This is a genomic window from Streptomyces flaveolus, assembly GCF_044765825.1.
Taxonomy (GTDB): Bacteria; Actinomycetota; Actinomycetes; order Streptomycetales; family Streptomycetaceae; genus Streptomyces; species Streptomyces flaveolus.
Map to the genome: position 1 here is coordinate 173,015 of NZ_JBIWKU010000010.1, position 56,901 is coordinate 229,915.

The 56,901-nt window shown below is 71.8% G+C and carries 49 protein-coding genes, 3 pseudogenes and 1 riboswitch (2 of these 53 only partly in view); of the genes and pseudogenes, 15 read left to right on the top strand and 37 right to left on the bottom strand.

Translation table 11 applies throughout. The annotated features are described in order from the left end of the window. A pseudogene (locus tag ACIRG6_RS27875) lies at window positions 1-1,301 on the bottom strand (alpha/beta hydrolase domain-containing protein); it reaches 48 nt to the left of the window's first position. 221 nt (window positions 1,302-1,522) lie between these two features. Beyond that, a pseudogene (locus tag ACIRG6_RS27880) lies at window positions 1,523-2,374 on the bottom strand (cellulase family glycosylhydrolase); the annotation flags it as partial. A 22-nt stretch (window positions 2,375-2,396) separates the two neighbouring features. Between ACIRG6_RS27880 and ACIRG6_RS27885 the strand changes: the two are divergent. The 3 genes from ACIRG6_RS27885 (at window position 2,397) to ACIRG6_RS27895 (ending at window position 6,089) form a co-directional block, all read left to right on the top strand. Further along, a complete protein-coding gene (locus tag ACIRG6_RS27885) occupies window positions 2,397-3,722 on the top strand; it encodes a cellulose binding domain-containing protein (RefSeq protein WP_403324972.1) in 1,326 nt (441 codons plus the stop codon). Between the two features lie 90 nt (window positions 3,723-3,812). After that, window positions 3,813-5,051, top strand: a complete 1,239-nt coding sequence (gene manA / locus ACIRG6_RS27890; protein ID WP_403324926.1) for a mannose-6-phosphate isomerase, class I — start codon at window positions 3,813-3,815, stop codon at window positions 5,049-5,051. Between the two features lie 84 nt (window positions 5,052-5,135). Next, window positions 5,136-6,089: an ROK family protein gene (locus tag ACIRG6_RS27895; protein ID WP_403324927.1), complete on the top strand. Its 954-nt coding sequence runs from the start codon at window positions 5,136-5,138 to the stop codon at window positions 6,087-6,089. A 166-nt stretch (window positions 6,090-6,255) separates the two neighbouring features. On the opposite strand, the gene ACIRG6_RS27900 is transcribed toward ACIRG6_RS27895, so the two are convergent. Next, a complete protein-coding gene (locus tag ACIRG6_RS27900) occupies window positions 6,256-7,284 on the bottom strand; it encodes a LacI family DNA-binding transcriptional regulator (RefSeq protein WP_364820132.1) in 1,029 nt (342 codons plus the stop codon). After that, a complete protein-coding gene (locus tag ACIRG6_RS27905) occupies window positions 7,281-9,716 on the bottom strand; it encodes a glycoside hydrolase family 2 protein (protein WP_364677586.1) in 2,436 nt (811 codons plus the stop codon). The genes ACIRG6_RS27900 and ACIRG6_RS27905 overlap by 4 nt, the downstream gene beginning before the upstream one ends. 272 nt (window positions 9,717-9,988) lie before the next feature. Here ACIRG6_RS27905 and ACIRG6_RS27910 point away from each other — a divergent pair, with 272 nt between their 5' ends. The 3 genes from ACIRG6_RS27910 to ACIRG6_RS27920 all read left to right on the top strand — a co-directional run bounded on the left by ACIRG6_RS27910 (window position 9,989) and on the right by ACIRG6_RS27920 (window position 13,263). After that, complete coding sequence (locus tag ACIRG6_RS27910; protein WP_364677585.1) at window positions 9,989-11,311, top strand: ABC transporter substrate-binding protein; 1,323 nt, start codon at window positions 9,989-9,991, stop codon at window positions 11,309-11,311. Between the two features lie 108 nt (window positions 11,312-11,419). Beyond that, window positions 11,420-12,394, top strand: a complete 975-nt coding sequence (locus ACIRG6_RS27915; RefSeq protein ID WP_364677583.1) for a carbohydrate ABC transporter permease — start codon at window positions 11,420-11,422, stop codon at window positions 12,392-12,394. Then, window positions 12,391-13,263 (top strand): carbohydrate ABC transporter permease, encoded by an 873-nt coding sequence (locus tag ACIRG6_RS27920; protein ID WP_364677582.1) that lies wholly within the window; start codon window positions 12,391-12,393, stop codon window positions 13,261-13,263. Before ACIRG6_RS27915 ends, ACIRG6_RS27920 begins: the two co-directional genes overlap by 4 nt. A gap of 550 nt (window positions 13,264-13,813) precedes the next feature. Here the strand turns inward: ACIRG6_RS27920 and ACIRG6_RS27925 are convergent. From ACIRG6_RS27925 to ACIRG6_RS27940, 4 genes are all read right to left on the bottom strand, one after another. Then, complete coding sequence (locus tag ACIRG6_RS27925; protein WP_364677580.1) at window positions 13,814-14,206, bottom strand: type II toxin-antitoxin system death-on-curing family toxin; 393 nt, start codon at window positions 14,204-14,206, stop codon at window positions 13,814-13,816. After that, on the bottom strand, window positions 14,203-14,397 hold the full coding sequence (locus ACIRG6_RS27930; RefSeq protein WP_364677578.1) for a ribbon-helix-helix protein, CopG family: 195 nt from the start codon (window positions 14,395-14,397) through the stop codon (window positions 14,203-14,205). Before ACIRG6_RS27930 ends, ACIRG6_RS27925 begins: the two co-directional genes overlap by 4 nt. A gap of 290 nt (window positions 14,398-14,687) precedes the next feature. Next, entirely contained in the window at window positions 14,688-16,040 is a 1,353-nt protein-coding gene (locus ACIRG6_RS27935) for a class I SAM-dependent RNA methyltransferase (protein WP_364677576.1), read from the bottom strand. 60 nt (window positions 16,041-16,100) lie between these two features. Continuing rightward, window positions 16,101-18,161, bottom strand: coding sequence for an APC family permease (locus ACIRG6_RS27940; protein WP_364677575.1), 2,061 nt, complete (start codon window positions 18,159-18,161; stop codon window positions 16,101-16,103). Between the two features lie 517 nt (window positions 18,162-18,678). Here ACIRG6_RS27940 and ACIRG6_RS27945 point away from each other — a divergent pair. Both ACIRG6_RS27945 and ACIRG6_RS27950 read left to right on the top strand, forming a co-directional pair. Beyond that, window positions 18,679-19,350 (top strand): potassium channel family protein, encoded by a 672-nt coding sequence (locus ACIRG6_RS27945; protein ID WP_189231872.1) that lies wholly within the window; start codon window positions 18,679-18,681, stop codon window positions 19,348-19,350. Further along, window positions 19,350-20,027, top strand: coding sequence for a potassium channel family protein (locus ACIRG6_RS27950; protein ID WP_239763755.1), 678 nt, complete (start codon window positions 19,350-19,352; stop codon window positions 20,025-20,027). The genes ACIRG6_RS27945 and ACIRG6_RS27950 overlap by 1 nt, the downstream gene beginning before the upstream one ends. 67 nt (window positions 20,028-20,094) lie before the next feature. Here the strand turns inward: ACIRG6_RS27950 and ACIRG6_RS27955 are convergent, their stop codons facing one another. From ACIRG6_RS27955 to ACIRG6_RS27990, 8 genes are all read right to left on the bottom strand, one after another. After that, complete coding sequence (locus ACIRG6_RS27955) at window positions 20,095-20,916, bottom strand: DUF3159 domain-containing protein (protein WP_364677573.1); 822 nt, start codon at window positions 20,914-20,916, stop codon at window positions 20,095-20,097. Window positions 20,917-20,919: 3 nt separating this feature from the next. Further along, window positions 20,920-21,318 (bottom strand): OB-fold nucleic acid binding domain-containing protein, encoded by a 399-nt coding sequence (locus ACIRG6_RS27960; RefSeq protein WP_189231869.1) that lies wholly within the window; start codon window positions 21,316-21,318, stop codon window positions 20,920-20,922. A gap of 85 nt (window positions 21,319-21,403) precedes the next feature. After that, on the bottom strand, window positions 21,404-22,120 hold the full coding sequence (locus ACIRG6_RS27965) for a response regulator (RefSeq protein WP_403324928.1): 717 nt from the start codon (window positions 22,118-22,120) through the stop codon (window positions 21,404-21,406). Beyond that, on the bottom strand, window positions 22,120-24,660 hold the full coding sequence (locus ACIRG6_RS27970; RefSeq protein WP_364677569.1) for a sensor histidine kinase KdpD: 2,541 nt from the start codon (window positions 24,658-24,660) through the stop codon (window positions 22,120-22,122). Before ACIRG6_RS27970 ends, ACIRG6_RS27965 begins: the two co-directional genes overlap by 1 nt. 122 nt (window positions 24,661-24,782) lie before the next feature. After that, on the bottom strand, window positions 24,783-25,475 hold the full coding sequence (locus ACIRG6_RS27975; protein ID WP_364677567.1) for an ABC transporter ATP-binding protein: 693 nt from the start codon (window positions 25,473-25,475) through the stop codon (window positions 24,783-24,785). Window positions 25,476-25,652: 177 nt separating this feature from the next. Then, a complete protein-coding gene (locus ACIRG6_RS27980; RefSeq protein ID WP_189231865.1) occupies window positions 25,653-26,405 on the bottom strand; it encodes a DUF3710 domain-containing protein in 753 nt (250 codons plus the stop codon). Between the two features lies 1 nt (window position 26,406). Further along, window positions 26,407-26,958 (bottom strand): dUTP diphosphatase, encoded by a 552-nt coding sequence (dut, locus tag ACIRG6_RS27985; RefSeq protein WP_189231864.1) that lies wholly within the window; start codon window positions 26,956-26,958, stop codon window positions 26,407-26,409. Further along, complete coding sequence (locus ACIRG6_RS27990; protein WP_225631540.1) at window positions 26,955-27,539, bottom strand: PaaI family thioesterase; 585 nt, start codon at window positions 27,537-27,539, stop codon at window positions 26,955-26,957. Before ACIRG6_RS27990 ends, dut begins: the two co-directional genes overlap by 4 nt. 57 nt (window positions 27,540-27,596) lie before the next feature. On the opposite strand from ACIRG6_RS27990, the gene ACIRG6_RS27995 reads away from it, so the two are divergent. Continuing rightward, complete coding sequence (locus tag ACIRG6_RS27995) at window positions 27,597-28,058, top strand: DUF3093 domain-containing protein (protein WP_364677566.1); 462 nt, start codon at window positions 27,597-27,599, stop codon at window positions 28,056-28,058. Window positions 28,059-28,257: 199 nt separating this feature from the next. Here the strand turns inward: ACIRG6_RS27995 and ACIRG6_RS28000 are convergent, their stop codons facing one another. From ACIRG6_RS28000 to ACIRG6_RS28015, 4 genes are all read right to left on the bottom strand, one after another. Continuing rightward, window positions 28,258-29,190 (bottom strand): hypothetical protein, encoded by a 933-nt coding sequence (locus ACIRG6_RS28000; RefSeq protein WP_403324929.1) that lies wholly within the window; start codon window positions 29,188-29,190, stop codon window positions 28,258-28,260. Window positions 29,191-29,203: 13 nt separating this feature from the next. Then, complete coding sequence (locus ACIRG6_RS28005; RefSeq protein WP_003993510.1) at window positions 29,204-29,500, bottom strand: DUF4193 domain-containing protein; 297 nt, start codon at window positions 29,498-29,500, stop codon at window positions 29,204-29,206. A 406-nt stretch (window positions 29,501-29,906) separates the two neighbouring features. Beyond that, entirely contained in the window at window positions 29,907-31,154 is a 1,248-nt protein-coding gene (locus ACIRG6_RS28010; protein ID WP_364820149.1) for a sensor histidine kinase, read from the bottom strand. A gap of 6 nt (window positions 31,155-31,160) precedes the next feature. Further along, window positions 31,161-31,814 carry a response regulator transcription factor gene (locus tag ACIRG6_RS28015; RefSeq protein ID WP_003993508.1) on the bottom strand — a complete coding sequence of 218 codons (654 nt, stop codon included), beginning with the start codon at window positions 31,812-31,814 and terminating at the stop codon, window positions 31,161-31,163. 468 nt (window positions 31,815-32,282) lie between these two features. On the opposite strand from ACIRG6_RS28015, the gene ACIRG6_RS28020 reads away from it, so the two are divergent. Beyond that, the gene (locus tag ACIRG6_RS28020; RefSeq protein ID WP_189231859.1) at window positions 32,283-32,456 is read left to right on the top strand and encodes a hypothetical protein; all 174 of its coding nucleotides are present in this window, start codon (window positions 32,283-32,285) and stop codon (window positions 32,454-32,456) included. 93 nt (window positions 32,457-32,549) lie between these two features. Here ACIRG6_RS28020 and ACIRG6_RS28025 read toward each other — a convergent pair whose 3' ends face one another. Further along, window positions 32,550-33,368 (bottom strand): inositol monophosphatase family protein, encoded by an 819-nt coding sequence (locus ACIRG6_RS28025; protein WP_403324930.1) that lies wholly within the window; start codon window positions 33,366-33,368, stop codon window positions 32,550-32,552. A gap of 8 nt (window positions 33,369-33,376) precedes the next feature. Continuing rightward, a complete protein-coding gene (locus ACIRG6_RS28030; RefSeq protein WP_403324931.1) occupies window positions 33,377-34,504 on the bottom strand; it encodes a ferrochelatase in 1,128 nt (375 codons plus the stop codon). Window positions 34,505-34,645: 141 nt separating this feature from the next. Here ACIRG6_RS28030 and ACIRG6_RS28035 point away from each other — a divergent pair, with 141 nt between their 5' ends. After that, a complete protein-coding gene (locus ACIRG6_RS28035) occupies window positions 34,646-35,905 on the top strand; it encodes an MFS transporter (protein ID WP_239763739.1) in 1,260 nt (419 codons plus the stop codon). Continuing rightward, window positions 35,847-37,184, top strand: coding sequence for a D-arabinono-1,4-lactone oxidase (locus ACIRG6_RS28040; protein ID WP_403324932.1), 1,338 nt, complete (start codon window positions 35,847-35,849; stop codon window positions 37,182-37,184). The genes ACIRG6_RS28035 and ACIRG6_RS28040 overlap by 59 nt, the downstream gene beginning before the upstream one ends. Here ACIRG6_RS28040 and ACIRG6_RS28045 read toward each other — a convergent pair. Then, on the bottom strand, window positions 37,108-37,956 hold the full coding sequence (locus ACIRG6_RS28045; protein ID WP_364677558.1) for a hypothetical protein: 849 nt from the start codon (window positions 37,954-37,956) through the stop codon (window positions 37,108-37,110). The two genes, ACIRG6_RS28040 and ACIRG6_RS28045, sit on opposite strands and share 77 nt — an antisense overlap. A 472-nt stretch (window positions 37,957-38,428) precedes the next feature. Between ACIRG6_RS28045 and sepH the strand changes: the two genes are divergently transcribed. Beyond that, window positions 38,429-39,487, top strand: a complete 1,059-nt coding sequence (sepH, locus tag ACIRG6_RS28050; RefSeq protein ID WP_318214773.1) for a septation protein SepH — start codon at window positions 38,429-38,431, stop codon at window positions 39,485-39,487. A gap of 208 nt (window positions 39,488-39,695) precedes the next feature. Here the strand turns inward: sepH and ACIRG6_RS28055 are convergent, their stop codons facing one another. Continuing rightward, window positions 39,696-40,547 carry a sulfurtransferase gene (locus ACIRG6_RS28055; RefSeq protein ID WP_403324933.1) on the bottom strand — a complete coding sequence of 284 codons (852 nt, stop codon included), beginning with the start codon at window positions 40,545-40,547 and terminating at the stop codon, window positions 39,696-39,698. A gap of 249 nt (window positions 40,548-40,796) precedes the next feature. Here ACIRG6_RS28055 and ACIRG6_RS28060 point away from each other — a divergent pair, with 249 nt between their 5' ends. Next, a complete protein-coding gene (locus ACIRG6_RS28060; protein ID WP_364677555.1) occupies window positions 40,797-41,600 on the top strand; it encodes a VOC family protein in 804 nt (267 codons plus the stop codon). Window positions 41,601-41,618: 18 nt separating this feature from the next. On the opposite strand, the gene ACIRG6_RS28065 is transcribed toward ACIRG6_RS28060, so the two are convergent. The 10 genes and pseudogenes from ACIRG6_RS28065 to ACIRG6_RS28110 form a co-directional block, all read right to left on the bottom strand. After that, entirely contained in the window at window positions 41,619-42,803 is a 1,185-nt protein-coding gene (locus ACIRG6_RS28065; RefSeq protein WP_403324934.1) for a vWA domain-containing protein, read from the bottom strand. Window positions 42,804-42,814: 11 nt separating this feature from the next. Beyond that, a complete protein-coding gene (locus ACIRG6_RS28070) occupies window positions 42,815-44,020 on the bottom strand; it encodes an AAA family ATPase (protein ID WP_364677551.1) in 1,206 nt (401 codons plus the stop codon). After that, on the bottom strand, window positions 44,017-45,798 hold the full coding sequence (locus ACIRG6_RS28075) for an ankyrin repeat domain-containing protein (RefSeq protein ID WP_364677549.1): 1,782 nt from the start codon (window positions 45,796-45,798) through the stop codon (window positions 44,017-44,019). Before ACIRG6_RS28075 ends, ACIRG6_RS28070 begins: the two co-directional genes overlap by 4 nt. After that, window positions 45,795-46,928, bottom strand: a complete 1,134-nt coding sequence (locus ACIRG6_RS28080; protein ID WP_403324935.1) for a leucine-rich repeat domain-containing protein — start codon at window positions 46,926-46,928, stop codon at window positions 45,795-45,797. The genes ACIRG6_RS28075 and ACIRG6_RS28080 overlap by 4 nt, the downstream gene beginning before the upstream one ends. 105 nt (window positions 46,929-47,033) lie before the next feature. Continuing rightward, a pseudogene (locus ACIRG6_RS28085) lies at window positions 47,034-47,109 on the bottom strand. A gap of 57 nt (window positions 47,110-47,166) precedes the next feature. Next, window positions 47,167-48,048 carry an endonuclease/exonuclease/phosphatase family protein gene (locus tag ACIRG6_RS28090; protein ID WP_403324936.1) on the bottom strand — a complete coding sequence of 294 codons (882 nt, stop codon included), beginning with the start codon at window positions 48,046-48,048 and terminating at the stop codon, window positions 47,167-47,169. Window positions 48,049-48,137: 89 nt separating this feature from the next. Continuing rightward, a complete protein-coding gene (locus ACIRG6_RS28095) occupies window positions 48,138-48,788 on the bottom strand; it encodes a thymidine kinase (protein WP_318214765.1) in 651 nt (216 codons plus the stop codon). A gap of 49 nt (window positions 48,789-48,837) precedes the next feature. Further along, entirely contained in the window at window positions 48,838-50,031 is a 1,194-nt protein-coding gene (locus tag ACIRG6_RS28100; RefSeq protein WP_403324937.1) for an alkaline phosphatase family protein, read from the bottom strand. Next, window positions 50,031-50,618 (bottom strand): DUF5998 family protein, encoded by a 588-nt coding sequence (locus ACIRG6_RS28105; RefSeq protein ID WP_189231843.1) that lies wholly within the window; start codon window positions 50,616-50,618, stop codon window positions 50,031-50,033. Before ACIRG6_RS28105 ends, ACIRG6_RS28100 begins: the two co-directional genes overlap by 1 nt. A gap of 105 nt (window positions 50,619-50,723) precedes the next feature. Then, window positions 50,724-53,561, bottom strand: a complete 2,838-nt coding sequence (locus tag ACIRG6_RS28110; RefSeq protein ID WP_403324938.1) for a bifunctional acetate--CoA ligase family protein/GNAT family N-acetyltransferase — start codon at window positions 53,559-53,561, stop codon at window positions 50,724-50,726. A gap of 175 nt (window positions 53,562-53,736) precedes the next feature. On the opposite strand from ACIRG6_RS28110, the gene ACIRG6_RS28115 reads away from it, so the two are divergent. Beyond that, the gene (locus ACIRG6_RS28115; protein WP_189231841.1) at window positions 53,737-54,018 is read left to right on the top strand and encodes an HPr family phosphocarrier protein; all 282 of its coding nucleotides are present in this window, start codon (window positions 53,737-53,739) and stop codon (window positions 54,016-54,018) included. Between the two features lie 117 nt (window positions 54,019-54,135). Here the strand turns inward: ACIRG6_RS28115 and ACIRG6_RS28120 are convergent, their stop codons facing one another. The 3 genes from ACIRG6_RS28120 to ACIRG6_RS28130 form a co-directional block, all read right to left on the bottom strand. Beyond that, the gene (locus ACIRG6_RS28120) at window positions 54,136-54,828 is read right to left on the bottom strand and encodes a GntR family transcriptional regulator (protein WP_364824694.1); all 693 of its coding nucleotides are present in this window, start codon (window positions 54,826-54,828) and stop codon (window positions 54,136-54,138) included. A gap of 224 nt (window positions 54,829-55,052) precedes the next feature. After that, window positions 55,053-55,817, bottom strand: coding sequence for a M23 family metallopeptidase (locus ACIRG6_RS28125; RefSeq protein ID WP_318214761.1), 765 nt, complete (start codon window positions 55,815-55,817; stop codon window positions 55,053-55,055). A gap of 12 nt (window positions 55,818-55,829) precedes the next feature. After that, a riboswitch (cyclic di-AMP (ydaO/yuaA leader) is annotated at window positions 55,830-55,993 on the bottom strand. 191 nt (window positions 55,994-56,184) lie between these two features. Then, on the bottom strand, window positions 56,185-56,901 hold the 3' portion of the coding sequence (locus tag ACIRG6_RS28130) for a M16 family metallopeptidase (protein ID WP_318214760.1). It continues 672 nt past the right edge of the window; 717 of the gene's 1,389 nt are visible here — the last part of the coding sequence; its start codon lies off the right edge, out of view — the gene reads right to left on this strand; the stop codon is at window positions 56,185-56,187.

The following is a 56,901-nucleotide window of genomic DNA, read 5'->3' on the forward strand; positions in this document are numbered from 1 at the left end:
TGCATCGGCCGGCAGCAGATGGCCGTGCCGTACGGCGCGGACGTCGGCGTCGACGACCCGGGCGACGTAGCCCGCGTGGGTGGGGTACAGGCGGTCCAGTTGCGCGGCGGTGAACGGCACATGCGTTCCGAACAGCACGCAGAAGGTCTCCCCCGTGTTGTCCCCGATGTTCAGCGCCCTCGGGACCTCCACCTGGGACAGCCGGATGCCGCCGAGGGCGAGTCCGCGGGATCGCGGGCCTTGGTGCCGTCCGCGGAGAATCGCAGCCCGGGTGCCGACGGCGGGAGCACCTTCCGCTCCACCCACCGCTCGAGGTGGCTGTAGGCGGCGGCGATCGCATGGTGCAGTGGCACCTCGCTGAACGGCGGGCGGTCGCAGGCGAACTCCGGTGCGGCACCGAGGTCGCGGGTGAGCAGCGGTTCTCGGTATGCCTGTCCGAAGCGGCCGGAGTGCGCGGCGCCGGCCACCTCCCAGCGCCGGTAGTGGTCGTCGTCGGGGCGTCGGACCGGCGTGCGCACATCGGTCTCCGAGAGCACGTGGAAGACGGGTTCGTCGCCCTCGCGAGCGGGTGCCTGGCCCACGATGAAGCCGTAGCCGTCGAAGACCGGCTCCGTCTGCGGCAGCACGTGGTCGTAGTACACCGTCATCCGGTCCGCCGACTGCGAGGCGCCGATCCCGAGGACGGTCTTCGCGCGGAGGGGGCCCAGCAGCCCTCCGGTCCCCGTGCGCAGGGCCCTGGCGGCCTGCGCGTACACGTCGTAGGACAGTTCGTCGGCCGTGAACCGCCCGCCTCCGGTCACGTCGAGGCCGCCGTAGCGGGCAGGGCTCCAGGACCTGAGTTGGTCCACGCCGACGCGTTGCGCGGACACCCCGACCCAGACCTGCCCGGCACGTGTGATCTGGTCGGGCGCCAACAGGGCGTCCAGGTCGTAGCCGCCGCTGACGTTCTGCCACTCCGTCAGGACCGTGCCGTCGAACCGCGACCGGTCGGCGGGCCTCCGGACCACGACGCGCGTGGTGTACGGCACGTCCTCGGCGAGCCGTGCACCGGTCGGGCTGTAGGCGTCCGCCCGGCCGGAGAGGAAGAACTCCTGCTCGACGTAGCCTGCTTCGGCCAGCCCGGGCGCGGACAGCCAGGGATAGGTGTCCGCCGCGTCCGGCGCTTTCGGATCACCCGGCACGGTCCCGGGCACCGGCCCCTCCACAGCCGGTGTCCCGGCCTCGGCCTGCGGAGCCTTCGGCGTGGCCGCCGCTGTCGCGCCGGTGCTCGCGACGACGACGGCCAGTGCTGCCGCGGCCATCTGACGGAACGCGTCTCGCTCCCTTCCCGGAGACAGGGCTCAGGACCGCACCGGCTTGTCCCGGCTGCCGGCGCGCGACTCACGGGCGGCCGAGCAAGCGCCGTAGCGGGCCCAGGCGACCCGAGGTCGGCACCTCACGTCCGTGGTGAACGTCCGCATTGTGCGGCCGAATGCCCCGCCCTCGGGACTTCCCTCGGGCGGGGCATCACCGCATCCGTCGGTCAGCGATCCGCAGCGCTGCCCCGGACGACACAGGACCGGCTGTTCTCCCAGCCCCACCCGTCACCATCCGGGGCGGAGGCGCTGCCGTTCACGCAGTACGAGTAGCCGTTGGGCGCGAGGCCGCCGGGGACCACGCACGAGCTGCTGTTCTCCCAGCCCCACCCGTCACCGTCCGGGTCGGAGGCGCTGCCGTTCACGCAGTACGGGTAACCGTTGGGCGCGGTACCGCCCGTGCCACCGTCGTCACCGCCACCGTTGTCACCGCCGCCGTCGCCGTACACGGTGGCCGTCTTGGACGTGGCGGCGATCCCGTTGCTGCCGTTGAAGAAGCGGTCGCCCCAGCTGGTCAGCGAGTTCGGGTCGAAGCCGTTGACCATGTCGAGGTACTCGACACCGCTGCCGTTGCCGCTCCACGACCAGCCGATGTAGCCGACGCCGAGGGACTGGGCCGTCGCCATGATCGCGCCCTCGTCGGGGTTGCCGTCGCTGTGCTGGTCGCCGAACTCACCGACGACGATGGGCAGTCCGTTGCCGACGAAGGCGTTCAGGTAGTCCTGCACCTCCGTCGCGGTGTCGTAGACCCCGTACATGTGGATGGAGAAGATGGTGTTGCGGTCGGGGTCGGAAGCGAAGACCGAGGCCGCGTTGGATCGCATCGTGCCGGACCAGTCCTGGCCCCAGTTGGGCGCGTCCACCATCAGGGCGTGGTCGATGCCGGCGCCGCGGAGCTTGCCGATGGCCGACTTGGTGGCGTCCGTCCACGCGGTGTAGTTCGTGTTGCCGAAGGGCTCGTTGCCGATGTTGACGACGACGTAGTCCTCCTGGCCCTCCAGCGCGCTCTTCACGCTGATCGTCGACGTCGTCAGGCTGTGGCTGTTCAGCCACGAGAGCTGGCACGGCTTCGAGAAGTCCGAAGGTGTCTACGACGAGCAGCAGTTCGCGCTCTTCGACTACGTCATCGAGTCCGCCAGGACGCACGGGCTGCGCCTCATGCCGGTCTTCGAGAACTACTGGGAGGCGTACGGCGGCATCGACACACGTTTGCGCTGGGAGGGGCTCTCCGGTGGCCAGGCGGCCCGTGCCGCGTTCTTCGACAAGGCCCGCTGCCCGGGATGCTTCACGTCCTACAAGAACTACGTGAGCCACGCCCTCAACCGGACCAACCACTACAGCGGCGTCAAGTACAAGGACGACCCGACCATTTTCGCCTGGGACCTGATGAACGAGCCGCGCTACGAGGGCCAGAGCGACGTGGAGAACGTCGAGGGGACCACGCTGCGTGCCTGGGTCGACGAGATGGGGGCCTTCGTCAAGGAGATCGACCCCAACCACCTGCTCGGCGCCGGGATCGAGGGACACGGCACGCAGTACGGCTTCGGCGGCGACGAGGGCAACCCCTTCGTCCATCTCCAGCAGTCGCCGTACCTCGACTTCACCTCGGCGCATCCCTACCCGACGGAGCACTGGGCCAACCTGACCCTGGACGAGACGAAGGAACTGATCCGGGCCTGGATCACCGACTCGCACGAGAAGGTCGGCAAACCCTTCTTCATGGGCGAGTTCAACGTCCACAACGTCGACCGGGCGGCCTGGTGGAGCGAGATCTACGTCGACTTCGAGGCGGCAGGCGGCGACGGCAGCGCCTTCTGGTGGTATCAGGACCGCGAGATCGACGGGAAGTTCGGTGTCACTCAGGGTGATGCGGAACTCGACGTGTTCCGCGCCCACTCCGACCGCATGGCCGCCAAGAGCGGTCACACCTCCCCCACGGGCACCCCGACCTCCTCGCCCTCCACCGGAGAGCCGACGACGACCCCTGAGCCGACCACCACACCGGACCCGACCGGCACGCCCACCGCGTCACCCACGGCCGGTACACCGTGCCGGGTCGACTACCGGCTGTCGGACTGGGGGGCAACCTTCAACTCCGACGTCACCATCCACAACACCGGCAGCACGACGCTCGACGGGTGGGAGCTGTCGTTCACCTTCCCCGGCGGCCAGTCCGTCACCCAGATCTGGAACGCCACCCACGTCCAGGACGGTCGCAGCGTGACCGTGGCCCATCCCTCGGGCTACAACACGTCCATCGCCCCCGGTGCGACAGTGAACTTCGGGTTCAGCGGCGCCTCCCAGGCCGGCACGAACGGCGTCCCGGCCTCCTTCACGCTGAACGGAACGGCGTGCTCATCAGCCTGATCCGAAAGTCGACGACCCACTACTATACCGGTTCAATAACAGGGGTCGGAAAACCTGCGGAATCTGTTCGGCCGCGGTTAACGTACCGCCGTGGATCTACTTCAACCGATCATCAAGCCGTACGCATGGGGTTCACGTGACGCACTGGCCCGGCTGCAAGGGAGGAGTACTCCTTCCGCCGGGCCGGAAGCGGAGCTGTGGATGGGCGCGCATCCCTCCGGCGCCGCGGGGACGACCCGCGGCGGACAGGCCACGACACTCCTGGACGTCGTGGCCGAAGACCCGCACAGGGAGTTGGGAGCCGCATGCGTCCGGGAGTTCGGGGACAGGCTGCCGTTCCTGCTCAAGGTGCTGGCCGCCGAGCAGCCTCTGTCCATACAGGTCCACCCGGACCGGGAACAGGCACGCTCGGCCTTCGCCGCCCAGCAGGCCGAGGGCGGAGGCGGACCCTACGCGGACGACTGGCCCAAGCCCGAACTGCTCTACGCGCTGAGCCGCTTCGAGGTTCTGGCCGGTTTCCGTGACCGCGAGGAGGCCGCACAGCTCCTGGAGAACCTCGGGGTCGACGGCCTGCGTCCGGTGATCGGACTGCTGCGTGGCGGTACCGACGCGCAGGGCCTTTCCGAGGCCCTGCGCGCTGTCCTGGAACGGGCGCCGGACGAGCGCGCGCCGCTGGTGTCAGCCGTCGTGGAATCGAGTCGGCGCCTGGCACGGTCCGCGAACCCCCATGCCGCCGCGTATGCCGCGCTGGTGCGTATGGCGCGACATCACCCCGACGATCTCGGCCTCGTGGCTTCCCTGCTTCTGAACCACCGCGTCCTGGAGCCCGGCACCGCCCTGTTCATGCCGGCCGGCGGACTGCACGCCTATGTGCACGGTGTCGGCCTGGAACTGCTCGCCAACTCCGACAACGTGCTGCGCGCGGGACTGACGGCCAAGGAGGTGAACGTGCCCGAACTGCTGCGGATCACCAATCCGGCGGTGCGCGTGCCCGTGGTCACACCCACCGGGGTCGCGGGGCCGGGACCCACCTGGCTGTACGACTGCCCGGCGAGGGAGTTCGCCCTCTACAAAACCGAACTCGACGGCTCTCACGGACCTCTCGTGCCCGCCACCGGCCCTCGCATCGCCTTCTGCGCGGACGGATCGGCCCGGCTGTCCACGGGAGGCACCGAACCACTGCGACTCGCAGCCGGCAGTTCCTGCTTCCTCCCCGCCTCGGACGAGGACGTCCTGGTGGAAGGCAGGGGCACCCTGTTCGTGGCCGCCGTCGGCCTGAGCCCGGACAAGCCCTCCTCGCTCGTTCAGGACTCTCCTCCCCTCAATTGACAACGTTGTCGCCTCCTGCGAGATCCTCGACACCGCACCGCCCGGTTCGAGGCCCTGGGGCCGACCGGAGAAAGGACCGTATCGGTGTACGCCGCCCTGGACATCGGAGGGACCAAGATCGCGGGAGCGCTGGTGGACGAAGGGGGGTCCGTCGTCCACCGCGCCGAACTGCCCACGCCCGCGGGGGAATCCACGCACCGCATGGCGCGAACCGTCGACGCCGTGATCGACACGCTGTCGGCCGCTCCGGCCTGGGGCACCGTGCGTGGTGTGGGCATCGCCAGCGCCGGCCCCGTCGACACCGTGGCCGGCACGGTGAGCCCCGTGAACATCCCCGCCTGGCGCACTTTCCCCCTCGTCGAGAGCGTGCGCGCCCATCCCATGCTCTTCGCGGGCCTCGAACCCGTCCTGCTCGGGGACGCCGTGGCCATGACCGCAGCCGAGCACTGGCTCGGCGCCGCCCGCGGTGTGGACAACGCCCTGTGCATGGTGGTCTCCACCGGCGTCGGCGGCGGATACGTCCTGGACGGCCGGCTGCATCCCGGCCCCTCGGGGAACGCCGGACACATAGGCCACATCTCCGTCGGCATCGACGGACCGCCCTGCGCCTGCGGTGCGCGGGGATGCGTGGAGGGATACGCCAGCGGTACCGCCATCGCCCGCTACGCGGTACAGACGGGCTGGTCTCCCCGACCGGGTTCGCCACCTTCCGCCGCCGCGGTCGCCGTGTCCGCGCGCGAGGGCGACGAGCGCGCCCTGGCCGCGTACGACCGCTCGGCCCGAGCACTCGCCGCCGCGATCGCCGGCAGCGCGGCGCTGCTGGAGATCGAGGTCGCGGTCATCGGCGGAGGCGTCGCGCAGGCGGGCGAGACACTGTTCACACCGCTGCGCCGCCATCTGCGCGCGTTCTCGGTGCTCGACTTCGTCCGCGGCCTCGAGGTGCGCCCGGCGGCACTGGCGCGGGACGCGGGTCTGATCGGTGCGGCGGCGGCCGCTCGGCAGCATTTCGACAAATTGGGCGGAGCCACTGCGGCTTAACCGGTTTCGGTGAGCGTTGCAAATCGAGTGTCTCTGACGAGCTTTTTTTCTCGTCTCCGACATCCCTTGCCCACATTCTCGGCGGGCCGTTCCCAAGCGGGCCGGGCCCACACGCGAAGGGGCGCGGCATGGCGCCGCGCCCCTCAGCCGTCCGTCTCCGCCACCCCTACGAAGGGGGTGGGGCGGTCGACGCCCGCGGTACCAGTGACGGTGTCGCGACGGGCTGGGACGCAACGTCGTGACCGGCCAGCACCTCGAACAGCACCCGTGCGACCTGCGCACCGAAGCCGTGCACGTCGTGGCTCATCGCCGACAGCGTCGGATGCGTCAGCCGGCACAACTGGGAGTCGTCCCATGCCAGCAGCGACACGTCGTCCGGCACGGAGACGCCCATCTCGGCGGCGACACCGAGTCCGGCGACCGCCATGATGTCGTTGTCGTAGAGGATGGCCGTGGGACGCGCGGCGGACAGCAACAGGGAGCGGGTGGCGCGTGCGCCGTCCTCGCCCGAGAATCCCGTCTCGATGTGCGGCCCGCTCTCCAGGCCGAGTTCAGCCATGGTCTGCTCGAACGCGGTCGTGCGGATGGCGCTGTGTCCGAGCCCGTGGGGGCCGCCCACGTGTGCGATGCGCCGGTGCCCCAGCACCGCCAGGTAGCGCACTGCCTCGGCGACTGCGGCGGCGTCGTCGGTCCACACCGACGGGAACCCGCCGGTGAGGGACGGGTGGCCGACGGCCACGGCCGGGAGGCCGATGCGCCGCAGCGGAGCGATCCGGGGATCCTCGTGATGGAAGTCGACCAGGATCGAACCCCCTATCTGCCGCTCCCGCCACCAGCGCTCCTGCAGCCCGATCTCCTCGTCGAGCGAGCCGACCAGACGCAGCAGCAGGGAGCAGTCGCGTTCGGCCAGCACGCTCTCGATGCCGGAGACGAACTCCATGTAGAAGGGCTCCAGGCCCAGCAGTCGGGCAGGCCGGCAGATCGCCAGCCCGACGGTGTCCACCGACTGGCGCGACAGGCTGCGGGCCGAGGCGTTCGGGGCCCAGCCGAGCTGCCGGGCCACCGCGAAGATCCGCTCCCGGGTGGCGTCGGAGACCCCCGGCTTGTCGTTGAAAGCCATCGACACGGCCCCCTTGGACACGCCGGCGGCCGCGGCCACGTCCTTGATGGTGACCCGTACGGACTGTCTGCTCACGCCGGTTCCACGCAGAAGAGTGCCGCTCGCACGGCGTTGGCCCCGGTGTCGGTCGCACCAGAGACCCGCAGGCGGAGCCGTTCGCCGGGGAGCAGGGTGCGCAGTCCGGTGTCGCAGACCGCGTCGGGGCCGAGCCGGTCGGCCTGCAGGAGGAGGTCGCGTACGAGGGTGTGTGCGGTTACCACGACCTCGACATTACCCGTCCCGGAACCCATCGGGGACTCCACAGCCACGTCGTAGTGCGGGACCGGGTAGGCGAACTCCCGATCCGTCACGGAGAAGTGCACGCTCCGCAGGTCCTCGCTGTCGGCGACGAGGAACTCCTTGGTCGACTGCGGTGCGGGGGCCAGGTCCGGCGGCACGGCCCGCCGGTGCACCGAGCGGGCGGCGACGGTCACGTCGAGCACGCGCTCGGCCACCTCGGTGCCGTCCGCCCGCAGCCGGCGCAGGGTCACACGTGTCTGCCAGGGCTCGGCGGCCTGGTTGACGACGGCGAGTACGGGGCCGTCGTCACCGTCGCCGGGCTGGAGTGTGAGGAGCCGGTCCGCGTAGACCCGGCGCAGTTCGTGGTGGAGCGGCTTGAGCCGGCCGTCGCCGTCGATGGCCGACCAGGAGCTGACCGGCCAGCAGTCGTTGATCTGCCAGACGATGGTGCCGGCGCACACGGGCCAGTGCGAGCGCCAGTGCTCGATCCCGGTGGCAATCGCGCGGGCCTGCACGACCTGGGTGAGGTAGTGCCAGCGGTCGAAGTCGTCCTCGGGCAGTGCGAAGTAGCGCTCGACGCCCCGGTTCAGCTTGCCGTTGCCGTCCTCGGCCCTCTGGTGGTGCAGCATGCCGGGCGAGTCGGGCGCGAGCCGCTCGCCGGGCAGCGCGCGTCGCAGGGTCGCCATGGCGGGCGGGGCCTGCCAGCCGAACTCCGACACGAAGCGGGGCACCGAGTCGCGGTATTCGGCGTAGTCCCGGCGGTTCCAGACCTCCCAGGAGTGGTACGTGCCGTGGGCCGGGTCGTTGGGATGGTGGTCCCAGGAGCCCGACCAGGGGCTACCGGCGGTGTAGGGGCGGTTGGGGTCGAGTTCGGCGACGATCCGCGGGAGCAGGTCCAGGTAGTAGCCGCCGCCCCAGGAGTCGCCGCGCAGCTCGGGCTCCCAGTCCCAGTCGCGGAAGCCCCAGAGGTTCTCGTTGTTGCCGTTCCACAGGACGAGTGAGGGGTGCGACATGAGCCGGACAACGTTGTCGCGGGCCTCGGCCTCGACCTCGCCGCGCAGCGGCTGCTCCTCCGGGTAGGCCGCGCAGGCAAAGAGGAAGTCCTGCCAGACCATGAGGCCCAGTTCGTCGCAGGTGTCGTAGAAGGCGTCGTCCTCGTAGATGCCGCCGCCCCAGATCCGCACCAGGTCCACGCCCGCGTCGGCGGTCTGGCGCAGCCGGGTGCGGTAGCGCTCGGGGGTGATCCGGGAGGGGAACACGTCGTCGGGGATCCAGTTGACCCCGCGCGCGAAGATCCGTTCGCCGTTGACGACGAGGGTGAATCCGGTGCCGTGCTCGTCCGCCGAGCGGTCCAGTGCCACGGTCCGGAAGCCGATCCGCCGGTGCCAGGTGTCGAGGGGCCGCTCCTCGCCGGCCTCTTCGACCAGCGTGACTTCCAGGTCGTACAGGGGCTGGTCCCCGTAGCCGCGCGGCCACCACAGGGAGGCATCGGGCACCTCAAGGGTGAGTACGGCGTGCGCGCCCTGCACCGCGGCGCGCGCCTCGGCGAGGCCGTCCCCCACGGTGGCACGTACGACGAGCGGGCGGGCCGTCCCCTGCGCGGTCCGCTCGACCTCGACGCGCACCTCGACGCGGCCCGTGCCGCCGTGGACCGTCACCAGGGGGCGCACGTCGGCCAGCCGGGCCGTCGACCACCGCTCCAGCCGGACCGGGCGCCATATCCCGGCGGTCACCAGGGTCGGGCCCCAGTCCCAGCCGAAACTGCAGGCCATCTTGCGGATGTACTGGAACGGCTCCGGGTAGACGTTGGGGCGCTCCCCCGTCACCGCCCGCACCGAGGCCGCCTCGTCGTAGGCGGAGGCGAAGGCCGCCTCCAGGCGCCCGTGGCGCCCGGTGACGTCGAAGCGGTAACGCCGGTGCATGTTCCTGGTGCGGCCCAGTTCCCGGCCGTCGAGCGTGATGGTCGCGGCGGTGTCGAGTCCGTCGAAGACCAGGTCGGTCCGCTCGTACTGCTCCCCGGCCGTGTCGGCGGCCGGCAACTCGCGGACATAGGTCCAGGACCGCTGTCCGACCCAGGCCACGTCGGATTCGTTGACACCGAGGAAGGGGTCCGGGATCAGCCCGGCCGTGAGCAGATCGGTGTGGACGCAGCCGGGGACCTGAGCGGGCAGTAGGTCATCGCTGTGGCTCAGGCTCCAGCCCTCGGCGAGCGGGACGACTTCCTTCATGTACGGCTCCTTCGGCGGGACGGGCCCCGTGTCGTATGCAACGCGGCTCAACCTAACCCCACAGAAGTGAACCGGTCTAGCCCTCTCTGCACGACAGAACCCCTCCCACCGGCACAGCAGTTACTTGAATCACCTTGCTATGGCTCTCACCTCAGGTAACGATTGAGTATCGCGAGGGATTGGGAAGCTTTACCGGTTCACGACCGACTGACATAGTCGCCGTCAACCACCACCGGAGCCCGAGCCGTAATCCTTGGAAAGGAGCTGGGCACATGGGGAAGAGGACGCTGAGCGTCGCACTGCTCGCGACCGCGATGCTGACCGTTGCGGGGTGCAGCGGAGGGGGAAGCACGGATGCCGGCGAGACCGCCGCAGCGCCGGTGAACCCGGACGGCGTCTCGGGGGACATCACCGTGCTCACCAACCGCACCGACCTCGTCGAGGACGGGACGATGAAGAAGTACGCCGCCGAGTTCAACAAGACCTACCCCGACGTGAAGGTGAAGTTCGAGGGCCTCACCGACTACGAGGGGGAGGTGAAGATCCGCATGAACACGGAGGACTATGGCGACGTCCTGCTGATCCCGTCGGCGGTGGCCAAGGGCGACTACCCCAAGTTCTTCGCCCCGCTCGGCGAGACCTCGTCGATGAAGCCGAAGTACCGCTTCACCGACAAGACCGACGTCGACGGCAAGACCTACGGCATCGCCACCTTCGGAACCGCCAACGGCCTGGTCTACAACAAGGCGCTGTTCAAGAAAGCCGGGATCACCGACTGGCCGACGACGACCGAGCAGTTCCTCGCCGACCTCAAGGCCGTAAAGGACAAGACCGGGGCGACTCCGTACTACACCAACTTCAAGGACGGCTGGCCGCTCGAAAGCCCCTGGACCAACAGCGTCGGCTCCATCAGCTGCGACACCCAGAGCCACGACAAGCTCGCCGAGATGGACGAACCGTGGGCCGAGGGCAACGACCTCAACACCCTCGACACCCTGCTCTACGACATCGTCCACGAGAAGCTGTCGGAGAAGGACCCGGCCACCACCAACTGGGAGAGCTCCAAGACCCTCCTGGCCAAGGGCAAGGTGGGCAGCATGGTGCTCGGCTCCTGGGCCATCAACCAGATGCGGGACGCCGCCGAGAAGGCCGGCCAGAATCCCGACGACATCGGCTTCATGCCGCTCCCGTCGCAGAAGGACGGCACGTTCTGCTCCACCCTCGTCTCCGACTACCAGCAGGCCGTCAACATCCACTCCGACCACAAGGAGGCCGCACGGGCGTGGATCGACTGGTTCACCGAGAAGTCCGGGTACGCGGCCAAGGAGGGCGCCGTCTCCGCCCTCAAGTCCGAGGGTCTGCCGGAGACACTCAAGGACTACGTTGACAACGATGTCAAGACGATCGAGCGCTCGGCGGCACGGACGGCCGAAGTGGACGCCATCGACAACGCCTCCGAGATCGGGCTCAACAAGCCGGACTACCGGAAGAAGCTCATCGACACCGCCCGCGGCGCCACCGACGGATCACTCAAGAGCTACTTCGACGACCTGAACAAGCGCTGGGCCGAGGCCAGGCAGACCGCCGACTCCTGACCCCGGCCCCGCCTGCGCCCAGCACCCGCCGGGTCCCCGCCCTGCCTCCCCGGAGCGGGACCCGGCGCCCAGCGCCCTCAGCGGACGACGAAAGGCCCTGACTCCGCGATGACCCGAACCGCATCCACCGCCTCACCACCCGCCCCGGCCACCGGGCCGGGCCACACCGGCAAGCAACGCTCCCGACACAGCGCACAGGCCGGCGCCTCCTGGCGCGACCGGCCGATGCGCAAGATCACGCCGTGGCTGTTCCTCCTGACGCCCCTCGCCCTGCTGATCACGTTCACCTACGTGCCGGTGGGCAACATGATCTACTACAGCTTCACCGACTGGGACGGCGTCAGCCCCGACCGCAACTACGTCGGCACGGAGAACTACACCGAGATCTTCACCCGCCCCGAGCTGTTCCGGGTCTTCGCGGTGAGCTTCTACTACCTCGCGGCGTCCGTCGTACAGATCCTCATCGCGCTGTACTTCGCCGCGGTCCTCAGCTTCGACCTGCGCTTCAGAAACCTCTTCAAGGGCATCCTGTTCTTCCCGTACCTGATCAACGGAGTCGCCATCGGCTTCGTCTTCCTGTACTTCTTCCAGGACGGCGGCACGCTCGACTCGGTCCTGTCCTGGTTCGGTGTCGGCACCGACCACGCCTGGCTGGGCACTCCCGAGTCGGCCAACACCTCCATGGCCGGGGTGTCCGTGTGGCGCTTTACCGGCCTGAACTTCGTGCTGTTCCTCGGCGCGATCCAGTCGATCCCCGGCGAGCTCTACGAGGCCGCCCAACTGGACGGCGCGAGCCGCTGGCAGCAGTTCCGGCACATCATCGCGCCGAGCATCCGGCCGGTGCTGAGCCTGAGCGTCATCCTGGCGATCTCCGGCTCCCTCTCCGTCTTCGAGATCCCGTACATCATGACCGGCGGTGCGACGGAGACCTCGACGTTCGTCATCCAGACGGTGAAGTTCGCCTTCCAGTTCAACAAGACCGGCCTGGCCTCGGCCTGCGCGGTAGTGCTGCTGGCGATCATCCTGGTGATCACCTGGATCCAGCGCCGCCTCGTGCCCGACGAGAAGGTGGACCTCGTATGACCCTCACTGCCCCCGCCCGCCGCGCGCAGGAGCAGGCGCGCCGCCGCCCGCGCGTCAGTTCCGCCCTGACGTACCTGTCGCTGGTCGTCGCCTCTCTCGTGGTGCTGCTGCCGCTCGTCGTGATCTTCCTGACCTCGCTCAAGTCCTACGGCGAGATCTCCGACGGCCAGGGCGCCCTGGCCCTGCCGGACGACTGGCTCAACTTCTCCAACTACGCCACGGCGTTCAACGACGGCCACATGCTGCAGGCCTTCGGCAACACGGCCTTCATCCTGCTGTTCTCCATCACCGGCACCGTGATCATCGGCTCGATGACCGCGTACGCCATCGACCGCTTCGACTTCCGCTTCAAGAAGCTCGTCATGGCCCTCTTCCTGATCGCCACGCTGGTGCCGGCCGTAACGACCCAGGTTGCAACCTTCCAGGTCGTCAACAGCTTCGGGCTGTTCAACACCCGCTGGGCCCCGATCCTGCTGTACATGGGCACCGACATCGTGGCCATCTACATCTTCCTGCAGTTCATCCGCGGCATCCCGAAGTCCCTCGACGAGGCGGCGCGGCTCGACGGCGCCAACTCCTTCACCATCTACCGCAAGATCATCTTCCCGCTGTTGAAGCCGGCCATCGCCACCGTGGTCATCATCAAGGGCATCACCACGTACAACGACTTCTACATCCCGTTCCTCTACATGCCCGAAGAGGACCTCGGGACCATGTCAACGGCCCTGTTCCGGTTCAAGGGGCCCTTCGGGGCGCACTGGGAGAGCATCTCCGCCGGCGCCGTCCTCGTCATCGTCCCGACACTCGTAATCTTCCTGTTCCTCCAGCGCTACATCTACAACGGCTTCGCCCAAGGAGCCACGAAGTAGGCGGTTTCCACCGCCGCGCCGGTTCTGTTGGACGAACGTACGGGTGTGCCGAAGGCGCCGTTGGGGCCGCCCAGGTCGCCAACGAGCTCGTGCACGGTCGGCAGATCGGCGTCGAGGGTGGCGGTGGGGCTCGGTCTGCCGTGCCAACGTCGGGTCCGCGGTCTGTTGACGGGACAGCAGGCCGGCGAGGGCCTGGACGGTGTCGCTCATGTGCTCGCGGCGGCCGGCCAGGTCCCGATGGTCCTTCAGGTGGGCGATGCCGTACTCGACGCGGATACGACGTGAGGAGTCAGCTTTGCGCTGTCGCCTGCATCGGCGGGAATCTCCACCGCGGGCCCGCCGACCAGAAGCCCGACCACCCCCAACTGGCGTGCGTGGGTGATGTCCGCGCAGCTCGCGGGCCGTGCTGGGCTGCACCACAGCAAGCGTCGTTCGCTGTCCGTGACGACCATGGGGACTGCTGCACGGACAAGTGACACCTGACCCAGGCAAGGCCGGGGAGCGCGTGAGGGCGGGGCACGCGCCAGCCCTGCCCTCACGTCGTTGAACGTCAGGAAACGGGGAACCAGGCTGACAAGCGCTTGGCAATGACCGGTACGTCGATGTTGTCCTGTGCGACGTCCTCGACGAACGGGCCGGCCACGGAAACGGGCGGCGGGACGGTCCTCACGCTGACGCCGTTGAACCGCAGGAAGACACGCATGGCGAGCCAGGCGGTGCGCTTGTTGCCGTCGATCAGCGCGTGGTTGCGGGCGACGGAGTGCAGCAGTGCCGCAGCCTTCTCGTGCAGCGTGGGATACAGCTCGGCCCCGAACACGTTGGTCCGGGGTCGCTCGATCGCCGACACGAGGAGGCCCATGTCGCGCACGCTGTGTTCGGTACCGTTGACCGTGCGGGCGATGGCCAGGATTTCGTCGATCTGGAGGTAGCGCACATCGGTCACTTCAGGTAGTCCAAGATCTCCGCATCGCTGTCCATCAGCTCGGCCAGGACGTCATCGACCTTCAGCTCGGCCCGCTTCTGGGCATCACGGATGGCCTCGATGGCAAGCTCCTGCTTACTGCGGCCCTCCCGACGAGCACGCTCCGTAAGCTTCGCGTCAAGGTCATCAGGGAGTCGGAGTGTCATCGCCATACAGGCATGATACCTGACCGGTATCACGCGGCGCAGTCAAGTGTCCTGTTCCCCAAAAGCGTGTGCCGAAGATGGCGACTCACAGCGCCTGCGAAGGTGCAGCAGGGCCTTTGTTTCGGGCGTCATCCGAGCGTCAAGAATCTCCGAAAGCCCCACCGAGGGCGTCGCCCATGCACGCACCTCGCCCACGAATCCGCAGGTCAGCGAGTTGTAGAGATCGAACCGCTCGCTCGAACCGCTGTACGGAGGGAACCAGGTCGAGCAACCCACCCGGGCAACAAAAGCGCAGGTCAGGACCCCTTGCCAGCAGGCTCGAGAATCGCCACGCACTCCACGTGCGAAGTCATCGGGAACAGATCGAACACCCGCAGCGTCCGCACCCGGTACCCCCCGTCCCGGAAGTACCCCAGGTCCCGGGCCAGCGCAGCGGGATCGCAGGCCACGTACGCGATCCTCCGCGCGCCCAGCGACGACAGGTGCTGCACCGTCTTGCGTCCCGCGCCCGCGCGCGGCGGGTCCAGGACGATCAGGTCGACCTCGGTGATGCCCGTGCGCGGCAGGACCGCCTCGACCTTGCCCTGCTCGATGCGGACGCGGTCGAAGCCGGCGAGGTTGTGCCGCGCGTCCTCCACGGCGCGCTTGCCCGACTCGATACCGAGGACCGCGCCCTCGTCGCCGAGGCGGTCGGCGAGGGCGCCCGCGAAGAGGCCGACCCCGCAGTACAGGTCGAGGGCCATCTCGCCCTTGCGGGGCAGCAGGCCCTGCATGACCGCCGTGACCAGAGTGTCGGCGGCCTTCGGGTGGACCTGCCAGAAGCCGCCGCTGCCGACGCGGTAGGTCCGGCCGTCCGCGCGCTCGCGGACGAAGGGGCGGCCGTGGACGCGGTGGACGCCGCCGTCCTTCTCGCCGACCCGCATGACGGAGACCGGGCGGTCCAGTTCGACGATGGGCAGCCGTGCGCCCGGCTTCGGGGTCAGGATGACCTGCCGGTCCTGGGAGCCACTGGCCGCGATCGCCTCGACGGACTCCATGCCCGTCCAGTCACGCCGCTCGATGCCCAGCTCGCTGACGCCCTCGGCGGCGATCATGCAGTGGTCGATCGGCTGCACCTCGTGCGAGCGGTGCTTGCGCAGGCCCGCGCGGCCCTCGTCGTCCACGGCGTACTGCACGCGCGTGCGCCACGACGGGACCTGCCCGGCGGGCACCTTGTCGCCCTCGGCGGGCATCACCGTGCCGTCCCAGCCGGCCTCCTCGGGGGTGAGGCCCGCGAGGCGCGCCAGCTGCTCGGCGACGACCTCGCCCTTCAGCCGGCGCTGGGCACCCGGCTTGGCGTGCTGCCAGTCGCAGCCGCCGCAGCGGCCGGGGCCCGCGAAGGGGCAGGGTGCCTCGACGCGGTCCTTGGAGGCGTCCAGGATCTCGACGGCGTCCGCGCGCAGGAAGCGTGCGCCCTCCTCGCCCTCGGTCACCCGGGCCACGACCCGCTCACCGGGCAGCGCGTGCCGCACGAACAGCACCTGCCCCTCGGAGGTGCGGGCGATGCAGTGGCCGCCGTGGGCGACGGGGCCGATCTCGACCTCGTACTCCTCCCCCACCAGCGAGACCGCCCGGGACTCCGCCTGCGACTTCTTCGGTTCTGCCTGCATGGCGGGGTGACTCCAGAGAACGGGACGACGGACGACGTCAGAGGACAACAGCCGACCAGTCTACGTGGACTGCGAGGACTCCTTCGACCGGTCGTGCTGCGCCGGACCACGCCGGACCGCACCGGGGGCGCTCCAGTCCTGCCGCTTGCGGGCCCGCCGCTTGGCCGCCTCGGAGGACTCCAGCTGGTACGGGACGGAGGTGACCATGACCCCGGGGGTGAACAGGAGCCGGCCCTTGAGACGCAGCGCGCTCTGGTTGTGCAGCAGGTGCTCGTACCAGTGGCCGACCACGTACTCGGGGATGATCACGGAGACCGCGTCACGCGGCGACTCCTTGCGCAGGCTCTTGACGTACTCGATGACCGGCCGGGTGATCTCGCGGTACGGAGAGTCCAGCACCTTCAGCGGTACGTCGATGCCGCGCCGCTCCCACTCGTCGCGCAGCGCCTTCGTCTCCACCGGGTCGACATTGACGCTGAGCGCCTCCAGGGAGTCCGAGCGCAGCAGCTTGGCGTAGGCGAGCGCGCGCAGGGTGGGGCGGTGGATCTTGGAGATCAGCACGACGGAGTGGACGCGGGAGGGCCGCACCAGGTCGTCGCTCGGGGGCTCCGCGTCCTCGGGGGCCGCGATCTCCTCGGCGACGCGGTCGTAGTGCTTGCGGATCGCCGTCATCGTCGCGAAGAAGATGCACATGCCGAGCAGGGCGACCCACGCGCCGTGCGTGAACTTCGTGGCGAGGACGACGACCAGCACCAGTCCGGTGAAGAAGGCACCGAAGGCGTTGATCGCCCGCGAGCGGATCATGTGGCGCCGCTTGGCCTGTTCCTTCTCCGTGGCCAGGTGGCGGTTCCAGTGCCGGACCATGCCGATCTGGCTGAGGGTGAAGGAGACGAACACGCCGACGATGTAGAGCTGGATCAGGCGGGTGGAGTCGGCGCCGTAGATGACGACGAGGAGCACGGCCGCGCCGGCCAGGAGCAGGATGCCGTTGGAGAAGGCGAGCCGGTCGCCGCGGGTGTGCAGCTGGCGCGGCAGGTAGCGGTCCTGGGCGAGGATCGAGCCGAGCAGCGGGAAGCCGTTGTACGCGGTGTTCGCGGCGAGGAAGAGGACCAGCGCGGTGGCCGCGGCCAGGACGATGAACAGGAAGCTGCCCTCGCCGAACACGGCCTCGGCGACCTGCGAGATCACCGGGTGCTGGACGTAGTCCGCGCCGAGCGGGATGCCGTTGTGGAAGAGGTCGGTGGCCGGGTTCTCCGACATCCGGACCTTGGTGGTGGCGGCCAGCGCGATGATGCCGCAGAACATGGTGACGGCGAGCAGGCCCATCATCGCGAGCGTCGTGGCGGCGTTCTTCGACTTGGGCTTGCGGAAGGCCGGGACGCCGTTGGAGATGGCCTCGACGCCGGTGAGCGCGGCACAGCCGGAGGAGAAGGCCCGCAGCAGCAGGAAGACCAGCGCGAAGCCCGCCAGGCCCTGGTGCTCCGGTTTGATCTCGTAGTCCGCGGTGGGCGCGCGCATGCTGTCCCCGAGCACCACACCCCGGAACGCACCCCACGCGATCATGATGAAGACGCCCCCGACGAAGACGTACGTCGGGATCGCGAACAGCTTGCCCGACTCCTTCACGCCGCGCAGGTTCATCAGCGTCAGCAGCACGATCACCGCGACCGCGCAGAAGACCTTGTGCTCGACGACGAACGGGATCGCGGAGCCGAGGTTCTCGATGCCTGAGGAGATGGACACGGCGACGGTCAGGACGTAGTCGACCAGCAGCGCGCTCGCCACCGTGAGGCCGGCCTTCGGCCCGAGGTTGGTGGTCGCGACCTCGTAGTCGCCGCCGCCGCTCGGGTAGGCGTGCACGTTCTGCCGGTAGGAGGCGACCACGGTGAACATCAGCACGACGACCGCCAGGGCGATCCAGGGGCTGAAGTGGTACGCCGACACGCCCGCGATGGACAGGACCAGCAGCACCTCGCCGGGGGCATAGGCCACGGAGGACAGCGGGTCGGAGGCGAAGACGGGAAGGGCGATGCGCTTCGGCAGGAGTGTTTCCCCCAGCCGGTCGCTGCGCAGTGCGCGCCCGATCAGAATCCGCTTGGGCACGTCGGTCAGTTTGGACACAACAGAGGATCGTAAGCGTTCGAACGGGCGCCCGCCCACCCGCCACCCCCGATCCGTCGGCCGTCTGCTCTACGGGTGAATTAGGGGGTGCCGCGGCTGCGGATTCCGCAGGTTGCGGGGCCGGCGTGCCTATATGACAAACACCGCGCGATTCCTGGCCGTTGTCCTCCCTGGAGGTTCCATGCATCTGAGCGCAGAGCTCGTCGGCGGCGCCGTCACGCTCATCGGCCTCGGAATCCTGACTCTTGCCAGCATCCGCAGCATCGGCCGCCGGGGGTCGTCCGCCGAGGGATGAGCGGCTCGTGCGGACCCCACCGGCTTGCCGATACGTTGGGCAGGGGGCGAGGGGGCCGCGGCTCCACGGGGCCCTAGGGGCGTCACCGCCGGTGGTCACCGGCATGATGTTCCCCTGCGGCCCGCAGACTGGCCGCTCCATGTCGCCAGGCGAGCCGAAAGAGAGACATGAGCACGACATCCACTAAGGTGGCAGTGCCCGTAGGAAGCGCGGTGTGACGCGATGCATATTGTCATCATGGGCTGCGGGCGTGTGGGTTCCGCTCTCGCCCAGACCCTGGAGCAGCAGGGGCACACGGTCGCCGTGATCGACCAGGACCCCACCAGCTTCCGCCGTCTGGGCTCCTCGTTCGGCGGCCGCAGGGTCACCGGTGTCGGCTTCGACCAGGACACCCTGCGCGAGGCGGGCATCGAGGAGGCCGGCGCCTTCGCCGCCGTCTCCAGCGGTGACAACTCGAACATCATCGCCGCCCGCGTGGCCCGCGAGATGTTCGGCGTGGAGAACGTCGCCGCCCGCATCTACGACCCCCGCCGCGCCGAGGTCTACCAGCGCCTCGGCATCCCCACGGTCGCCACCGTCCGCTGGACGGCCGACCAGATGCTGCGCCGGCTGCTCCCCTCGGGCGCCGAGCCGCTGTGGCGCGACCCCACCGGTGGCGTCCAGCTCGCCGAGGTGCACACCTCGGCCTCCTGGGTCGGTCACAAGATCAGCCGGCTCCAGGAGGAGACCGGCGTGCGGGTGGCCTTCGTCACCCGGCTCGGGGAGGCGATCCTGCCCTCCTCGCAGACCGTGCTGCAGGAGGGCGACCTGGTGCACGTGATGATGCGCACCGACGAGGTCGACAAGGTCGAGGCGGCGTTCGCCAAGGGTCCCGAAGAGGAGGGCGGTCACTGATGAGGGTCGCCATTGCCGGAGCCGGCGCGGTCGGCCGTTCGATCGCGGGCGAGCTGCTGGAGAACGGCCACGAGATCCTGCTCATCGACAAGGCGCCGACCGCCATCTCGGTCGAGCGTGTCCCGATGGCGGAGTGGCTGCTCGCCGACGCGTGCGAGATCACGTCCCTGGACGAGGCGGCGCTCCAGCGCTGCAACGTCGTCATCGCCGCGACGGGCGACGACAAGGTCAACCTGGTCGTGTCCCTGCTGGCCAAGACGGAGTACGGCGTTCCGCGCGTCGTCGCCCGGGTGAACAACCCGAAGAACGAGTGGCTCTTCAACGAGTCCTGGGGCGTGGACGTCGCCGTCTCCACCCCGCGCCTGATGTCCGCCCTGGTCGAGGAGGCGGTGAGCGTCGGCGACCTGGTCCGGCTGCTGCGCTTCAGCCACGGCGACGCCAACCTCGTGGAGCTGACGCTGCCGGAGGAGTCGGCCCTGGCCGGCACCCAGGTCGGCGACGTCCAGTGGCCCCAGGACACGTCCCTGGTGACGATCATCCGGGGCACCCGGGTGCTGACGCCGTCCCAGGAGGACTCCCTGGAAGCGGGTGACGAGCTGCTGTTCGTGGCGGCGCAGGCCCGCGAGGAGCAGCTGGAGGACCTGCTGTCGGCGCGGCGGAGCGACGCCGCGAACTGACGGCCGCCACGCGGTACGACGGTGGGGGCGCCCGGATTTCTCCGGGCGCCCCCACCGTCGTATGCCGTCACGCCTTGCGGTGCCTGCCGCCGTGCGAGTCGGCGGCGCCGCTCTCGCCGTCCGCGGTATGCGGCAGGGAGCGGGAGTCGGCGGTCTCGCCGACGAGCTCGGCCGTGTGCGCCCCGTGTCCCGCCTTCTCCTTCTCGGCCTTCTCCGCCGCCTCCATCTCCGCGAACACGTCGATGGGGGCCGGCGCCTTCGCCAGGAAGACCCACGTCAGCCAGACGGCGAGCAGGAAGGGCGGGATCTTCAGGGTGACCAGGACCCAGCCGAGCTGCTCGGTGTCCGCCCACCAGTACAGGGGGAAGAGAACCGCGCACTTGGCGAGCAGGATCAGGCCCCAGGCGTAGCTGGCCTTCGCGTACGCCTTCTTGCGGCCCGGGTTGCGGGTGCGCCAGGAGAGGTTCTCCTTGAAGACCGGGCCGAGGATCAGGCCGATCAGGGGCACTCCGGCCAGCGTCGTGATGATGTACGCCAGGGCCAGGCCGAGCGTGTAGAGCATGCCGGGCAGATAGAAGTTCTTGGCGTTGTCGGTCATCATCGCGAAGACCACGCCGAAGGCGACCCCGAAGACGCCGCTGAAGGCGTGCTTGACGGTGTCCCTCATCACCAGCCGGACCACGACCAGCACCAGCGACACGGCCAGTGCCGCGATCGCCGACATGTGCAGGTCGTTGTTGATCGTGAAGATGGTGACGAAGAGCAGCCCCGGCAGCACCGTCTCGACCATGCCCCGCACGCCGCCGAACGCCTCGAACAGCGCGGCCTCCGTCACCGCCCGGGCGTCGTCCGCTTCCGTGTCTTCCGTCGGCTTGTCGAGCGACGTCACCGGCTACTCCCGTCCGAGGGGTCTCAGTTCGTATTTCGGGTTGAAGAGCACCCGGCGGCCCCGGCTCATGGAGACCCGGCCCGATGCGATGAGCTTGCGCCCCGGCTCTATGCCCACGATGGAGCGTCTGCCCAGCCACACCACGTCCAAGGCGGCGGAGCCGTCGAAGAGCTCGGCCTCCAGAGCGGGAACGCCCGCACGCGGACGCAGAGTGACCGTGCGCAAAGTACCAGTAACCGTGACGATCTGCCGGTCCTGACAGTCCCCGATGCGCGTACAGCCGGCGGTGTCGGCGTCCTCCCGGAGCTCCTCCGACTCCAGGTCCTCCTGCGAGGAGGAGAGCCGGTCGAACATGCGCCGGAACCGGCCCACCGGCTTGTCGGAACGAGGAGCAGCACTCATACCTGAAGGGTACCGGGGCAGGCCGACAGACACGCACCCCCGCGGACCGCGTCCTGGAACGAGCCCCTCCGGTCGACTCCCCCGTTCACTTCTCGAAGCGGTACCCCATGCCCGGCTCGGTGATGAAGTGCCGCGGATGCGCGGGGTCCGCCTCCAGCTTGCGGCGCAGCTGCGCCATGTAGACCCGCAGGTAGTTCGTCTCCGTCCCGTACGACGGCCCCCACACCTCCTGCAACAGCTGCTTCTGGGCGACCAGGCGGCCGGTGTTGCGCACCAGCACTTCCAGCAGGTGCCACTCCGTGGGCGTCAGCCGTACGTCCCTGCCGTCCCGGTTCACCTTCTTCGCGGCCAGGTCGACGGTGAAGGCGTCGGTCGCCACGATCACGTCGTCCTCGCCGCCCGGGACGGGCTCGGCGCGGCGGACGGCGGCGCGCAGCCGGGCCAGCAGTTCGTCCATGCCGAACGGCTTGGTGACGTAGTCGTCGGCGCCGGCGTCCAGCGCCTCGACCTTCTCGTCGGAGGAGTGGCGGGCGGAGAGCACCAGGATCGGTACCCGGGTCCAGCCGCGCAGGCCCTTGATCACCTCGACGCCGTCCATGTCGGGCAGGCCCAGGTCCAGCACCACCACGTCGGGGTGGCGGGCGGCGGCCGTCCTCAGGGCGGTGGCCCCGTCGTAGGCGGCGTCGACCTCGTAGTGGCGCGCCTTGAGGTTGATCACGAGGGCACGCACGATCTGCGGCTCGTCGTCGATCACGAGCACCCTCGTGGGGGTCCGCGGGGTGCCACCCGTCGAGCTCGGCATCAGGCAGCCTGACTTTCTGCTGTCGCGGTGGGGGTGTCGGTGTCCCGGGCCGCCGCCCGGAGGGTGAGGACCATGGTGAGGCCCCCGCCGGGGGTGTCCTCGGCGTTCAGGGTGCCGCCCATCGACTCGGCGAAGCCGCGGGCGACGGCGAGGCCCAGGCCCACACCGGCTCCGCGCGGGGCGTCGCCGTGGCGCTGGAAGGGCTCGAAGATGCGCTCCTTGGCGTCGTCCGGCACTCCCGGGCCCCGGTCGACGACCCGTACCTCGACGCGGTCGGCGAGGGCGCTGCCGGCCACCAGGACGGTCCGGCCGGCCGGGCTGTACTTGACGGCGTTCTCCACCAGGTTGGCCATCGCCCGCTCCAGGAGCCCCGCGTCGACGGCGACCATGGGCAGCGTCTCGGGGATGTCCAGCTCGACGCTCGCCTCGGGCACCCCGCCGAGCGCCATCGGCACCACCTCGTCGACGTCGATCTCGCGGATCAGCGGGGTGACCGTGCCGGTCTGGAGGCGGGACATGTCGAGCAGGTTGCCCACGAGGTGGTCGAGGCGGTCGGCGCCGTCCTCGATGCCCTCCAGCAGTTCGGCCTGATCCTCCTCGGACCACGCCACGTCGTCGGAGCGCAGGCTCGTGACCGCCGCCTTGATGGCGGCCAGCGGCGTCCGCAGGTCGTGGCTCACGGCGGCCAGCAGCGCCGTGCGGATGCGGTTGCCCTCGGCCAGCGCGCGCGCCCGGTCGGCCTCCTCGCGCAGCCTCCGCCGGTCCAGGACGACGGCGGCCTGGGCGGCGAAGGCGGCCAGCACCCGGCGGTCCGCGGCGGGCAGGACCCGGCCGGTCAGCGCGAGCGCCATGTGGTCCCCCACCGGCATGTCCACGTCCGCGTCCTCCGGGCGCTCCACCGGCGGACCGAGGCCGGCCCGCCCGGCGCAGACCCAGGGCGCCACGTCGCTCTCCCGCTCCAGCAGGACCGCGGACTCCATGGCGAAGGTCTCCCGGACCCGTTCCAGCAGGGTCTCCAGGCTGGTCTCGCCGCGCAGCACGTCGCCCGCCAGGAAGGAGAGGATCTCCGACTCGGCGCGCAGCCGGGCGGCCTGGTGGGTGCGGCGGGCGGCGACGTCGACGACCGAGGCCACGGAGAGCGCGACGCCCACGAATATGGCGAGCGCAAGCATGTTCCTGGGGTCGGCGATGGTGATCCGGTTGACCGGCGGCGTGAAGAACCAGTTCAGCAGCAGGGATCCGACCGCGGCCGAGGCGAGCGCCGGGTACAGCCCGCCGAGCAGGGCCGCCGCGACGGTCAGCGCCAGGTAGAGCAGGACGTCGTTGGCGAGCCCGAGGTGCACGGAGTTCAGGAACAGGGTCAGCAGCACCGGTCCGCCGAGCCCCGCGAGCCAGCCGCACACGAGCCGCGGGCGCCCGAGGCGAGCGCCCCTGGCGACCGGGAGTCCGCGCCCCTTGGCGGCCTCCTCGTGGGTGACGATGTGAACGTCCAGGTCGGGGCCGGACTCGCGGGCCACCGTGGCGCCGACGCCGGGCCCGAGGACGTACTGCCAGGCCTTGCGGCGCGAGGAGCCGAGGACGATCTGGGTGGCGTTGACGCCGCGCGCGAAGTCCAGCAGGGCGGCCGGTATGTCGTCGCCGAGCACGTGGTGGAAGGTGCCGCCGAGGTCCTCCACCAGGGTGCGCTGCACCGCCAGCTCCTTCGGGGAGGCCGAGGTCAGCCCGTCGCTGCGGGCTATGTACGCGGCGAGCACCTCACCGCCGGCGCCCTTCTCCGCCAGGCGCGCGGCCCGCCGTATCAGCGTCCGGCCCTCGGGGCCGCCGGTCAGGCCGACCACGATGCGCTCGCGCGAGCCCCAGATCTTCGACACCCGGTGCTCGCTGCGGTACTGCTGGAGGTACTCGTCGGCCCGGTCGGCCACCCACAGCAGCGCGAGCTCGCGCAGGGCGGTGAGGTTGCCGGGGCGGAAGTAGTTGGACAGGGCCGCGTCGACCTTGTCCGGCTGGTAGATGTTGCCGTGCGCCATGCGCCGGCGCAGTGCCTGCGGCGACATGTCCACCAGTTCGATCTGGTCCGCGCGCCGCACCGTCTCGTCCGGCACGGTCTCCTGCTGCCGTACGCCGGTGATCGACTCGACGACGTCGCCGAGCGACTCCAGGTGCTGGATGTTGACGGTGGAGATCACGTCGATCCCGGCGGCCAGCAGCTCCTCGACGTCCTGCCACCGCTTGGCGTTGCGCGCGCCGGGGACGTTGGTGTGGGCGAGCTCGTCCACCAGCGCCACCCGGGGGGCGCGGGCGAGGACCGCGTCCAGGTCCAGCTCCGTGAAGAGCGCGCCGCGGTGCTCCAGCTGTCTGCGCGGCACCTGCTCCAGGCCGTGCAGCAGCACCTCGGTGCGCGATCTGCCGTGGTGCTCCACGAAGGCCACCACGCAGTCGGTGCCCCGCTCCACGCGCCGGTGGGCCTCGGAGAGCATCGCGTACGTCTTCCCGACGCCCGGCGCCGCGCCGAGGTAGATCCGAAGCTTGCCGCGTCCCATGGCCTCATTGTCTTCCGGTCACCGCTGACTGCGCAGCGTCGACCTTACGGCCAACAATCGCGACAAAAGGGGCCGGGTGCGGGATGCCGGTCGTCCTTGACGGAACTCTGACGCCCGCGGCGTCACTGCTCGACGATCTCCCCGTCCCGCAGCTCCAGCACCCGGTCGGCGAGGTCGAGCAGCGTGGCGTCGTGGGTGGCGACCAGCGCGGTCACCCGCTCGCTGCGCACCACGGCCCGCAGCAGCTCCATCACGGCGTGGCCGGTCTCGGCGTCGAGCTGGCCGGTGGGCTCGTCGGCGATCAGCAGCGCGGGGTTGTTGGCGAGGGCGCGGGCGATGGCGACCCGCTGCTGCTGGCCGCCGGACATCTCGCCGGGCCGCTGGGCGGCGTGGTCGGCGAGGCCGACCAGGGACAGCAGCAGGCCGACGCGCTCGTCGCGCTCGCGCGGCGCGGTCCGGCGCAGCCGCATCGGCACGCCCACGTTCTCGGCGGCGGTGAGGATCGGGATGAGCCCGAAGGACTGGAAGACGAAGCCGACGCGGTCCCGGCGCAGCGCCAGCAGCCCGTCCTCGTCCAGCTCCGCGAGATCACGGCCGTCGACCGCGACGCGCCCGGCGTCCGGCGTGTCGAGACCGCCGACGATGTTGAGCAGCGTGGTCTTGCCGGAGCCGGACCGCCCCTTGAGGGCGACCAGCTCGCCGCGCGGCACCTCGAAGGAGACGCCGCGCAGGGCGTGGACGGCGGCGGTGCCGTTGCCGTACGACTTGTGCACGTCCTCGACGCGCACCATGGTCTCGGTGACCACCTGGTTCATGTGTCCTCCCCCGCCGGAAACCGGGCGCCAGTATCGCCAGCGGACCCCCCGGCGTTCAACCGGTCCGGCGGCGCGGCCTCGGACATGGTGAAGGGCCGCGTCCCCTGCGGGTCGCGGCCCTCGTCGTGCGCGTACGGAAAACCGTGTCGTGCGGGTACGGAAAACCGTACGGAGTCTTTACCGGACCTCGGTGATCTCCGGTCCGCGCTGGAGCTGGCCCATGCCGCCGGAGAAGCGGGAGCCCTCCTCCTGCTGGACGCCCTCGGGAACCATCTGGGCGTCGTTCGGCAGCTTGAGGACGATCGGGTCGCGGGGGGCCATCGGGCCGTCGCCGCGGACCACGACCGTGTCCCGGAAGATCTGCTCGAGCAGACCGGCGGCCTGCGGCTGCACGGCGCCCTGGCCGGAGATCACTCCGCGCAGGAACCAGCGGGGGCCGTCCACACCGACGAACCGCACGACCTGGAAGCCGCTCGTGCCGTCCGGCAGCTGCACCGGCACCTGGGCCCGCAGCTCCCAGCCCAGCGGACCCTCGACCTCGTCGACGATGCCACCCTGCTGGGTGATGCCGGAGCCGATCTCCTCGCGCACCTCGCCCCAGATGCCCTCGCGCTTGGGCGCGGCGAAGCCCTGGAGCTGGATGGCGCTGTCGCGCAGCACGACCGTCGCGGCGACGATCGCGTCGCCCGCGACCTCGACGCGCAGTTCCATGCCGTCGACGCCGGGTACGAACAGGCCGCCCAGGTCCACGCGGCCCTCGCCCGGGTCGCTCACCTCGGTGCTGTCCCAGGGCCCGTCGGGCCGCGGTTCGGGTTCGAGCCGCACGCGCTCGCGCCCTTCGTCCGCCTCGGTGTCGACGCTGTCGACGACCTGCTCGGCCTCGCCGGCCGCGCCCTCGGCGGCATCCCTCTTCTTGCGACGTCCGAACACGTCACTGTCCTTCCCGGTCGGATACAACCGAAGCGTATCGATTCCCACCCGTCGGGCCGCCTTCGGCGACCTGACCGCTTGTGCCGCTTGCACGGTCCGTGCCGGCGTGGCCGCCGGTGGACCCGAAGCCCCCCTCGGCCCGAGCCGAGCCGGGAAGTTCCGCGACCGGACGGAAGCGGACCCTCTCGACCTGCTGGACGACCAGTTGGGCGATCCGGTCGAAGCGCTCGAACCGCACGCTCTCGCGCGGGTCGAGATTCACCACGATCACCTTGATCTCCCCACGGTACCCGGCATCAATCGTCCCCGGGGCATTCACGAGGGCGACACCGAAGCGGGCTGCCAGGCCTGAACGCGGGTGCACGAAGGCCGCGTACCCCTCGGGGAGCGCCACAGACACCCCGGTGGGCAGAACGGCCCGTTCACCGGGCGCCAGTTCGCAGTCCACGGTGGTGCGCAGGTCGGCTCCCGCGTCGCCGGGCTGCGCGTATGCCGGAAGCGGCACGTCCGGGTCGACGAGGCGGATCTGGACGTCCAGGGGCTCGCGGCTCACGGGTTCACCTCGAAGGCGCGGGCGCGGCGGAGCTGGTCCGGGTCGTCCATGGCGGCGCGGATCTCCTGCTCTCGGCCGTGGTCGACGAAGTGGTCGATCTTGACCTCGATGAACACCGCGTCGGCGCGGACGGCGACGGGACCGTCGGGGCCGCCGATCCGGCCGGTGGCCGTGGAGTAGATCTTCCGGCCGGCCACCGCGGTCACCTCGGCCTCCAGGTGCAGCGTCGTGTCCACGGGCACGGGCCGCAGGAAGTCGGTCTCCAGCCGGCCGGTCACCGCGATGGTCCGCAGCAGCCAGTTCAGCGAGCCGAGGGCCTCGTCGAGGGCGGCGGTCAGCACACCGCCGTGGGCCAGGCCGGGGGCGCCCTGGTGGGCGGGCTGCACGGTGAACTCGGCGGTGATCGCGACGCCTTCGCCGGCCCGCGCCTGGAGGTGCAGTCCGTGCGGCTGGTCGCCGCCGCAGCCGAAGCACTGGCCGTAGTGCGCGCCGAGCAGTTCGCCGGGGGCGGGCGCGTCGGGGTGCCGTACGGGTTTCACGGCGTCGGCGGGGGGCTGAAGAGCCGGGGAAGTACCACTCACAGGCGCAGACCTTACCCGCGCGTCGGCCGATCACCGATACCGTGCCAAGCTTGCTTCATGCAGCTCTCCGCCACCTCGTACGAAGAACGTCTCACCGCGCCCCGCTCCTGGTGGCTGATCTCCTTCCTGGTGGGCCTCTCGTTCGCCCTGATCCTGCTGCCCTTCGGCACGCTGCCGATGCTGGGCGGTCTGGCGGGCGGCACGGCGGCGGCGGCGGTCGTGGCGAGTTCGTACGGCGCCGTCCGCATCCGGATCGTGGGGGACTCGCTGATCGCGGGCGAGGCCAAGGTGCCGCTGGCGGCCCTGGGCGAGGCGGAGATCCTCGACGCGGAGGAGGCCCGCGCCTGGCGCACCCACAAGGCCGACACCCGCGCCTTCCTGCTGCTGCGCGCCTACATCCCGACGGCCGTGCGGGTCGACGTCACGGACCCGGAGGACCCGACTCCGTACCTGTACCTGTCGACCCGGGAGCCGGAGCGGCTGGTCGAGACGCTGCGGGCGGCGAAGGCCGCTTCCTAGGGCCTGTCGTTCGGACCATGTCGGCTGAGAGGGACTGCGCCCTTCAGCCGACCCGAGCGGGGCGTGGTGCGTGCAGCTGCAAGGCGGAGGAGGGCGCCAGGGCGGAGCCCCGGCAACCGACGACAACGGGGCAGATGTGCGTGCCCCGCCCCGCGAGGCCGGCACGATCCGAACGACAGGCCCTGGCGCACGCCGGGGGTCAGTGCCGGTCTCTTCCGGGCCGGCGCCCGAGCTCTCTTCCGAGGGCGCCTATGTCGAGGGCGTCCTGGGGACTCTCCAGGGCGGGAAGCGCCTCGAGGGCGTCCCACGGCACCTGCCTCTTGCGCAGGTCCGCGCGGATGCGGTGGGCCAGCTTTCTGGTGTCGCGCCGGTTCATGACGGCGCCCACGGCCGCACCCACCATGAACGGCATCAGGTTGGGCAGGTCGCGCACCAGGCGCTTCATGATCTGCTGGCGCAGTTGGCGCTTCATATGGCTGTTCATCGCCGTGCTGAGGGTGGCCGGCTTGGTCATCTCGACGCCGCGCTCGTCCGACCAGGAGTTCAGATACGCGGTGCTGCGCTGCGTCAGGGTGCCGGGCGGGCGTACGCCGTAGACCTCGTGGAGTTCGGCGATCAGCTTCAGCTCGATCGCCGCCACGCCGGTGACCTCGGCGGCCAGTTCGGTGGGCATCGCGGGCGGTACGGGGAGCATCGCCGCCGCGCCGATTCCCGCGCCGACGGTGGCGGTGGCCCGGGCGGCGCCGGTCACGAGCCGGTCGGCGAGCTCCTCGGGTCCGAGCCCGGGGAACTGCCCGCGCAGCGTCGCCAGGTCCCGCACGGGAACGCGCGGGGCCAGGTCGATGACCCGGTCGGCGAGGTGCGCCAGGGCAGCCCTGGCACGGTCGCCGCTCTTGCGGACGCCCTGCCCCGCCCGGTCCCGGAACGCCGCTGCCCGGCGCCGGGCAGCGGGCGCCGGTGCCTGGACGGTCGCCGGGAGGTCACCCCGGTCGTTCCCCGGTTCGAGCGAGGCCGTCCCCGTATCGGTCGGGCCCCGCTCGTCGTCACGCGCGTGCTGCGGGCCGTCGAACGGCCCTTGGTCCGCTCCTCGCGTGGAGAAGCGGCGCTTCCAGGGAGGGGTCGAGCCGGTCACGGCCGACCCCGCCTCAGTCGCAGTCGCGGCAGATCGGCTGGCCGTTCTTCTCCCGGGCCAGCTGGCTGCGGTGGTGCACCAGGAAGCAGCTCATGCAGGTGAACTCGTCCTGCTGCTTCGGCAGTACACGGACGGCCAGTTCCTCGTTGGAAAGGTCTGCGCCGGGAAGCTCGAGGCCCTCTGCGGCTTCGAACTCGTCGACGTCGACGGCCGAGGCGGACTTGTCGTTCCGCCGGGCCTTCAGCTCTTCAAGGCTGTCCGAGTCGACGTCGTCGTCGGTCTTGCGTGGAGTGTCGTAATCGGTGGCCATGGTCGCTCTCCCCCTCTGGGTGTCTGCGGGTGTCTCCAGCGCACGTAACGCGTGAGAGGCCGGACTTGTGCCCGACCCGAGGCGGAGATTTTGCCTCACATCAAGGTCTGTTACTCAATCGACACCCAACCGGACTCCTCAAGAGTGATCGGCTTGGATGGCGATGGGGACCGTACACGGTCCGAATGCCGCACTTCAAAGGCGTCTCACCGTGTACTTCCCGTGATCAGGACCCCTGAAAACCAGGATTTTCCCGGCCTTCCGACAGGGTGCATGATCACGGAGAGTAGAGGGCGGGAAAGCCGTCGCTGTGATCGATCACACACGCGAACCTCTGGACGGTGACCTGGAAATTCCGCTCAAAGCGAACATCCCCGGGCCCCGGCGAGATGTCGGGGTCATGATCTCAGACCGGAAGCGTGACACGCATCACGAGCCCTCCGCCCTCGCGCGGCTGCGCGTAGATGTGGCCGCCGTGCGCCCTGGCCACCGACCGCGCGATGGACAGGCCGAGGCCGACGCCCTTGTCGCTGCCCGTGCGCTCGGTGCGCAGCCGCCGGAACGGCTCGAAGAGGTTGTCGATCTCGTACGCCGGCACGACCGGGCCCGTGTTGGTGACCACCAGGACCGCCTGGCCGTTCTCCATCGCCGTGGTGACCTCCACCCAGCCCTGTTCGGCCAGGTTGTAGCGCACGGCGTTCTGCACCAGGTTGAGGGCGATCCGCTCCAGCAGCACGCCGTTGCCCTGGACCACCGCGGGCTCGCGCTCGCCCTTGATCCGTACGCCCTTGGCCTCCGCCTCGGCGTGCACCTGGTCGATGGCCTGCCCTGCGACCTCGGCGAGGTCCACGGGCTTGCGCTCGACGATCTGGTTGTCGCTGCGGGCGAGCAGCAGCAGGCCCTCGACGAGCTGCTCGCTGCGCTCGTTGGTGGCCAGCAGCGTCTTGCCGAGCTGCTGGAGCTCCACCGGGGCGTTCGGATCGGACAGGTGTACTTCCAAGAGGGTGCGGTTGATCGCGAGCGGCGTGCGCAGCTCGTGCGAGGCGTTGCCGACGAAACGCTGCTGGGCCGTGAAGGCGCGCTGCAATCGCTCCAGCATGTCGTCGAAGGTGTCCGCCAGCTCCTTGAGCTCGTCGTCCGGGCCGTCCAGCTCGATGCGCCGGGACAGGTCGGAACCGGCCACGGCGCGCGCGGTGCGGGTGATCCGGCCCAGCGGCGACAGGACCCGGCCGGCCATGGCGTAGCCGAAGGCGAAGGCGATCACGGCGAGGCCGAGCAGGGCCAGCAGCGAGCGGCTGAGCAGGTTGTCCAGGGCGACCTGACGCTGGTGGTCGATGCACTCGCTGATCGCCGCGTTGAACGTGGACAGCGAGAGGTTGCTCGCGTTGTTCACGACCGGGCACTTGTCGCTCGCGACCTTGATGTCGGTGCCGCCGACGATCTTGAACAGCGGTTCGTTGCCCGTGTTCAGCGCCTGCGCCGCCAGCAGGTAGATGATCGACAGCAGCAGGATGCCCGCGATCAGGAACATGCCGCCGTAGAGCAGCGTGAGCCTTATCCGGATGGTGGGGCGCAGCCACGGCAGGGGGGTCGCCGGGCGGGGGTCCCAGGTGGGCTTCGGGGGCGCCCCGGGAGGCGCGGGTGTCGTGGCCACGGTCGATCAGATCCGGTAGCCGGAGCCGGGCACGGTGACGATGACGGGCGGCTCGCCCAGCTTGCGGCGCAGGGTCATCACGGTCACGCGCACGACGTTGGTGAACGGGTCGGTGTTCTCGTCCCACGCCTTCTCCAGCAGCTGCTCCGCGGAGACGACCGCGCCCTCGCTGCGCATGAGCACCTCCAGCACGGCGAACTCCTTGGGGGCGAGCTGGACCTCCTTGCCGTCGCGGAAGACCTCGCGGCGGTTGGGGTCGAGCTTGATCCCGGCGCGCTCCAGCACGGGCGGCAGCGGCACGCTGGTGCGCCGGCCCAGCGCGCGCACGCGCGCGATGAGCTCGCTGAAGGCGAAGGGCTTGGGCAGGTAGTCGTCGGCGCCGATCTCCAGGCCCTCGACCCGGTCGCTGACGTCGCCGGAGGCCGTGAGCATCAGCACGCGGGTGGGCATGCCGAGTTCGACGATCTTGCGGCAGACGTCGTCGCCGTGCACCAGGGGGAGGTCGCGGTCGAGGACGACCACGTCGTAGTCGTTGACGCCGATGCGCTCCAGGGCGGCCGCACCGTCGTACACGACGTCGACGGCCATGGCCTCCCGGCGCAGTCCGGTGGCCACCGCATCTGCGAGCAGCTGCTCGTCCTCGACGACGAGTACGCGCACGTCGCTTGTCCTTCCTGTGTCCACCCGCGTAGCGCCGCTCGGACGCACGAGGGCAGGGGGGCTCGTGGGTGTGTTGGCCTCCATCCTGCCCTTTTCGGTCATAAGTCGGCTGTAAGGCGGGGAAGGGACCGGTCAGGGCCGGCCGGGTCGGCCGGCCCTGACCGGCCGGGCGGAAAACGGTCGTCCGGAAAGGATCGCCGGACCGGGAATGCGGGATTTTCTCGGGCGGTTGAGGTTTCCGCGGGAGGGAGCTGGGGGAGGACGGCTTTACACCCCGCGATCACGCTCTGCCTGTACCGCACGCCACGCGGTGCGCCGCGGTCCGCTTCCGCAGAGCGGGCGTGGGTGTCCGGCACCGCCGCCGCCCAGCCGGGCAGCGCTGGGCACTCCACCGGAGACGTGATCGCCCCTTCCGAATCGGCACACCCCCGTGCCACCGACCCACGACCCAGGACGAGGGGGCGCAGCATGGACGCTTTCACCGCAGGACTTCTGCAGCGCATACAGACGACCGAGTCCGACCTGTCCCGGGCTCGCGACGAGGGCGACGAGTTCCTCGTCGAGGTCGAGCTGGGTGAGCTCGACGATCTGCGCCGCCTGGCCGCCGAGCACGGTGTGGAGGTCGGGGCGACCGGCGTCTGACCGGCCCGCGAAAGCGACGGGGCCCCGGCGGGATCCAGCGCCGGGGCCCCGTCGCGTCGGGCCGTCGGGAGACGTCGCGGGACGACGGTCGGGTCAGGCGCCGAAGTCCACCAGGAGCCGCTGGAGGGGCTGGAAGACGTCGGGGGTGGCGGCGATCGTCAGATCGCGTGACGGGCGTTCCCCGGGGCGCCCACCGGTCACGGCGCCCGCCTCCCGGGCGATCAGGTCGCCCGCCGCGAGGTCCCAGGGGTGCAGTCCGCGTTCGTAGTAGCCGTCGAGGCGGCCCGCGGCCACGTCGCACAGGTCGATCGCGGCCGAGCCGCCGCGCCGGATGTCCCGCACGAGGGGGATCAGCCGCCGCGCGATCTCGGCCTGCTCGGCGCGGACCTCGGCGACGTAGTTGAAGCCGGTGGAGACCAGCGCCTGGTCCAGCGGTGCCGCCGGCCGGCAGGCGAGCCGCCGTTCGCCGATCCAGGCTCCCGTCGCCCAGGCCCCGCCGCCCCGGACCGCCCAGTACGTCTCGCCGCGCATCGGGGCCACGACCACCCCGGCGACCCGCTCGCCGTCCTGTTCGGCGGCGATGGAGACCGCCCAGGTGGGCAGTCCGTACAGGTAGTTGACCGTGCCGTCGAGCGGGTCGATCACCCAGCGGACGCCGCTGGTGCCCTCGACGGCGGCGCCCTCCTCACCGAGGAAGCCGTCGTCGGGGCGGCGGTCGGAGACCAGGCCGGTGATCAGCTTCTCGGCGGCGATGTCCATCTCGGTCACCACATCGATCGGGCTCGACTTGGTGGCCGCGACCTCGAGGTCGGCCGGGCGGCCGTCGCGCAGCAGTTCGCCCGCCCGGTGAGCGGCCTCCTGGGCGATCTTCAGCAGCTCCGTGTGGAGGGGGTCGGTCGTCACGTCGGTCACGGGGCTCCTCAGGCGTAGGGGCTGTCGGCGCCCGCGGCGGCGGGCCGGGGGGCGCGGGCGGGGCAGCAGCCGACGGGGCACAGGTTGTGGCTCGCGCCGAGCGCGCCCAGGGCGCACGGCGTGACCTCCTGGCCGCGCTCGACCGAGGCCCGTTCCAGGACGAGGTCGCGGACAGCGGCGGCGAACCGCGGGTCGGCGCCGACGGTGGCCGAACGGCGCACCGGCAGCCCCAGCTCCCCGGCCTTCGCCGTGGCCTCCGTGTCGAGGTCGTAGAGGACCTCCATGTGGTCGGAGACGAAGCCGATGGGGGCCATCACCACGGCGGGGGCGCCGGCCGCGTGGCGCTCCTCCAGGTGGTCGCAGATGTCGGGCTCCAGCCACGGGATGTGCGGGGCGCCGGAGCGCGACTGGTAGACGAGCTTCCAGGGGTGGTCGACGCCGGTGCGCTCCCGGACCGCGTCGGCGATCAGCTGCGCCACGTCCAGGTGCTGACGGACGTAGGCACCGCCGTCGCCGTGCTCCTCGACGGGGCCGGATGTGTCGGACGCGGCGGTGGGGATCGAGTGGGTCGAGAACGCGATGTGCGCGCCGTCCCGGACCTCCTCGGGCAGCTCGGCGAGGGACCGGACGACTCCGTCGACCATGGGCTCGACGAAGCCGGGGTGGTTGAAGTAGTGCCGCAGCTTGTCGATCCTCGGCGGCTCGAGGCCCTCGGCCTCCAGGGCGGCGAGCGCGTCCGCGAGGTTCTCGCGGTACTGACGGCAGCCCGAGTACGAGGCGTAGGCGCTGGTGGCGAGGACGAGGATGCGGCGGCGGCCGTCGTGGACCATCTCGCGCAGGGTGTCCGTCAGGTACGGCGCCCAGTTGCGGTTGCCCCAGTAGACCGGCAGGTCCAGGCCGTGCTCGGCGAAGTCCTTGCGGAGCGCGTCCAGCAGGGCACGGTTCTGGTCGTTGATGGGGCTGACCCCGCCGAAGAGGAAGTAGTGCTGTCCGACTTCCTTGAGGCGTTCCTTGGGGATGCCGCGCCCGCGCGTCACGTTCTCCAGGAACGGGACCACGTCGTCCGGGCCCTCCGGGCCGCCGAACGAGAGCAGGAGCAGGGCGTCGTAGGGGCTGGCATCGAGCACGTCTGGCATGTCTCGATCCTGCCACCCGGCACTGACACAGGACATCGGTGGGTGGCCACGGTGCGTCCGCGGGGGTTCTTTCGGGGCACCTGCGCGCGTAAGCTGTATCGACTGCGATCGCACCTTACTGAGCCGTTACCGGAGACCTCGTTGCCCAGCCCCTACCGCGCCCTGTTCGCCGCCCCCGGCAGCAAGGGCTTCTCCTTCGCGGGCTTCCTCGGCCGGATGCCGCTGTCGATGATGGGCATCGGCGTGGTCACGATGATCTCCCAGCTCACCGGCCGGTACGGACTGGCCGGCGGACTGTCGGCCACCATCGCGCTCGCCGCCGCCGTGGCCGGACCGCAGGTCTCGCGGCTGGTGGACCGCTACGGCCAGCGGCGCGTGCTGCGCCCGGCCACGCTGGTGTCGCTCACCGCGGCGGCGGTGCTGCTGCCGGCCGCGCACTACGGCTGGCCGGACTGGGTGCTGTTCGCGGCCTGCGTGGGCATCGGCTGCGTGCCGAGCCTCGGCGCGATGGTGCGCGCCCGCTGGGCGGCCATCTACCGGGGCACCCCCCAGCTGCACACCGCGTACTCCTTCGAGTCCGTGGTGGACGAGGTCTGCTTCATCTTCGGGCCGATCATCTCCATCGGCCTGTCCACGGCGTGGTTCCCGGAGGCCGGTCCGCTGCTGGCCGCCTGCTTCCTGGCGGCCGGTGTCTTCTGGCTGACCGCCCAGCGCGCCACCGAGCCCGTGCCGCATCCGCGCGAGCACAAGGGCCGCGGCGGCACCGCGCTGAGCTCCAGGGGGCTGCAGGTCCTGGTCGCCACGTTCGCGGCGACGGGGACGATCTTCGGGGCCGTCGACGTGGTCACCGTGGCCTTCGCCGAGGAGGAGGGGCACAAGGCCGCCGCCAGTCTCGTGCTCGCCCTGTACGCGGCGGGCTCCTGCACGGCGGCCATGATCTTCGGTCTGCTGCGCTTCGCCGGACCGCCCGAGCGCCGCTGGCTGCTGGGCGTCTGTGCGATGGCCGTGAGTATGATCCCCCTCCTACTGGTCGGAAACCTGCCGTTTCTGGCCGCGGCGCTGTTCGTTGCGGGTCTGTCCATCGCTCCCACGATGATCACGACCATGTCCCTCATCGAAGAGCACGTACCACGCGCGCAGCTCACCGAGGGCATGACCTGGGTGAGCACCGGGCTCGCGGTCGGGGTCGCGCTCGGTTCGTCCGCGGGCGGCTGGGTGATCGACGCGGCCGGGGCGCGTGCCGGGTACGGGGTTCCGGCGGTGGCCGGGGCCGTGGCGGTCGCGGTCGGTTTCCTCGGGTACCGCCGGCTCAAGCGGCCGGCTCCGCGTCGGGGAGGGACCGTTGAGCAGCACACGCACGGCGAGCGGGAAGACGAGCGGGAAGAACCGCACATGGCGTAACTGGGGCGGCAACGTCTCCGCGCGTCCCACGCGGGAGGTCGCTCCGGCGTCCGTCGACGAACTGGCCGAGGCCGTACGCCGGGCCGCCGAGGACGGGCTGCGGGTCAAGGCCGTCGGCACCGGGCATTCCTTCACGTCCATAGCCGCGACGGACGGGGTGTTGATCCGCCCTCACCTGTTGACCGGCATCCGTCGCATCGACCGCGACGCCATGACGGTCACGGTGGAGGCCGGGACCCCGCTCAAGAGGCTCAACGTGGCCCTCGCGCGGGAGGGCCTGTCGCTCACCAACATGGGCGACATCATGGAGCAGACGGTCTCCGGGGCCACCAGCACCGGCACCCACGGCACGGGCCGCGACTCGGCCTCGATCGCCGCGCAGATCAAGGGCCTGGAGCTGGTCACGGCCGACGGCTCGGTGCTCACCTGCTCGGACAAGGAGAACCCCGAGGTCTTCGCGGCCGCCCGGATCGGCCTCGGCGCCCTCGGCGTCGTCACCGCGATCACCTTCGCCGTGGAGCCGGTCTTCCTGCTGACGGCCCGCGAGGAGCCGATGCCGTTCGAGCGGGTCCTCGCCGACTTCGACGAACTGTGGGCCGAGAACGAGCACTTCGAGTTCTACTGGTTCCCGCACACCGGCAGCACCAACACCAAGCGCAACAACCGCAGCGCGGGCCCGGCCCAGCCGGTGGGGCGGCTCCAGGGCTGGTTCGACGACGAGTTCCTCTCCAACGGCGTCTTCCAGGCGGCCAACTGGGTCGGCCGCGCGGTGCCGGCCACCATCCCGGCGATCGCGCGGATCTCCAGCAAGGCCCTGTCCGCGCGGACGTACACCGACATCCCCTACGAGGTCTTCACCTCCCCGCGCCGGGTGCGGTTCGTGGAGATGGAGTACGCCGTTCCGCGCGAGGCCGTCGTCGAGACGCTGCGCGAGCTCAAGGCGATGGTCGACCGGTCGGGGCTGAGGATCAGTTTCCCGGTCGAGGTGCGGACGGCTCCGGCCGACGACATCACGCTGTCCACCGCGTCGGGCCGCGACAGCGCGTACATCGCCGTCCACATGTTCAGGGGAACTCCCTACCGGGCCTACTTCACCGCCGCCGAGCGCATCTTCACCGCGCACGAGGGGCGCCCGCACTGGGGCAAGGTGCACACCCGGGACGCCGAGTACTTCGCCGGGGTGTATCCGCGCTTCGGCGAGTTCACGGCGCTGCGGGACCGTCTTGACCCTGATCGCCGGTTCCAGAACGACTACTTGCGTCGGGTTCTGGGGTCGTAGCCGACGCGTCGGGGGCCGGGCTCGTGCCCTCGCCGGACCCGTCGCCCCCGGTGGCGCTCGACGTGGGCGCCGGGCTGGGGCCGGTACCGCCGTCCTCCGGGGCGGTGCCGTCCGACGACGTGCCGCCCTCGGAGCCGCTCGGGGTCCCGGACGGAGTCGCCGCCGGTGCGTCCTCACCGGTGCCGGAATCCCCGGGGTCCTGCGAGCCCGTCGGGGCCGGGGACTCCTCGGAGTCCCCGGAGCCGCCCGACTCCCCCGGGTCCGACGCGGACTTGCCGTGACCGGAGAGGGCACTGCCGACGGTCGTGCTCTGCCCGCCGCTCAGGTTGTGGCCGGAGACGACCTCGTAGGCGGTGATCCCTCCCATGGTGACGCCGAAGACGAGGGCCGCCGCGACCAGCGGCCGCTTCCAGCTCGTGACCCGCGCCCGGTAGACGGTGCCCTCGGTGAACTCGCCGGGAGCGGGCGCCGTTCGTCCGCCGGAGCGTCCGGCACCCGCCGCGACGCCCGCCTCGGCGGCGCGCTTGGCCCGCAACTGCTCCGCGGTGCGCCTGAAGAAGTGCTGGAACACCGAGCCGCCGCAGGTGGCGACGACGCTGATCAGGCCGGCGCCGACGATCGTTCCGTAGACGCCGAAGGAGGAGGCGAGCTTGGCCGCGACCACCGCCGCCAGGGCGCTGCCCGCGACCTGGGGCACGCTCAAGTCGATTCGCTTGGATTCCACCTCCGTACGCATGTCCGCTTCACCGACGACATCGGGCCTTTCACGCATCCCCGGACCTTGCCTGCCTTTTCCGTACGTGATCGATCAACTGCACGAGAAGGGGACGTACGGTCGAAACCAATAGTTCCGTTTCTGGTGATTCCGTGAAGTACGCCACGTGCAAGATCGCGGAAAACGCGCCGGGGGCGGCCAAGTACCCCCTCTTGTCAGAAGTCGGGCGGCGTGCCAATCCACGCAGGTGGCCCGAATGGAGTACTGTGGCGAGCCCTGGGTCCGGTCTCCCGACAGGGGGTTCAGGATCCTGAAGGACCGCCGGGAGGGGGCTGAGTGCACAGGGTGACGGAGTTGGTCACTTAGCGTTGCGAATTGGTAACCGTGCCATAACGGCGATCCAGGGCCCGCGCCCGACACGCCGGGCAACTCGGCAAGGTTGTGGCAGGCTGCACCCGGGCAGGCCACACTCGACAGAGCGGAAGCAGCGACGCACGTGACGTCGGCAGGCACCACCCGGGAGGTCCCCATGCCCGAACTGCGTGTCGTGGCCGTCTCGAATGACGGCACACGGCTGGTGCTGAAGGCTGCGGACAGCACGGAGTACACGCTTCCGATCGACGAGCGGCTCCGGGCCGCCGTACGCGGCGACCGTCCCCGCCTCGGCCAGATCGAGATCGAGGTGGAGAGTCATCTCCGCCCCCGCGACATCCAGGCGCGTATACGTGCCGGTGCGACCGCGGAAGAAGTCGCCCAGATGGCCGGCATCCCCGTCGATCGCGTACGACGCTTCGAGGGCCCCGTCCTCGCGGAGCGCGCCTTCATGGCGGAACGGGCCCGCAAGACCCCCGTCCGCCGGCCCGGCGAGAACTCCGGGCCGCCCCTCGGCGAGGCCGTGCAGGAACGGCTGCTGCTGCGCGGCGCCGAGAAGGACACCGTGCAGTGGGACTCGTGGCGCCGCGACGACGGCACCTGGGAGGTCCTGCTGGTCTACCTGGTCGCGGGCGAACCCCACTCGGCGAGCTGGACGTACGACCCGCCCCGGCGGCTCGTCCAGGCCGTCGACGAAGAGGCGCGCGCGCTGATCGGCGAGACCGACGACCTCGCGGCGAACGAGCCGAGCTTCCCGTTCGTCCCGCGCATCGCACGGCTGCCGCGCGACCGGCCGCTGGACCGCACCCTCGACCGGGAGCACCGGGAACGGCCGAGTCTGCCCGCGCAGCCGTCCGAGCCGGCCGAGGAGACCACGGCCACCGCGTCGGGCGAACGCGAGCGGGACTCGCTGACCAGTCTGCTGGAGGCGGTGCCGAGCTTCCGGGGCGATCTGGTGGTCCCCGAGCGGGTGCCGGAGCCGGTGGAGGAACCCGCCGAGGATCCCGAGGTGGAGGAGCCCCCCGCCCCGGCGGCGTCGGCCGGTTCCGCCTACGCGGACGTGCTGATGCCACGCTCCGTGGGCAGCCACCGGGACCGCCTCACCGGTTCCACCGACCGTCAGGCCGAGGCCGACGGCGTCCGTCCGGGCCGTCGCGCGGCGGTGCCGAGCTGGGACGAGATCGTGTTCGGAACACGGCGCAAGAAGCAGGAGTAGGCGGGGCGTTCCCCGCGGGGGGGGGGGGGGGCCCCCCCCCCCGGGGGGGGCCCCCCCCCCCCCCCGCGCGGCGGGGGGGGGGGCCCCCCCCCCCCCCGGGCGCCCCCCCCCCCCCGCCGCCGCGGGGGGGCGGGGGGGGGCCCCGCCCCCGCCCCCCCCCGCCCCCCCCCGGGGGGGGGCCCCCCCCCCCCCCCCCCCGCGGCGGGGACTACTGGGGATCCGGCCCCACGGCCACCGGCCGCTCCGGGTCAGACGACCACTCCGACCACGACCCCACGTACAGCGCCGCCGGGATACCGGCCACCGCCAGCGCCAGGACCTCGTGGGCGCCGGAGACACCCGAGCCGCAGTACACGCCGACCTCGCGGCCGTCGGCCGCGCCCAACGTCTTGAAGCGGGCGTGGAGTTCTTCGGCCGGCCGGAACCGGCCGTCCTCCAGCACGTTGTCCGCCGTCGGCGCCGACACCGCGCCCGGGATGTGGCCGCCGACCGGGTCGATCGGCTCGACCTCGCCCCGGTACCGCTCCCCCGCCCGGGCGTCGAACAGCACCCCGGACCGGGCCAGCGCCGCGGCCCCGTCCGCGTCCAGCAGCCCCACCGCGCCCGGCGCCGGCGTGAAGTCGCCCTCGCCGGGCACCGGGACGTCCGCGGACAGCGGCCCCTGCCAGGCGCCCAGTCCGCCGTCGAGAACCCGCACGTCCGGGTGGCCCGTCCAGCGCAGCAGCCACCAGGCGCGGGCGGCCGCCCAGCCCTGCCCGCCGTCGTAGACGACGACCGGCCGACCCGACGAGACGCCCGCGCGGCGCATCGCGGCACCGAACTGAGCGACGTCCGGCAGCGGATGGCGGCCGTGCGCACCCGGCGCGGAGGCGAGCTCCCGGTCCAGGTCGACGAAGACGGCACCGGGGATGTGTCCGGCCGCGTACTCGGCCCGGCCGTCGAAGGGCGGCGCGCCGGCCGCCTTGGCCGTGCTCAGCTGCCAGCGGACGTCGAGCAGGACGGGCGGGTTCGCGCCCGCCAGCTCGTTCGCGAGTTCGGATGCGGAGATGATGGCGTTCATGTCCCCATCCTGGCGTACCGAGTGGCCGCCGCGTCGATGTCGGGCTACTCTGCCCGCCGGACAGTACCGATCACGAGGCGTACGGAATCGGGCACATGCTGTACTGCCCGGGCCGCCGGGCCGGCCTCCGGGGCACATCCGGGGCACGTGGGACCGGGCCCGGGGCGGCATCGGCACGAGGGGCCGCGCGAGGGGCCGACGGAGCGCAAGCGGACGCACGGCCCGTGCAGGGCCGAGGAGAGAGTGACGATGACCGATGCACGGGGGCCGGCCGGCCGCGGCGGCGAGACGCACGCCCGGCGCACACCCGGCACGCCCTGCTGGGTGAGCCTGATGGTGCACGGGCCGGCCGCGACCCAGGAGTTCTACGGAGCGCTGTTCGGCTGGGAGTTCCAGCCCGGACCGCAGCAGCTCGGCCCCTACGCCCGGGCGCTGCTCGACGGGCGTGAGGTGGCGGGCATCGGCCGGCTGCCCCCGGACCGGCAACTGCCCATCGCCTGGACGCCGTACCTCGCCTCGGACGACGTGAACCGGACGGCCGAGACGGTACGCGCGTGCGGCGGCACGGTCGGCGTGGGTCCGCTGGACGCTGCCGAGGCCGGGCGCATGGCCATCGGCTCCGACCCGTCGGGCGCCGTCTTCGGCGTCTGGCAGGCCGCGACGCACCTCGGCACGGCTGTCACCGGTGAGCCCGGCACGCCCGCGTGGAACGAGCTGACGACCTTCGAGGCGGCGAGCGTCGCCAAGTTCTACCAGACGGTGTTCGGCTTCGAGGTGGAGCCGGCGACCACCGCCGGCCTCGACCACGTGACCCTCCGCCTCGACGGCCGTCCCGTCGCCGGCATCCACGGCATCGGCGACGCCCTGCCCCGCGAACGGGGGCCGCACTGGACGACGTACTTCGAGGTGGCCGACATCGGGGAGTCCCTGGAGCGGCTCACCGAACTGGGCGGGCACGTCCTGGAGCCGGCCCGGGACACCTTCCGCGGGCGCGAGGCGTCGGTGGCGGATCCCGAGGGGGCGCTGTTCTCGCTGCTGCAGAGTCCCGGGTGACCGACAGGTGCGCCTCCGTCAGGCGGTGACCCGCACCGTCTCCACCCAGTCCGGAGGCTGCGGCGCGCCCTCGCCGATCAGGGCTGCGACCAGGCGGCAGGACGGGGTCTCGGCGGGCCAGGGGGTGTAGCCGTCGGTGAGGACCACGACGATGGACGGGCGCTCCGGTGCCGCGAGCGCGGCGTCGATGCCGACGCGCATGTCGGTGCCGCCACCGCCGCCGAGGGCGACCTGCTCGGTGGACGTCACCCGGGACACGGCGTGCACGTCGGCGTCGCAGGCGAGGACGGTGACGCGGTTGCCGCGTACGCCGACCTCGCGCAGCACTCCGGTGATCTCCCCCAGGGCCGCCGCGAGTTCCGCGTCGCCCATCGAGCCGGAGGTGTCGACGACGACGGCCACCCGGGGCAGCGGGCGGCGCAGGCTCGGCAGGACGACGCCGCGCAGCGCCGGGGTGCGGCGTGACGGGCGGCGGTAGGTGTAGTCGACGGCCCCGCCGGCCCACGCGGCGGCCTCCCGCACCGCGCCGGACAGCGCCTGCCGCCAGTCCACCGTGGGTTCCAGGACCTCCTCGGCCCAGCGCTGCCAGCCCGCGGGCAGGGTGCCTCGGCTGCGCCGGTGGGCGCGCATCGCCTCGGCGGTGTGCCGGCGCAGCGCCCGGGCCTCGGCCTCCCCGAGCGGGGCGGGCCCGGTGGACGCCGGGAGTTCCCAGGGTGCCGGGCGGCCGTGTGCTCCCGAGCCGCAGTCGTGCCCCTGGACGTGCGGGGGCAGTCCGTCCAGGTACGCCTCGAACAACTGCCCGTCGGGCAGGCCGAAGAGGCGGGGCTCGACGCGTCCGGCGGGCAGGCGCAGGCCGTCGGCGAGGAGGTCGTCGTTGATCTCGCAGTCCTGGGCGACGTTGACGCGGTACCGGTCGCGCTGTTCGGCGGCGGTGAGCCGGCCGGCGCGGCCGTGGTGGTCGCGCAGCAGGTGCGCCGCCTCGTGCACCCAGACGCCGGCGAGTTCCTCCACGGGGGTCGCGGCGACGAAGGCGGGTGACACGTAGCAGCGCCAGTGCCGGTCCACTCCCATCGTCCGCACGTCGGGGCAAGGCACGACGGTCAGGGCGTACAGGGCCGACGCCAGGTAGGGCCGGTCGTTCGCCGCCCGGTAGCGGGCGGCGAGCAGCTTGGTCCTGTCCAGGTCCCCGCCGGACGACGTCATGTCCGCGGGCCTCACCGGCTGCCGGGCAGGGCCCCGGACATCTGCAGCAGGTCCAGGAACCCGTCGATGCCGGGGGGCACGGGCCACTCCAGCCGGCGCATCGCCGCCAGGTCGGTGGCGGCCCGGGCGGCCACGTCCGGTACGCCCGCGTCCACGGCCTTGGCCAGGACCGTCCAGCCGGCCTCCCAGCGGGGCCGGGTGGTTTCGCTCTGGATGGCGGCCACCACCGCGATGAGGAAGGCCAGTTGCCGGTCGCCGCGCTCGGGCAGGGCGAAGGCGTCGGGGTCGGCGAGGACCCGCTCGGGGTCCGGCAGGTCGAGGTGTTCCAGGTACGACAGCAGTTCGATGCCCGCGCCGTCCCCGACCGCACCGGTGAGCGCGGCGGCCACCGCCTCGCGGCCGGCGCCGGTCGCGTAACCCGTGGCGAGCAGCCGCAGCGCCATCTCCCAGGTCCGCGGGGACGGCCACGACCGGCCGCGGCTCTCGGCGTCGGCGGGTATGTGGTGGACCAGGCCCGGGCGGGCGGTGAGGAAACCCGAGACGGCGCCGCGGGCCCGTGCGACGGCACCGGGCACCTTGGCCGGATCGACCAGAGGGACGGCCACTTCCGGCCAGGTGCCGGCCATGCCCCGGGCGACGGTGGCCGGGTCGTGGGTCCAGTGGAGGTGGACGAAGCGGTTGGCGAGCGGCGGGCTGAGGTGCCAGCCGTCGGCGGCGCTGGAGGGCGGGTTGGCGGCGGCGACGATGCGTACCGCGTCGGGCAGGACGAGGCTGCCGACCCGGCGTTCGAGGACGACCCGCAGCAGCGCCGCCTGCACGGCCGGTGGCGCGGAGGACAGTTCGTCGAAGAAGAGCAGGCCCTGGCCGGCGTGCTTGAGCCTGACCGCCCAGTCGGGCGGGGCCATCGGCACTCCGGTCGCGGCCGGGTCGTCCCCGACGATCGGCAGTCCGGCGAAGTCCGACGGCTCGTGCACGCTGGCGATGACCGTCTCCAGCGGGAGGCCGAGTCCGGCGGCGAGTTGCTCCAGGGCGGCCGACTTGCCGATGCCCGGCTCACCCCACAGCAGGACCGGCTGATTGGCCGTCACGGCCAGTGCCAGTGCCTCCAGTTGGGGGTTGGCCCCGGGTTCGGTGCGCCGGGTGCGCAGCCGGGCGACGAGGTCGTCCGCGGCGGCCAGCGGGGTCGGTGCGGTGCGGGAGGCGGGTGCGGTGCTCAACGGTCCTCGTCCTCGTCGTCGTGGTCCTCGTTGTTGTCCATCATCTCGTCCCACCAGTCGGCGCCGAGGCCCGGATGCTCCTCCCGTACCCGTTCTCCCAGGAAAGCCAGGTCGGCACGCCTGAACCGGCGCACGACCTGGGCCAGCGAGTACTCGGCATCGTCGACCACGTCGATGCGGGCGCCGGCGGCCAGCAACGCCTCGACCAGGGACCGGGAACCGCCGTCGTTGACCGCCACGAACAGCGGTGTGCGGTCCCGGTGGTCCCGGGCCTCGAGGTCGAGGCCCTCCTCGAGCAGCCGGGGCAGGAGCGGTTCGTGGTCGAGCAGGTGCAGTACGTGGAGCAGCGTGCGCCCGCCGGCGCCGCGCACCCGGGGGTCCACGCCCGCGTCCAGGAGTTCGAGCACACCGTGGGTGTCCCCGTGCTGGGCGCGCAGGAACAGGTCCCGCATCTGGGCGCGCAGGGCCTTCGGCAGCCGGCCGCTTCCCGACGACCAGGTCTGCTGGACGGCGAAGCACCCGGCGACGGCACCTCCGAAGGCGCGCAGGGCCCGCTCGCGCTGCTGCTCCTCGTCGCTGTGCGGCATGTGGAGCAGCCCGCCGCCCGCGCGGAAGCCCACCTCGTGCCACTCGCCCCGGCACCGCACCCGTACGGGTGCGGGGGCGGCGGGCCCCGGCGGACCGACGGCCCCCTCCGCTACCCGGAGGGCCGGGAACAGCGCCTCGCGGACCAGGGGGTGCAGATGCGCCGGCTCGACTCCTCCGACGTGCAGCAGGTCGAGGTCGGGGAGTCTGCGCCAGAGCGTCTCGGGCAGGAAGGGCACGCCGTCGGCTCCGTTCGGTTCGACGGCACGGATCCGCAGCCCGGTACCGCCGGGGGACGCCGGCTCCAGCAGGATGTTCGTCCGCCAGTCGCAGGCGATGAGGAAGCGGTCCCCCACCCCCTCGTCCGTGAGCAGGCGGACCTCGGGCTCCAGACGGGTGTGGGCGAGCGCGAGCCTGCGGAGGAACCACGCCGGGTCGGCCGGGTAGCGCGTCCGGGCGTCCGGTGGGGTCACGTCGGCCACGATGCCGACCGCCTCGAAGGCCGCCCGGGCGCCGTCCCTGTGGTGCAGCAGGGTGGCCCATTCGGACCGTGCCGCCGCGTCACCGGGACCGGGATCCGCCGTGGGCAGTTCCTCCGTTTCGCGCGGCCTGGCGTCGGGGTGGAAGAAGGGCGGCCGGTCGCTGCCGCCGCACCGCTCGCGCAGTTCGACGGTGCGCCGCGCGTCCCACAGGTGCCGGGCGTACCGCCAGTCGTCGGTCCGCGGGCCGAAGACGCCGGCGGCCTTCTCGTCCCGGACTGTGCCGAAGCGCAGGGTGACGCGCTGCGGGCCCTCCCGCATCGGCGGCGTGGTGACGTGCAGATACGGCGTGGCCCGGGGGCCTTCGGCCGCCCGCACCGGCCGGTAGCGGGCGAGGACCACGGTGCGGCCGGTGTCGAGGGTGGTCCATCCGCCCAGTATTCGGGGCAGGTGCCAGCGCAGCAGGTCGGGGACCAGGTGGCGCAGGTCGTCCTCCAGCGCCTCGGCCACGTCGTGGCCGCAGTGCTCGGCGATCTCCGGCAGGTCGAGGGCGACGTCGACACCGGCCGCCGCGCAGGCCCCGCGCCAGTCGCCGGCCGAGCGGAGTTCGCCCGCGCGCTCGATCATCGTCCGGGGCACCGCGTAGCGGCGGATCCGCCGCCGGCTCGACACCTCCTCCGGTGGGAAGCACGGCAGGAGAGGGCGCGCGCTCACCGGTAGACACTTCCTATCGCGCTGAGGTCCGGATGGGCCCCGCGGGCGGGTCGCAGACGCTGGTTCAAAGACCGCTTCACCCGGCGGGGCAGTCCGGGGCCCAGGCCGACGTACTCCAGCGGTGAGCCGTCCGGCACGGCCGCCAGCAGGGACTTCGCGCCCCGCCCGGTGAGTCCGGTGTGGCGCAGCTCGAGTCTGCGCAGCGGGCTGCCGCGCAGGGCGGCGGCCAGGGCGTGGGCGCCTTCGTCACCGGTGGCGTTGGCGGGGGCGCCGAGGCTCCGCTCCGACGGCGGCCGGCCCAGGTCGAGCGCCTCGATGCCGTCCAGGGCGCCGGCGAGGGCGCGCGCCCCGGCGGGGCCGATCCCGTTGCCGCCCAGCCCGAGCCGCACCGGCCGTCCGGGGTCGGCCGCGGCCGCGAGGACGGCGGCGCCCTCGTCGCCGAGGTGGTTGGCGGGCAGGTACAGCTCGCGCACCCCCGCGTCGCGGATCAACGCGGCCAGCAGCCCGGCGGCGTCGGCGGTCAGGCCGTTCCCGCCGAGAAAGAGGCGTTGCACCGGGCGCGGGCGGCCGGTGAGGGCGTCGAGCAGCGCGCGCAGCCCCGTGATGGTGAGGCCGGTGTTGACCAGGTCGAGGGTGCGCACCGCGGTGTTGCGGCGGAGCATCGCGGCGAGGGCGCGGGCACCGTCGTCACCCACCGGGTTGCGCTTGAGCCACAGGGCGCGCACGGTCACGTCCGCCGACAGCGCGTCGGCGAGCGCGGCGGCGCCCTGCGGTCCGATGCGGTTGCAGCCGAGGTAGAGCGTGTGCAGGCCGTGGCCGTCGCCGAGCGCCCGGGTGACCGTCAACGCCCCTTCGTCGCCGACGGCGTTGGTGCCGAGCAGGATGTGCCGGGCGTGCGGCGAGGTGGCGGCGACGGGCATCAGGCGGGCGGCGCCGGCCGCTCCGAGCCCCTGCTTGCAGAGGTCGACGCGGCCGTCCGCACGCACGGTGCCGACCGGGAAGGTCTCGTCGGTCTCCACCGCGCGCTCCGACCTCAGCCGGGCCAGCAGCGGGTCCAGGCCGGCGGGGTCGCCGATCGGGATGTCCGGGTGCTCGATCGCCGGGCAGCGCACGGGTGTCGGCTGCGTCATCACCACTCCACCGGTCCGTCGCCGGTGCCCGGCGCGCCGAGGGCGGCATCGCCCTCCGCCCGCCCGGGACGGACCGACGCCAATCGACTCTCTCCACGACAAGGGTGGCAAGGCCGGTCGGATTCGAACCGACGTCCTCCAGCTTGATGCGTGGGCGCGACGACCTCTGCGCTACGGCCTTGCCGGGGAGATCATATCCTCGTCCGCTCTACCGATGATCGTTTGTTCGATGGGGTGTTCAGCGGCCGCGCCGGTGCAGCTTCAGATCCGCGACCACGGGGCGGTGGTCCGACGCCTCGGTCGCCACCTCCCGGGTGCCGGCCACGGTGATGTCGGGCGAGACGGTGACCAGGTCGATGCGCTTGACCGGGTCGACGGCCGGGTACGTCCCGCCTCCACCGGGAGCGGCATCGCGCAGCTTGCGCCACAGCGGGGCCAGTTCCGGGGCCGTGGGCTCGGCGTTGAAGTCGCCGACGAGGATCTTCGGTCCGCGGTCGGCGGCCAGCACCTGGAGCATGTCGTCCACCTGGGCCGCCCGGAACGAGGGGTCGGCCCGGTAGTCGAGGTGCGTGACGTAGACGTGCGTGTGCGCGCCCTTCACGTTCACGGTCACCTCGGCGAAACCGGGCGCCGGGGCCGGCACGGGCTCCGAGGTCTGGGTGGAGAGCCGGGTGATCTCGTGGTTCTCCGCCTCGAGGACCGGGTGGCGGCTCAGCACGGCGACGCCGTACTGCCGGCGTTCCGCGCCCGGGCCGGCCGGGTCCAGGTCGTAGATCGGCGCGAAGTACACCCGCATGTCCAGCTTCTCGGCGAGGGCGCGGGCCTCGTCGACGAAGTCGCTGCGCGCGCCCCAGTGCACGTCGACCTCCTGGAGGCCGATCACGTCAGCCCGCAGATCGCGGACGGCCTCGGCGGTGCGGTCGAGGTCGAAGACCTGGTCGCCGCCAGCCCCGGCGTGGATGTTGTAGGTGGCCACCCGCAACGGCACCGCCGGCGCGCCGGATCCGGGGACGTCCCCGTCCAGGGCGGACGCCGGTGCCGCCACGGCGATCAGGGCGGTGGCGAGGAGGGCGGCGGAGGTGCGGTGGGCGCGGACGGGACGTCGGAAACGGGGCTTCATGCCTTCTCCGATCACGTGGAAGCGAGACCGGAACAGTGACGCTCACCACCTGACGGCACGTCAACCCCACCCGCGGGCCGCGCCTGGTGTCAGACCGGGGTGACGGGCAGCACGTCCGGCGACAACGCCGCCGCGCGGGCCGTCGCCGCCGTCATGCGGCGGCGGTGGTGGCGTCGGCACAGGACCTCGTACCCGACCTCGTCGGAGGAGTGGGTGACGTCGCCGACGACCACCTGGGCGCCCTCGACGACCATGACGCCGCCTACGGTCCGGGCGTTGTGCGTGGCGCGGGCGCCGCACCAGCACAGGGCCTCGACCTGGAGCACCTCGACGCGGTCGGCCAGTTCGACCAGCCGCTGGGAGCCGGGGAACAGCTTGGAGCGGAAGTCCGTGGTGATGCCGAAGGCGTACACGTCGAGTTCGAGGTCGTCGACCACGCGCGCGAGCTGGTCGATCTGTTCCGGCGCGAGGAACTGCGCCTCGTCCGCGATCACGTAGTCCGCGCGGCCGCCCTGCGAAAGGTGGTCGACGACGTGCGCGTACAGGTCGTGCCCGTCCTCGACCTCCACCGCGTCCGTGACCAGACCGAGGCGGGAGGAGAGCTTGCCCTCGCCCGCGCGGTCGTCGCGCGTGAAGATGATGCCCGCCAGGCCCCGCGCCGAGCGGTTGTGCTCGATCTGGAGAGCCAGTGTCGACTTCCCGCAGTCCATCGTTCCGGAGAAGAACACCAGTTCGGGCATGAGGGGTTGAGCACCTTTCGGCAGTGGGGTCGGGTGGGGGGGCAGGGCGTCAGGAACGTACTTCGAGCAGGGGGACGAGCTGCTCGGCGGGGGTCATCGAGCCGTGGTTGCCGACCATCGCCGACTCCCTCGGCTCCCGCTCGGAGGCGATGAGCAGGACGTTGTCACGCGCGGCGGCGACCACGTCGCCGATGCGGCCGTACACCCGGTCGTCGACGCGGGGGCCGAACCAGCCGGCCTCGATCGCCTCGTCGCGGGACGCCACCCAGAACTGCTCGCCGAGCACCTCGCGCCAGCAGGTCAGCACGTCGTTGTGGGCGCCGGGGACGGCGTACACGTGCCGGGCGCGGCCCTCTCCGCCGAGGAGGGCGACGCCCGCCTTCAGCTCCCAGTCCTCGTCGAAGTCGATGCGGTGGTCCTCGTCGAAGGGCACGTCGATCATGCCGTGGTCGGCGGTGACGTAGAGGGCGCTGCGCGGCGGCAGCTGCTCGGCCAGGCGCTGGGCCAGCCGGTCGACGTGCATCAGCTGGCCGCGCCAGGTGTCGGAGTCCACGCCGTAGCGGTGGCCGGCGCCGTCGACCTCGGCGTAGTACGTGTAGACGAGGGCGCGGTCGGCCGCGGCCAGCTGCTCGGCCGCGAGGTCCATGCGGTCCTCGCCGGAGAGCCGGCCGTGGAAGGTGCCGCCGCTGAGGGCGATCTTGGTCAGCGGGGTGTTCGCGAAGGTCGGGGAGGAGACCTGGGCGGCGTGCACGCCGGCCTGCTGGGCGAGGCCGAAGACGGTGGGGTACGGCTGCCAGGCGGCCGGCGGGGTCCACGGCTGCCAGCGCAGCTGGTTCATCAGCGCGCCGGTGTCCGGATTGCGCACGGTGTAACCGGGCAGGCCGTGGGCGCCCGGCGGCAGGCCGGTGCCGACCGAGGCGAGGGAGGTGGCGGTGGTCGCCGGGTAGCCGGCGGTGACCGGGCGTCCGGTGCCGCCGCGTGAGCTGCCGAGCAGGGAGTTCAGGAAGGGGGCTTCGTCCGGGTGGGCCCGTAGCTGCTCCCAGCCGAGGCCGTCGATCAGGAACACGCAGTTCCGGTCGGCGGGGGTCAGTTCCGTGATGCCCGCGGTCATGCCGGGGACGCCGAGGCCGGCGGCCAGCGTGGGCAGCAGGTCGGCGAGGGAGCCGCTGCCGTACTCGGGCACGGGGGCGGATTCGACGGGGAGCGGTTCCGGGTGGGTGTCCCAGGTGGCGTGCTGCGCCATCAGCGGGGGGAGTCCGCGGTCGCCTCGGAGAGGGCCTGCGCGAAGGCGAGCGCCTGGCGCACCGTCTCCGGGCCGTCCCCGGCCTCGCTGACGCGCAGGCTCAGGTCGTCGGCCGTCGAGCTGCCGGTGTAGCCGTGGTCGGCCTCGCAGTTCGGGTCGCCGCAGGCGGCCGGCTCCAGGTCGAGGCGGGAGACGGCACCCCAGCCGATGGTCAGCACGATCTCGCGGGGCAGCGTGCCGGGCTTGTACTGCTCGGGGTTGGCGACCACGCGGCTGACGACGATGGACGAGATCCGGCCGAGCTTGACGGACTCCGTGGACGTCGTGGCGTAGGGCGTCGGGGAGGTGTCGTCGGCGGCCTGCTCGTCGGTGTGGCTGACGATGAAGCGGTTGCCGGTGAGCACCAGCACGGTCACGTGCCGGCGCACCTCGTTCTGGTCGAAGGTGGTCTCCTGGTGGACCAGGTACGACCGGATGGGCTCGCCGCCCACGGCGGCCTCCACCGCCTCGGCCACGAGGGCCGGGTAGTAGCCGCTGCGTTCGATCGCCGCTCGCAGCCCCTGGGTCGTCGTACTGGTCTTGGCCATGCCGTCCATCCTACGGGGGCCCACTGACTGCGCGGGACGCCCGTGCGGAGCCTGTGCGGTTCGCCCGCGCGGTGCCCGAGCGTTCCCGTGCGGTTCCGCGCGTGGTCAGTACGCGGGCAGCGTCCGTGGGCCGAGGTCGTCCCGGGCGGGAGGGGGCGCGAGGCGGACGGAGGCGCCGAGGACGCTCAGTCCGCGCGGGGCGACGACGACCGGTTCCAGGGTGACCGCGACGACCTCCGGGTGGTCGTCGACCAGCCGGGAGACCCGCAGCAGCAGCTCCTCCAGGGCGGAGGCGTCGACCGGGGCCGAGCCGCGCCAGCCGAAGAGGAGGGGTGCGGTACGGATCGAGCGGATCAGGGAGGTGGCCTCCCGGTCGGTGACCGGGATCAGCCGGTGCGCCATGTCGCCGAGGAGCTGGGTGGCCGCCCCGGCGAGCCCGAAGGAGAGCACCGCGCCGGCCGCCGGGTCGATGACCGCCCGGACGACCGTGTCGACGCCGCGCGGTGCCATGCCCTGCACCACCGGCCGCAGCTCCTCGGGCCTCCCGAAGAGCTCGGTCAACTCGGCGTAGGCCCGTCGCAGTTGTTCCTCGTCCGCGAGGTCCAGGCGTACGCCGCCCAGGTCGGCGCGGTGGCGCAGGTGCGGGGCGGTGGCCTTGAGGGCGACGGGGTAGCCGAGGGTGCCGGCGGCGGCGACGGCGTCGTCGGGGGTGGGTGCGGACAGGGCGCGGTGGACGTGGATGCCGTACCTGCCGAGCAGCTCGCAGGTCTGCTCGGCGCCGAGGGCGAGCCCCTGGCCGCGCGCGAGGTGTCCGCGGATCAGCTCGGCGGCGCCCCTCTCGTCGATGTCGTCGTACTCCGGGACCCTGCCGGGGTCGGCGGCGTCGCGGCGCCACTGCGCGTAGGCGACGGCCTGGGCGAGGGCGCGGACGGCGCGTTCGGCGGCGGGGTAGGCGGGGATGAGGTGGGCTCCCTCCGGGGCCTGGACGGCCTCGGCGGGCGGCTCCGCGGCGAGGGCGCCCTCCGGGGTGCCCGGCGTGCCCTGGCGCGGGGCCCCCGGGGCGGCCTGCGGAGCGGTGCTCGCCGCGGCGGACAGGGCCTGGGCGAGGCCGCCCAGCTCCACGTGCACCACGAGGACCGGCTTGCCGGGCACCGCGGCCGCCGCCGAGCGCAGCGCCTCGGCCAGCGCCGCGTCCTCGGCCGCCCCCTCCCCCACCGTCGGGATGGCGGTCACCACCACCGCGTCGCAGGTGTCGTCGGCCAGCGCCCGGGACAGGGCCGCGTGGAAGTCCTGCGCGGAGGCCGCCGTCGTCAGGTCCAGCGGAGGGTGCGGCCGCAGGCCCTCCGACAGACACGCGTCGTAGGTGAGCAGTCCCAGTGACTCCGAGTTCCCGAGGATCGCCACCCGTGGTCCGGCGGGCAGCGGCTGGCGGGCGAGCAGCAGGCCCGCGTCGACCAGGTCGGTGATCGTGTCGACGCGGATCACTCCGGCCTGCCGCAGCAGCGCGGAGACCGTGGCGTGCGGCAGCCGCGTCGCCCGGACGGCGTGGCCCTGCGGCGCGACACCGCCGTGCCGGGCGCCCTGCACCACGACCAGCGGCTTGACGGCCGCCGTGCGCCGGGCCAGGCGGGTGAACTTGCGGGGGTTGCCGATGGACTCCAGGTACATCAGCGCGACGTCGGTCTCCGGGTCGTCGTACCAGTACTGAAGGACGTCGTTGCCGGAGACGTCGGCCCGGTTGCCGGAGGAGACGAAGGTGGACACGCCGGTGACACCGGTCACCCCGCCGCCGCGCCGGTGCAGCCGGGAGAGCAGGGCGATCCCGATGGCGCCGGACTGGGCGAACAGGCCGATCCGGCCGGGGCGCGGCATCTCGGGGGCGAGGGAGGCGTTGAGCAGCACCTCGGGAGAGGTGTTGATGACGCCGAAGGCGTTGGGCCCGATGATCCGCATGCCGTACGTGCGCGCCTGGCGCACGAGGGCGCGCTGGCGTTCGCGTCCCTCGGGGCCGCTGTCGGCGTACCCGGCGGAGATCACGACGAGGCCCTGGACGCCGTGTTCGCCGCACTCGGTGACGACCTCGGGCACGTGCTGGGCGGGCACGGTGACGACGGCGAGGTCGACGGGGCCGTCGATGTCGCGCACCGAGCGGCGGGCGGGCACCCCGTCGAGTTCCTTCAGGTCCTCGGGGAAGGCCCGGTTCACGGCGTGGAGCCGGCCGGTGTAGCCCGCGTCCCGGATGTTGCCGAGGATGCTGCGGCCGACGCCGCCGGGGGTGCGGCCGGTGCCGATGACGGCGACGGAGCCGGGCTGGAGCAGGCGCTGCACCGAACGGCCTTCCGCGCGCTGCTCGCGCGCGTACTGCACGGCGAGCGAGCGGTCGGTGGGCTCGAGGTCGAACTCCAGGCGGACCACACCGTCCTCGAAGCTGCGCTTCTGGGTGTACCCGGCGTCCATGAACACCTTGATCATCTTGGTGTTCGCGGGCAGCACCTCGGCGGCGAAGCGGCGGATGCCGCGTTCCCGGGCAACGGCGGCGATGTGCTCGAGGAGCGCGGAGGCGACGCCCCGGCCCTGGTGGGCGTCCTGGACGAGGAAGGCGACCTCGGCCTCGTCGGCCGGGGAGGACGCGGGCGTTCCGCCGGCGCCGATCCGGTCGTAGCGTACGGTGGCGATGAACTCGCCGCCGATCGTGGCCGCGAGTCCCACCCGGTCCACAAAGTCGTGGTGCGTGAAGCGGTGGACGTCCTTGGCGGACAGGCGAGGGTACGGCGCGAAGAAGCGGTAGTACTTCGACTCGTCGGAGACCTGCTCGTAGAAGCTGACCAGGCGCTCGGCGTCATCAACGGTGATGGGGCGGACGCGCGCGGTGCCGCCGTCGCGCAGCACCACGTCGGCTTCCCAGTGGGCGGGGTACTCGTGCCGGTCCGACGAGGTCTGCATGGGCCCCAGAGTACGGCTCGCGTACGACAACGGCGCGGGGCAGTCTGTGGAGGACGGAAGGTCGGGCCGAGGCCGCGGTCCGACAACCACCCGGGGCGGCGCACAGCCGTCCGGCGATGCTTCACGATGTGGGAAACTGGTCTAGACAACCTGAACACCTGAAGGGCAGCAACACATGGCTGAGCGCCGCGTCAACGTCGGCTGGGCCGAGGGTCTCCACGCCCGCCCCGCCTCCATCTTCGTCCGAGCCGCCACGGCCACAGGCGTCCCGGTGACGATCGCCAAGGCCGACGGCAACCCCGTCAACGCGGCCTCCATGCTGGCCGTCCTGGGCCTGGGCGCCCAGGGCGGTGAGGAGATCGTCCTCTCCTCCGACGCCGAGGGCGCGGACGCCGCCCTCGACCGGCTGGCGAAGCTGGTCTCCGAGGGGCTCGAGGAGCTTCCCGAGACCGTCTGATGTGACGGCACACCGAAAAGGCCCGCCCGGATCACCGGGCGGGCCTTTTCCTGCCCTATTTCCGGGCAGCAAGAAATAGCCCCCTGAATTACCTCTCTTTTGTATACGGCACCCGTGTTAATGCCGCAGGCTCGGCATGTTTACGGGACGTTGCGCATTCCTCACACCGCCCGGGTGGTCGCCGGAGGCGAAGCGCAGCCGGTGCGCAGCCGCCGACCGCTCGACGTGCAGCGCCATGAGCGCCCGTGCGCGGTCGCCGTCGCCGCGCGCCACCGCGTCGACGACCGCGCCGTGCTCCGCCCAGTGCTCCACGGCACCGGTCGGCGCGTCCACGAGGTACATCCAGGCGATCTTGCGGCGCAGCTGGGTCAGCATCGCCGTGAGGGAGGGACTGCCGGCGGCCTGCGCGAGGGTCTCGTGGAACCAGCCGTCCAGCGCGCGCAGGTCCTCGCCCCGGCCCTGCCGGGAACGCTCCTGACCCAGCCTGACCAGGCCGCGCAGCACCTTGAGGTGGGCCTCGGTGCGGCGCCGGGCCGCGCGGGAGGCGCCGAGGGGCTCCAGCAGCGTGCGGGTCTCGAGCAGGTCGGCGGCCTCCTGCTCGGTCGGTTCCGCGACGCACGCGCCCGCGTGCCGCCGGGTCACCACGAAGCCCTCGGCCTCCAGGGTGCGCAGCGCCTCGCGGACGGGGACGCGGGAGACGCCGTAGCGGCGAGCGAGCAGTTCCTCGGTGAGCCGGCTGCCGCGCCCGTGGACACCGGCGACGATGTCGTCCCGGATCGCCGTGCACACCGAGTGCGCCGGAATAGGCATGTCCGACCTCCGTCTTGATCCCCGCGAAACGTCGACGATGGACGCGTGTTTCCGTGACTCTAGGCCAATGAGGCGCGCTTTCGGACGGGGGCCGGGAATTCAGGGAGATTTTTTGGACATTCACGGGCCGGAAACGAGGCAGGAAACCGGACCCGGACCGGGCCGGAAATCCGGAAGGCCCCGGCTCGGGAGCCGGGGCCTTCGGGGTGCCGTACCGTCCGTCGTCAGACGTTCACGCCGTGGGAGCGGAGGTAGGCGACGGGGTCCATGTCCGAGCCGTACTCGGGGCTCGTGCGGGCCTCGAAGTGCAGGTGCGGGCCGGTGACGTTGCCGGTGGCGCCGGAGATGCCGATCTGCTGGCCCGCATCGACCGACTGGCCGACCGAGACGCCGATGGACGACAGGTGTCCGTACTGGGTGTACGTGCCGTCGTGCATCCTGATCACGACCTGGTTGCCGTACGCGCCGCCCCAGCCGGCCTCGACGACGGTGCCGACGCCGACCGCGTGCACCGAGGTGCCGGTGGAGGCGTGGAAGTCGATGCCGGTGTGGCTGCCGGACGACCACAGGGAGCTGCCGGCCTGGTAGGCCGTGGACACGTAGGAGCCGGTGATCGGCGCGACGAAGGTGTTCAGGCGCTTGCGCTCCGCCTCGCGCGCGGCGCGCTCCTTGGCCTCGCGGGCCTCCTTGGCGGCCTCGGCGGCCCGCTCGCGCGCGGCCTCCATCGCCGCCTCGCGGGCGGCGGCGTCCAGGGCGGCCTGCTTCTGTGCGGTGGCCTGGGCGTCGATCTCGTGGGCGATGGAGTCGCCGATGGTGACGACCGGGGTGAGTCCGCTCTGCTCGACCTCGGGCTCGGCGGCGAGGGCCGGGGCCGCGAGGGTGCCGACGACGCCGGTGGTGGCGAGGGCCGCGACGCCCGCCGCGCGTGCGGTGGTGCGGTGCATGCGGCTGGGGCGGCGGTGCTTCCCGGTGGCGCGCGTGAACGCCATGTAGAGGCTGGTCCTTTCCTTCCCTCTCGCCTACCGGGTTAGCTGACGGGTTCGGAGCAGGAAGGTCTCCTACGGACCCCCTCGCCGGAGCGCGGGCGTCCGATTCACCCCAGGGACTGCGATGGGTCCCCGGCTCCCCTGGCTCGCGCCGTACGGGGACTCGGCGATGACTGTCCGGTGCCGCGGGTGCGGCGCACTGCCTGACGAACAGCCCGGATGACGCTAAACGCGGCTGTCTTCAATCCTCAAACGCAACTGGCTTTTTGTAGCGCACGCCACAGGGCAGACAGGCAGCCTCTCCCTCAATTCGGACATACGACGGCCCTGGTGACACTCCGGTCACCAGGGCCGTCGCACGCGCGTGCCGCTACTCGGCGGCCACGACCGTGACTTCGCCGATGCCGAGGGCCTCGACGGGCTCCTTGATCTGCGCCGCGTCGCCGACGAGGACCGTCACCAGACGGTCCACCGGGAAGGCGTTGACGACGGCCGCCGTGGCCTCCACGGTGCCGGTGGCGGCCAGTTGACGGTACAGCGTGGCCTGGTAGTCGTCGGGCAGGTGCTGCTCGACCTGGTCGGCCAGCGTGCTCGCGACGGCCGCGGCCGTCTCGTACTTCAGCGGCGCCACGCCCACCAGGTTCTGCACGGCGACGTCGCGCTCGGCGTCGGTGAGTCCGCCCTCGGCGAGCGTGCGCAGCACCGTCCACAGGTCCTGCAGCGCCGGGCCGGTGTTGGGCGTGTCGACCGAACCGCTGATGGCGAGCAGCGCGGCGCCCGTGCCGTCGGGCGCGGAACGCAGGACCTGCCCGAACGCCCGGACGCCGTAGGTGTAGCCCTTCTCCTCGCGCAGGACGCGGTCCAGGCGCGAGGTGAGGGTGCCGCCGAGGCAGTACGTGCCGAGGACCTGCGCGGGCCACACGCGGTCGTGCCGGTCGGCTCCGGTGCGGCCGATCAGCAGCTGCGTCTGGACGGCGCCGGGACGGTCCACGATGACGACCCGTCCGGTGTCGTCGGCGGTCACCGGCGGCACGGGGCGCGGCTCGGCGGCGGAGCCGGTCCACGCGCCGAGGGTGTCGCCGAGCAG

Excerpts from the sequence above, each read along its gene's own strand:
- ACIRG6_RS27905 (WP_364677586.1), bottom strand. The coding sequence starts at position 9,716 with ATGAAGGAAGTCGTCCCGCTCGCCGAGGGCTGGAGCCTGAGCCACAGC.
- ACIRG6_RS27910 (WP_364677585.1), top strand. The coding sequence starts at position 9,989 with ATGGGGAAGAGGACGCTGAGCGTCGCACTGCTCGCGACCGCGATGCTG.
- ACIRG6_RS27915 (WP_364677583.1), top strand. The coding sequence starts at position 11,420 with ATGACCCGAACCGCATCCACCGCCTCACCACCCGCCCCGGCCACCGGG.
- ACIRG6_RS27920 (WP_364677582.1), top strand. The coding sequence starts at position 12,391 with ATGACCCTCACTGCCCCCGCCCGCCGCGCGCAGGAGCAGGCGCGCCGC.
- ACIRG6_RS27930 (WP_364677578.1), bottom strand. The coding sequence starts at position 14,397 with ATGGCGATGACACTCCGACTCCCTGATGACCTTGACGCGAAGCTTACG.
- ACIRG6_RS27935 (WP_364677576.1), bottom strand. The coding sequence starts at position 16,040 with ATGCAGGCAGAACCGAAGAAGTCGCAGGCGGAGTCCCGGGCGGTCTCG.
- ACIRG6_RS27945 (WP_189231872.1), top strand. The coding sequence starts at position 18,679 with ATGCATATTGTCATCATGGGCTGCGGGCGTGTGGGTTCCGCTCTCGCC.
- ACIRG6_RS27950 (WP_239763755.1), top strand. The coding sequence starts at position 19,350 with ATGAGGGTCGCCATTGCCGGAGCCGGCGCGGTCGGCCGTTCGATCGCG.
- ACIRG6_RS27960 (WP_189231869.1), bottom strand. The coding sequence starts at position 21,318 with ATGAGTGCTGCTCCTCGTTCCGACAAGCCGGTGGGCCGGTTCCGGCGC.
- ACIRG6_RS27965 (WP_403324928.1), bottom strand. The coding sequence starts at position 22,120 with ATGCCGAGCTCGACGGGTGGCACCCCGCGGACCCCCACGAGGGTGCTC.
- ACIRG6_RS27970 (WP_364677569.1), bottom strand. The coding sequence starts at position 24,660 with ATGGGACGCGGCAAGCTTCGGATCTACCTCGGCGCGGCGCCGGGCGTC.
- ACIRG6_RS27975 (WP_364677567.1), bottom strand. The coding sequence starts at position 25,475 with ATGAACCAGGTGGTCACCGAGACCATGGTGCGCGTCGAGGACGTGCAC.
- ACIRG6_RS27995 (WP_364677566.1), top strand. The coding sequence starts at position 27,597 with ATGCAGCTCTCCGCCACCTCGTACGAAGAACGTCTCACCGCGCCCCGC.
- ACIRG6_RS28005 (WP_003993510.1), bottom strand. The coding sequence starts at position 29,500 with ATGGCCACCGATTACGACACTCCACGCAAGACCGACGACGACGTCGAC.
- ACIRG6_RS28020 (WP_189231859.1), top strand. The coding sequence starts at position 32,283 with ATGGACGCTTTCACCGCAGGACTTCTGCAGCGCATACAGACGACCGAG.
- ACIRG6_RS28030 (WP_403324931.1), bottom strand. The coding sequence starts at position 34,504 with ATGCCAGACGTGCTCGATGCCAGCCCCTACGACGCCCTGCTCCTGCTC.
- ACIRG6_RS28045 (WP_364677558.1), bottom strand. The coding sequence starts at position 37,956 with ATGCGTGAAAGGCCCGATGTCGTCGGTGAAGCGGACATGCGTACGGAG.
- sepH (WP_318214773.1), top strand. The coding sequence starts at position 38,429 with ATGCCCGAACTGCGTGTCGTGGCCGTCTCGAATGACGGCACACGGCTG.
- ACIRG6_RS28055 (WP_403324933.1), bottom strand. The coding sequence starts at position 40,547 with ATGAACGCCATCATCTCCGCATCCGAACTCGCGAACGAGCTGGCGGGC.
- ACIRG6_RS28060 (WP_364677555.1), top strand. The coding sequence starts at position 40,797 with ATGACCGATGCACGGGGGCCGGCCGGCCGCGGCGGCGAGACGCACGCC.
- ACIRG6_RS28065 (WP_403324934.1), bottom strand. The coding sequence starts at position 42,803 with ATGACGTCGTCCGGCGGGGACCTGGACAGGACCAAGCTGCTCGCCGCC.
- ACIRG6_RS28080 (WP_403324935.1), bottom strand. The coding sequence starts at position 46,928 with ATGACGCAGCCGACACCCGTGCGCTGCCCGGCGATCGAGCACCCGGAC.
- ACIRG6_RS28090 (WP_403324936.1), bottom strand. The coding sequence starts at position 48,048 with ATGAAGCCCCGTTTCCGACGTCCCGTCCGCGCCCACCGCACCTCCGCC.
- ACIRG6_RS28095 (WP_318214765.1), bottom strand. The coding sequence starts at position 48,788 with ATGCCCGAACTGGTGTTCTTCTCCGGAACGATGGACTGCGGGAAGTCG.
- ACIRG6_RS28100 (WP_403324937.1), bottom strand. The coding sequence starts at position 50,031 with ATGGCGCAGCACGCCACCTGGGACACCCACCCGGAACCGCTCCCCGTC.
- ACIRG6_RS28105 (WP_189231843.1), bottom strand. The coding sequence starts at position 50,618 with ATGGCCAAGACCAGTACGACGACCCAGGGGCTGCGAGCGGCGATCGAA.
- ACIRG6_RS28110 (WP_403324938.1), bottom strand. The coding sequence starts at position 53,561 with ATGCAGACCTCGTCGGACCGGCACGAGTACCCCGCCCACTGGGAAGCC.
- ACIRG6_RS28115 (WP_189231841.1), top strand. The coding sequence starts at position 53,737 with ATGGCTGAGCGCCGCGTCAACGTCGGCTGGGCCGAGGGTCTCCACGCC.
- ACIRG6_RS28120 (WP_364824694.1), bottom strand. The coding sequence starts at position 54,828 with ATGCCTATTCCGGCGCACTCGGTGTGCACGGCGATCCGGGACGACATC.
- ACIRG6_RS28125 (WP_318214761.1), bottom strand. The coding sequence starts at position 55,817 with ATGGCGTTCACGCGCGCCACCGGGAAGCACCGCCGCCCCAGCCGCATG.